This is a genomic window from Phascolarctobacterium succinatutens CAG:287, from assembly GCF_000434895.1.
Lineage (GTDB): Bacteria > Bacillota > Negativicutes > Acidaminococcales > Acidaminococcaceae > Phascolarctobacterium_A > Phascolarctobacterium_A succinatutens_A.
Map to the genome: position 1 here is coordinate 1 of NZ_FR892814.1, position 57,671 is coordinate 57,671.

Genomic DNA, 57,671 nt, shown 5'->3' on the forward strand with positions numbered 1-57,671 from the left:
CCTAGACAATATATTTCTTTACAATCTATTTAGCATAACCATATACGTGTATTGGTTAAAATAGATACATAAATAGCAAGTATTCACCTCGAAAAAATTTCATTGGAGGCCGTGTATATGAGTAAAATTAGAAGACTTTTTGTAGAAAAGAAGGATGCCTTTGCTGTCGAAGCACATGGCTTGCTGGCAGACCTGCGCAACAACCTCGGTATGAGCAATCTTACCGGTATGCGTATCGTTAACCGCTATGACGTGATGGGCCTGAGCGATGAGGAATTCGCTATGGCTAAGCAGCTTGTGCTGTCCGAGCCGCCTGTCGACAATGTCGTAGAAGAGGAGCTGCCGCTGACTGCAGGCGAAGCTGCCTTTGCCGTAGAGCTGCTGCCCGGTCAATATGACCAGCGCGAGGATTTTGCCGAACAATGTATCCAGCTGATTACCCAGAAGGAGCGCCCGATGGTTGCTGCCGCTAAGGTATATGTGCTGGAAGGCGAGCTGACTGCGGAAGAAGTTGAAAAAATCAAGGCTTACTGCATCAACCCGATTGAAGCACGTGAGGCTGAGCAGGCTAAGCCTGAAACCCTCATCAGCACCTGCGAGGAGCCGGAAAAGGTTAAATCCGTTACCGGCTTCCTGACCATGTCTGAGGAAGAAGCAGAAGCATTGCGTCAATCCATGGGCCTGGCTATGAGCCTGGATGACCTGCTGTGGTGCCAGAAATACTTCAACGAAGAGCACCGCGAACCGACTATTACCGAAATCCGTGTGCTGGATACCTACTGGTCCGACCACTGCCGTCATACTACCTTCATGACGCAGATTGAAGATGTAGATATCGTTCCCGGCACCTTTACCCAGCCTGTACAAGAGGCTTATGACAAATATATGGCTGCCCGTGACGAGGTTTACGGTGAAGACACCGAGCGTCCGGTAACCCTGATGGACATTGCCGTAATCGGCATGAAGAAGCTGCGCAAGGAAGGCAAGCTGGCTGACCTTGACCAGTCCGAAGAAATCAATGCATGCTCTATCGTTGTGCCTATCGAAATCGACGGCAAAACCGAAGAGTGGCTGGTAATGTTCAAGAATGAAACCCATAACCATCCGACCGAAATCGAACCGTTCGGCGGCGCTGCAACCTGCCTTGGCGGTGCAATCCGTGATCCGCTGTCCGGCCGTTCCTATGTATATCAGGCTATGCGTGTAACCGGCAGTGCCGACCCGCGCACCCCGATCAGCGAAACCCTGCCCGGCAAGCTGCCTCAGCGCAAGATTACCATCGGCGCAGCTGCAGGCTACAGCTCCTACGGCAACCAGATCGGTCTGGCAACCGGCCATGTACAGGAATACTATCATGATAAATTTGTTGCGAAGCGTATGGAAATCGGCGGCGTAATCGGCGCTGCTCCCCGCAGTGCAGTTCGCCGTGAGCGTCCAGCTGCCGGCGATATCGTAGTGCTGCTGGGCGGCAAAACCGGTCGTGACGGCTGCGGCGGTGCAACCGGTTCCTCCAAGGAGCACACCGTTGACTCCCTCATGAGCTGCGGCGCAGAGGTACAGAAGGGCAATCCTCCGACCGAACGCAAAATCCAACGCCTGTTCCGCAACCCTGCCGTAACCGCAATGATCAAACGCTGCAACGACTTCGGTGCAGGCGGTGTATCCGTTGCTATCGGCGAACTGACCGACGGTCTTGTTATTGACCTCGACAAGGTTCCCAAGAAATACGAAGGCCTGGACGGCACCGAGCTGGCTATCTCCGAATCTCAGGAGCGTATGGCTGTTGTTATCGCTGCCGCTGACCGCGATGCCTTCATCAAATATGCTGACGAAGAAAACCTGGAGGCAACTGTTGTTGCCGACGTTACCGAAGAACCGCGCCTGGTTATGTTCTGGCGTGGCGATAAAATTGTTGACCTGTCCCGCGCTTTCCTCGATACCAACGGCGTTGCACAACACACAAACATCGTAGTAAGCGAAGAAAAAGAGGACAACGTATTCGAGCAGGTTCCTGCCGAAGTAACCTCCGCTGCTGACCTTGAGGCTGCATGGCTGGCTAACCTCGGCCGTCTGAATGTCTGCAGTGAAAAGGGCCTGTCCGAGCGCTTTGACAGCACCATCGGCCGCGGTACCGTAATGATGCCGTTCGGCGGCAAAACCCAGCTCACTCCGAGCGAGGGTATGGTAGGCCGCATTCCTGTGCTGCACGGCAACACCACCGCAGCCAGCGTAATGGCCTGCGGCTATAACCCGAACGTTGCCTGCTGGAGCCCGTTCCACGGCGCAATGTACGCTGTAACCGAATCCATAGTTCGTGCTGTAGCATTGGGTGCTGATCCCGCTAAGCTGCGTCTGACTCTGCAGGAGTACTTCCCGAAGCTGCATGATGCCAGCAGCTGGGGCCAGCCGTTCAGCGCACTGCTGGGTGCCTTCACCGCACTTGATGCTCTGGACCTGCCGGCAATCGGCGGCAAGGACAGCATGAGCGGTACCTTCATGGACAAAACCGTTCCGCCGACACTCGTTTCCTTCGCTGTAGGCGTAATCGACGGCAACAAGGCTGTATCTGCCGACTTCAAGGCAGCAGGCGACAAGGTAATCTTCCTGTCCTGCCCGCGCAACAGTGCCGAAGTACTGGACTTTGCAGCGCTGAAGGAAAACCTGACCGCTGTACACAAGGCTATGGAAGCAGGCAAGATTGCTGCTGCTGCCGCTGTTAAAGAGGGTGGCGTAGCTGCACTTGTTACCACCATGAGCTTAGGCAACGAGCTTGGCTTTGAATTCATCAAACCGTTCCACGATACCGACAGCCTCTTCACTCTGCAGCCCGGTGGCATGGTTATCGAGCTGGCAGCAGGCGTTGAACCGGAAGAGCTGTTCGAAGGCCTTGATTACATGCTGCTCGGCCACACTACTGCCGAAGCAGGCATCACCATCAACGACACCAAGATTGACGCTGCGAAAGCCTTTGCCGCATACCGCGAGCCGCTGCTGGGAATTTTCCCGGACGGCACTCCGAAGGCAGAGGAGCCTGCTGACATCGCTATGCCGCTTTACAAGAGCGAACTGACTTTAACCGCTCCGATGAATATCGCCAAACCGCGCGTATTCATCCCCGTATTCCCCGGCAACAACTGCGAATACGACAGCGCCCGTGCTTTTGAAGCTGCAGGTGCTGAAGCTAACACCTTCATCGTGCGCAACCTTACCGCTGCTGCTATCGAAGAATCCGTAGAAGCAATGGTTAAATATATCAACAACTCCCAGATCGTGATGATTCCCGGTGGCTTCAGCGCCGGTGACGAGCCTGACGGCAGCGGCAAGTTCATCGCTACCATGTTCCGCAACCCGCGCATCAAGGAAGCAATCAGCGACCTCTTAGAGAACCGCGATGGCCTGATGCTGGGTATCTGCAACGGCTTCCAGGCATTGATTAAGCTCGGTCTCGTTCCGTACGGCGATATCCGCGACATGACCAGCGATGCACCGACCTTGACCTTCAACAACATCGGCCGCCATATTTCCCAGATTGTTACCACCAGAGTTGTTTCCAACAAATCTCCGTGGTTCAGCCTGTGCGAGCCCGGCGAAGAGCATGCAGTTGCCGTATCCCACGGTGAAGGCCGCTTCTACGCTCCTGAAAGCACTATCAAAGAGCTGTTCGCTAACGGCCAGGTTGCTACCCAGTATGTAAATGCTCAGGGCGTACCTACCATGAACACTCCGTTCAACCCTAACGGCAGCCTGTATGCTATCGAAGGCATCACTAGCCCCGACGGACGTATCCTCGGCAAGATGGGCCACAGCGAGCGCTTTGCTCCGGGCCTGTTCCGCAACATTGCGGGCGACAAGGATCAGAAGATTTTCCTGTCCGGCGTAAGCTACTTCAAATAAGCTGAGGCTTAATACCGACACAATAAAACGCTCTGCTGACCGCAAGGTTGACAGAGCGTTTCTATATGTTTATATGTATATTTTGGCTATCCTCAAAAACCGTACAATACTGTACAAAACGTACAAACGCAGGCGGGGCAAGGCTTTGCGCATGTACGGTTTTTGTAATAGTGTACGGTTTAGACGATTATGCTATAATATACATATAACAAAAGAGTGGAGGCGTATACAATGCTGGGTGCAATTATCGGCGATATTGTCGATTCACGTTTTGAATGGGATAATTATAAAGCGAAGGATTTTGAGTTTTTGACAAATGACTGCTTTTTCACAGACGACAGCGTAATGTCTTTGGCGTTATGTGAGGCGCTTTTGGAGAGCAAGCCTGATTTCAGCGATTTGCGCGAGCAGGCTGTAGCAAAAATACGTGCCTTTGGTGATGCATATCCTGATGCCGGTTATGGCAGAACCTTTTCCTGCTGGCTTTATTTTGGCGACCCGCAGCCTTATAACAGCTATGGCAACGGTTCGGCAATGCGCGTGAGCGGTGTTGTCTATGCTGCGAATACTATGGAGCAGGTCAAACAGCTTTCGCTGATGGTTACGGACGTAACGCACAACCATCCGGAGGGCATTAAGGGAGCGGAAGCAACTGCCGTGGCAGCCTTTATGGCTAAGCAGGGCGCAGATATGCAAGCCATCAGGGATTATATTGATGCCAACTATTATCCTATGGACTTTACGCTCGACGGCATCCGCGATTCCTACATGTTCAACGAAACCTGTCAGAATACCGTACCGCAGGCATTGATGGCCTTCTTCGAGTCGACAAGCTATGAGGATGCAATCCGTAATGCTATTTCGATTGGCGGCGACAGCGACACACTGGCAGCAATCACCGGTGTGGTAGCAGAATGCTACTACGGCATTCCGCAAAAACTACGGGAGCAGAGCATAAGCTATCTGGACAAAAGACTGCTTGGTGTATTGCAAGCTTTTGAAGAAAAGTATCCGCCGAAGGCTGTAGGGGTATAAGTATATAAAAATGCCGTACAAAAAACGCAGGCAGGACAAGGGCTTACTCGTGTACGTTTTTTGTTTTCTGTACGGTATTTATCTTTAAATACAGAATGCCGCATATAAAGGAATAATAAGCTTATTATCCTCCTGAGCAAAATTCTTGGTAGAAAGCTTGATAGCATATGCAGGCTCAAACCTGTCCATATACAGCTTCAAGCTTTTGGCCCTGGTGTTATCGGCAGCTTTTACTTCAATAGGAATTAGCTTGCCTTCGCGCTGAATGATAAAGTCAATTTCAGCGCCACGGTCCGATTCCCAATAGTATGTCGTATAATCATTAATTTTCAGCTGATTATGCACATAATTCTCCGTCATGCCACCCTTAAAATCATTAAGTTCATCCACCATATAAAGAATATCGTTAGCAATGATATCTTTCTTGGCGCATAACAAGCCTACGTCTGACAAATAAATCTTAAAGGCATCAATATCACGATAGTTGGCCAAAGGTTTTTTGATTTGCTCAACCTTATAAACCTGGTCAACAATACCAGAAAGAATAAGCCATTCTATCGCGTTTTCAAACTCAGCTGCCCGCGCACCGCTTTTTATCAGCTTATATTGAAAACGGGTATTCTTCTTGGAAAGCTGCACCGTTATATTATCATACGTAAGTCTGGTCTTTTTTATTTCATTTTCAGTATTGTACTTGCTCATATCATTAAGATAGCTTGCCAAGATAGTATCCTGAATATGACGAACAAAGACATAATCTTTCGTCTTGCTGAAGATCATCACTGCCTCCGGCATACCGCCCACAACAAGATATTGGCGATATAACTCTAAGGCTGATTGGTGTAAGGCTGCAGGCATAGCAGTTTTATCTGTAAAGCAGGCCTTGATTTTCTCCAACAGGTAGCTTTCATCCAGCGCCAAAAGGAATTCTTCCATATCCATAGGGTACATAGTAAGCATATCAACCTTACCGACAGGGAAGGAGTAGGTTTTGCGGTTAACTGCGACACCTAAAAGGCTTCCCAGAGCGATAATATGGTATTCCGGTGCCTGCTCGCAAAAGTATTTTAACGAGGTGAGAGCGCGTTCGCAAAGCTGTACTTCATCGAAGATGATGAGTGTTTTTTCCTTGATGATGCTGGTACCTGCTATATGCGATAAAACAGGCAGCAAATACCCCGGCTCTATGTTTTCCTCAAAGGTTGCGTTTAATTGTGTGTTGGTTTCAAAGTTAAAATATGCTACATTTTCATAGTTGTTACGTCCGAATTCCAAAACAGAGAAGGTTTTGCCTACCTGTCTGGCACCTTGCAATAGAAGTGGTTTGCGGAAAGGACTTTCTTTCCATGCAAGTAGTTTCTGTGATATTTTTCTATACATATTTATCACCTCCGGTAGTTCTACATATATTATAAAATTCTTTCGTGTCAAAAACAACACATTTCCGCAAAATATTCGTGTAAAAATACGTGAAAAAATGCACTTTTTTTACACTAAACTACACGAATACAAAAACACCTCTAAAACGCAGAAATGAGAAGCGGTTTTAGAATACACAAGAGTGTTATCATATACTCAGAGTATTCGATAAGCTATATCTTGATAAAGCGCGCACAGCTCTTGCCCGTATGCTGGATTTCGCTGTCTACGATTTGCATTATGACATCAGCGAATTCTTTGAGCTTTTTCTCGCTTCCGGTATCGCCAGACGCTTCGAGCAGGGGGATTTCACTATCCTCGCCGGTATGTCTGGCGTGGAGCTTGCCTATACGGTTTTAGAGAACGTGGGACTGGCGCAGGAGCGCATTAAGCCTGATTATCCGGTCAACCGCAGTGAGGAATACTGGACAGGCTGGGCACTGGCCTACTATCAGTGGCAGACGGCGCTGAGTTTTGCGGAGATTAACCGCTACGTACCTATTAAAACTGTGCTGAGCCTCTACAATCCCTATCACGAGATGGATATCCGCCATTTTACGGAGAAGATGACGGAGCTTTATAAAGAAGCGAAAAAGGATACGAACCTGAAGCTGTTGCGCCAGAGGGCAGAGCTGACGCAAAGGGAGCTGGCGGAATTGGCAGAGGTTCCGCTGCGCACTGTTCAGCAGTATGAGCAGCGACAGAAGAATATTAACCGCGCGCAGGCAGAAACGCTTGCCAGAATAGCCAAACAGCTTTATTGCAATATCGAGGATTTACTGGAGAAGGTCTAACTTAATACAAAAACCGTACACAACAAATAAAACCGTACAGCCCCAAAGCCTTATGCAGCAAGAGGTTGTACGGTTTATACGCTTTTGTACGGTTTTTAGAGAGTGCTCAGCCATTATAGAAAAAATAGCTGATGAGTGCCACCTGCAGGAAGAAGATGAGCGGTACGCCGAAGATGAATTTCAAATGCTGTGTCTTATGGCGGAAAAGCTGCATGGCGATAAATGCGCCTGCGCTGCCGCCGAGCGCTGCCAAAACCAGCAGCACTATTTCCGGCACACGCCAGCTGTGCAGCTTGGCGAAGGCTTTATCCGCACCGTAGACGACAAAGGCGGTGCAGTTGATGAAGATCAGGTAATAATATAAAAAGCTGTGCATGGTTCATACCCTCACTTTCTCCTGTTCAGCTGCTTTACTCCAGCAGCTTGGCGATATCCGGCAGGGGAGCGACGCTGCGCTTTAAAATACTGTGCATATAGGCAATGGCAATGCCATAGTTGGTCATGGGGACGTTCTGCGCTGCAGCACGCTCGCTGCGGCTTTGCATTTCGCGTTCGTTGAGCATGCAGCCGCCGCAATGCACTACGAGCTTATATTGTGACAAATCCTCGGGGAATTCCGTGCCGCTGCTGAAGCAGAATTCAGGCTCCGCTTTGGTGAAGCTGCGAATCCAGCCGGGAAGCTTTACTGTGCCGATGTCCTGACATTGGCGGTGGTGCGTACAGCCCTCGCTGATTAGTATCTTATCGCCATCCTTGAGCGTATCGAGCACACGCACTGCCTCTACGGCTGCGCTGAGCGTGCCTTTGTAGCGCGCCATAAGGATGGAGAAGGAGGTGAGCGGAACTGTGGGCGGCACAATTTTGCTGACTGCGCCGAAGGCCTGGCTGTCGGTTACGACGAGCTTTGGTGGGAAGGCAAGGCGTGCCAGTGCTTCCGCCAGCTCGCTTTCCTGCACGGTTACGGCAATGCCCTTGTTGTCGAGCACGTTGCGCAGTACCTGCTGCTGCGGCAGGATGAGTCTGCCCTTGGGTGCGGCGCTGTCAATCGGCGTTACGAGCACTACGATGCCGCAGGGCTTGATTAAATCGCCGAGCAGCTGGCGTTCTGCCTCACGCGGGCGCAGGGCGGCGATAGCCTCCTTCAGCTCGTTGATGTTGCGGTTGGCAAGGGCGCTGACGAGGAAGCATTGCTTGGTGAGCTTCATGGACTCCATGGTGAGCAGTGCCTGGCGCATTTCGTCCAAAAGCTCTACCTTGTTCAGCACAAGGATGGAAGGCAGGTTTTTCGCCTGCAGCTGCTGCCACAGTGCTTTATCCGCCTCGCTGAGGCCTACGCTGGCATCTACAACGAGCAGAGCTATGTCGCACTTATTAAGCACCTGCTGAGCCTTAGCAATACGCTGCGCGCCCAGCTCGCCCTCATCATCGAGGCCAGGGGTGTCGATAATCATCACCGGGCCGAGGGGCAAAAGCTCCATAGCCTTATATACAGGGTCGGTAGTGGTGCCCTTTTGTTCGCTGACAATGGCAAGCTCCTGGCTGGTGATGGCGTTGATCAGGCTGGACTTGCCGGCGTTACGCTTACCGAAAATACCGATGTGGATACGTTCGGCAGCGGGAGTTGTATTCAATGACATGGTGGGTTCTCCTTTGCATATATAAGAAAAAATATACCATAATGAGGCCTATATTTCGGAGAATACAGTGTCCTTACGGTCAGCAAAAATTACGGCCACTCATTTCGTGTGGAACCAAGACGAAGCGGCGCAAAACTCGCGCTATGCTGACAAATACTACTATAAAAATCAGGCGTAGCGCTCAGACATTGCGCCCCTTCTGTGGTTCCAGACACTCATTCGCTGTAATTTTTATTCCCTTCACGACACTATATTCTCCTGTTTTTACGTTGTAGTTCTAGCTAGATTTTTAAATAACTTTTGGTTCAACATGGTACATGCTTAGCTTGGATAGCAAAAAAGGCTGCAGTACTTTCGCACTGCAACCTCATTGTTGCAAATTATTTCACAAGCTCCATTTTGGGGTTAGGATTGTATTTGCGGCCGGCCTTAGCGCAGTCCTTGCCGTCAACCTTAACGATATCAGCAGTATAGTTGATGTTGCCGTCGAAGAAGGAAGAACCTACTGCATAGGTATCAACAGGCACGCCCATTTCCTCAAACGCTGCTACGCGCTCAGCGTCAAAGCCGCCGGAAGCGATAATCTTAACGTGGTTAAAGCCTTCGGCATCCAGCGCACGGCGAACGTTGCAAACAAGCTCCTTGCAAACACCGGTCGGTTTAAAGGTACCGATTTGAGTCCACAGGCTCTTGTCAACCATGCTGCCGGAGGTATCCAGACGCACGCCTGCGAGCTTTTTGCCCAGCTTGCGGGCAACAGCCAGAGAAGTATTTACGCAGTCATTGTCAAAGTCAACCAGAGCGATACGTGCGATAGACGGGTCAACATATTTATCAAAGGCTTCGGTAGCAGCGACAGTATCACCCTTATAGGAAGCAATCAATGCATGGGGGATAGTGCCCAGGCCCTTGCCGCCTGCTGCCAGCGCATTAGCATCGGTAGAAAAGCCGTGGATGCCGCCAACCAAAGCTGCATAGCCGTCGGATTCCTGAGTCTGGTAAATATCATAACGTGCAGGGAAGAAGAGCACCGGCTTGCCGTTGGCAGCCTTCACTACGCGGCGAACATTGGTGGCAATGCGGCTCTGGCGTGCCAGAATACCCAGATAAAGGGTTTCCAGATGCGCAAAGTCAGCGTAATCGCCTTCGATAGTCATAACGGTTTCCCATTCGTCAACCTCTTCGCCGTCACGCAGGGAATGAATTTCGATAGTTTCCGGATGGAAAGCGCATTGACGAATCAGAGCAATGACCTCGTCGGTACCGCAAACAACAACATGGTCACGGGCGAACACCTGCATCAGCACACGCGGATGATAATTATCACCGTTCAAAATCTCTTCGGAACGCATAAAATATGCGTCAGTATAATAACCTTCTTTAATTTTTTCTACAGGAAAGCTAAAGCTTTCAACAGGTCTTCTTGTAGTCATTTGATGAGCCTCCCAAAAATTTCTCACGAATTTTACTCTTTGCGAGAACATTAACTATTGATTGTAGTTAAAAATATGATACAATATAAAGGCTATGATAGCAAGCCTTTTTCGCAAAAAAATTCCGATTAGCTATATTTCCGATACAATATAGATGGTGATACATATGCAAAAAACACGAAAAAAATATACTGTGCTCCTGCTTTCGGCACCCATAGGCTCCGGACACAGGCTAGCAGCCGAAGCGCTGGAGCAGGCCTTCGCCGACCGTCCGGAGGTTGAGGTCATCCACGGCAACATTTTCGACTTCTTCCCGCAGCTTCTGGGCAAGGCCTTTTTAGGCACCTACCTGTGGATTTTAAAATGCTGCCCGTGGCTCTACAAGCTGGCCTACAGCTGGGGCAACAAGCAGGGCGGCTCCTTATGGCTGCGTGAGCTCTTAAACCGCCTCTTGGCACGCTTAGGCGGCAGCTACCTGCGCAGTGTGCAGCCCGATGCTGTAATCGCTACGCACGCTACGCCTGCGGGCATTATCGGCTATTATAAAAAGCAGCATCCCGACCTTTGGCTCGGCGCTGTGGTGACCGACTTTACGATTCACCGCTGGTGGGTTTGCGACGGCGTGGATACCTACTTTATCGCCGACGAGCTGCTGCGTGATAAGCTAGAAACAACTGCTGACATTCAGGCTACGGGCATTCCCGTGCGCCAGCAGTTTATGATTAAGCACGACAAGCAGAAATGCCGCGAGTTCTTCGGCTGGGACGAAAACGAACGCGTCTGCCTTTTGATGGGCGGGGGCGAGGGCCTGCTGCCGATGTCCGAGATAATCACGGCGCTGCAGCGCGCCGCTCTGAAGAACCTGCGCGTTGTCGCTGTTACCGGCCATAATGAGGCGTTGGCAGCAAAGCTGCAAGCCAAATACGGCGCTACAGCCGAAATTTACGGCTTCCGTGAGGACGTACCGCAGCTTATGGCCGGCGCTGATATGATTATTACCAAGGCCGGCGGTCTGACCTCTGCCGAGGTGCTGGCGAGCGGACTGGACCTTTTAATCTACAAGCCGCTGCCGGGGCAGGAGGAGGGCAACGCCGCCTTCCTGCAGCAATACTGCGGCGCTCTGGTGGCACGCTCTACCGACGAGCTGGTGCAGCACATCAAAAACAGCACGGTAAGCCCGCGTGAGGCAGCAGCCTGCAGCGAGCATGCCCATCCTTTGGCAGCACAGCAGATTGTCGATTACGTTATGCAAAGACTGCAAAAATAAAAATTAATAAGCAGCGGACTCCTTCAGCCGAGGGAGTCCTTTTTGCTGCGTGGCGCGGTTTTGCGCACTTTTAGCAGTATGCTTTCCAAGAGTTTTGACTGATAATTTCTTCCATTGTATAATTAATTTACTTGACCAATACGAATTTCATCATTATAATGTAAGAAAATCGCATATTATGAAGGCTGTGGCATGAAGTTCCGCTCTGACTGCATAATCATGTAGAGAAAACAGGAGGAGTGTGACCTTATGGATACCTTATATCTTGCTGCAATCTGCGCTGCTGTCCCCGGGTTGGGACGCAGCAGAATCCCTGCTTTAATCAACGCTTTGGGCAGTGCCCGCGCCGTTTTTGAGGCTGATGCTGCCACACTTACAGCGACAGGACTTTGCACGCTGAAGGCGATTCACAATTTTCTTGGCAACCGCGATGCACGTATGCCGCAGAAAATTGATTACTTCTGCCGTCATCATGGCGTGGAGCTCTTAGCGTATACGGACGCTGCTTATCCGCAGAGCTTGCAGAACCTGAGCGACAAGCCTTTGGTGCTTTATATCAAAGGAAAGCTGCCCGAGGCTCCTTACGCCTTGGCGATAGTCGGTTCACGTCGCTGCACGGAATACGGTGTGCGTGCTGCCGCCTGCTTTGCGCAGGCGATGACGCGCGAGGGTATACCCATTATCAGCGGCGGTGCCAAGGGCATTGACACGGCGGCGCACGAGGCCTGCCTGCAGGCCGGAGGGACGACGGTGGCAGTGCTTGGCTGCGGGCTGGATATTGCCTATCCGCCGGAAAACGCCAGACTGTTTGCCCGCATTGCCGAACGCGGCGCGCTCGTGTCGGAATACCCGCCGGGAGTACCGCCCATAGCAGCCAACTTTCCTGCGCGCAACCGCATCATCGTCGGTCTGTCACAGGCAGTGCTGGTAGCAGAGGCAGGCAAGCGCAGCGGCGCTGTAATTACGGCGAACATTGCTGCAGATGAGGGACGCGAGGTATATTGCGTACCGGGGAATATTTTCGACGGCAGCAGCATTGGCTGTCACGAGCTTATCCGCACCGGTGCCAAGCTGGTGGATATGCCACAGGATATTTTAGACGATAAAAGAAGCTGGCAGCAGGCGATGAACCGCCGCATAACCCAGCCAAGTATTTTTGACTGTGCACCGCAGGAGCCAAAGCCTGCACCGGCACCGGTCACAACTGAATTAGGAGCGAAGCTGCTGGCACTTTTGCAGGCAGGAGCGCTTTCTTTAGAAAAGCTGACGGAGCAGAGCGGAGCTGCTTTTGCTGCCGTGAGCATGGAGCTGCTTGACCTGCAGGCCGCCGGACTGGTGGCTACAGACCAGGCGCAGCGTTACTACCGTAAGTAGGAGGAACACAAATGGCAAAGACTCTGGTTATCGTGGAATCACCTACGAAATCCAAGACTATCGAAAAATTTTTAGGCAAAAACTATACTGTTAAGGCTTCTATGGGACACTTGCGCGACCTGCCGAAAAGCACCCTGGGTGTAACCTTTCTGCCGGACGAGGAGCATGCAAACGAATTTGAGCCGAAATATATCAACATCCGCGGCAAAGGCGATTTAATCAAATCTTTGAAGGCTGAAGCCAAAAAAGCCGACAAAGTCTTGCTGGCAACTGACCCTGACCGCGAGGGTGAAGCAATCAGCTGGCATCTGGCATTTATTCTGGGCATTGACCCGACATCTGCCTGCCGCATTGAATTTCATGAGATTACCGCTGCTGCTGTCAAGGACGCTATCAAGCATCCGCGCTGCATTGATATGGATATGGTTGATGCACAGCAGGCACGCCGCATTTTGGACCGCATCGTAGGCTATCAGCTGAGCCCGCTACTGTGGCGCAAAATCCGCAAGGGATTGAGCGCCGGCCGCGTGCAATCCGTTGCTACCAAAATTGTTGCCGACCGCGACCGTGAAATTGAAGATTTCGTGCCGGTAGAATACTGGACACTGCGCGCCAAGCTGCGTGAAAGCAGCAAAGCACCGCTGTTTGAGGCGGAAGCAGTGAAATATAAGGGCAAAAAGCTGGAGCTGCACACCGAGGCAGAGGCAAGAGCAGCGGAGGAAGCACTTTCCAAGGCTGATTACATTGTAAGCGACGCAGTGAAGAAGGAACGCAAGCGTCACCCCGTACCGCCGTTTACTACCTCCAGCATGCAGCAGGAGGCCAACAAAAAGCTCAACTTCAGCGCCAAAAAGACCATGATGCTCGCACAGCAGCTTTATGAAGGTGTATCGCTGGGCAAAACCTCCGTCGGCCTTATTACCTACATGAGAACCGACTCCGTGCGTCTGGCAGAGGTTGCCATTAGCGAAATCCGCGACTATATCAAGCAAAACTTCGGCAGCGAATTCTGCCCGGCGAAGGAAAACCATTACAGCACCAAAAAGAACGCTCAGGACGCACATGAGGCGATTCGTCCGACCAGCGTCATGCGTACCCCGGCCGAAATGCAGGAGTATCTTACTGGCGACCAGCTGAAGCTGTATACGCTCATCTGGAACCGCGTTGTTGCCAGCCAGATGACGGACGCTGTATATGACGTTACCACATTGGCAATTGATGCTGCCGACTACCAGCTGCGCGCAACCGGCTCCGTACTGAAATTCCCGGGCTTCTTGCAGCTGCACAGCAAATATGATGACAAAGAAAAGGATGCAAAGGTTCCTTACATTGAGCCTGGCACAAAGATTGTCCTTTACAAGCTCATGCCGGCAGAGCAGCACTTCACCGAGCCGCCTGCGCACTTCACCGAAGCAACTCTCATCAAGGAGCTGGAGGAGAAAGGCATCGGCCGCCCCAGCACCTTTGCACCTACCATCGTTACACTGCTTACCCGCGGTTACGTTGTCAAAGAAGCCAAAAAGCTGCTCGTTACCGAACTTGGCATTATGACCGTGGATATGCTTACCGAATATTTTAAGGGACTCATCAACATCGGCTTCACCGCCCAGATGGAGGAAAAGCTGGATGAGGTTGCAGAGAAGAAGCACACCAAGGACGAAGTTCTCAGCGAATTCTATGGTCCCTTCAAAAAGGATCTGGACCACGCAGGCGTGGTAATTCCTATCGTCGAAATCCCGCTCGAGGTATCCGACGTTCCCTGCGACAAGTGCAACGACGGCACCATGATGGTTATCCGCGAAGGACGCTTCGGCAAGTTCCTGGCTTGCCCCAACTTCCCCAAATGCCGCAATACCAAGCCCATTCTGCACCCGATTGGTGTTAAATGTCCTAAGTGCGGTGCCGATATCCTCGAACGCAAGAGCAAGACCGGCAAGGTATTCTATGGCTGTGAAAAGTATCCTGAGTGCGATTACACCACCTGGGACAAGCCGCTTAACGAAGAATGTCCGGACTGTGGCGCTATGATGGTAGAGCACGTGGAGCGTAACGGCAGCAAGCGCAAGTTCTGCAGCAACCCGGAATGCTCCAAGGCAAGACCGGTATATGCTTCCAAAACCGCTGCAGCAAAGACTACGGAAGCTAACACAACCGCAACCAAGAAAACTACGGCGGCTAAAAAGACTACCGCTAAGAAAACGACTGCTACCAAAACTGCTGCGAAGAAAACCACTGCAGCTAAAAAGACTACCGCCAAAAAAACTACTACAACTAAGAAAGGCAGCAACGAATAAATGACTATCTCTCCTGTACACGTAATCGGTGCGGGCCTGGCAGGCTGCGAAGCCGTTACCCAGCTCACACGCCACGGTATCCCTGTAATCCTGCACGAAATGCGTCCTGTAAAAAGTGACGAAGCACATAAAACCGCATATTTTGCCGAGCTTGTCTGCAGCAACTCCCTGCGCGCAGGCAATATTGAAAACGCTGTCGGCCTGCTGAAGGAAGAAATGCGCCGTTTAGGCTCTCTCATCATGCAAAAGGCTGACGAGCATCAAGTGCCTGCCGGCGGCGCTCTGGCTGTTGACCGCGACGGCTTTGCCGCTGCCGTAACCGAAGCAGTAATGGCTAATCCGCTCGTTACTGTCATCCACGAAGAGGTGACCGACCTGGAAAGCCTTGAAGGCACTGTCATCGTAGCCAGCGGCCCGCTGACCAGCGACGCGCTTTTCGCCAATATCAAAAAGCTCCTGCAGTCTGATTATCTGCACTTCTTTGATGCCGCAGCACCGATTGTTACCGCCGATTCCCTGGACTATGACAAGGTTTACCGTGCCTCCCGCTACGACAAGGGCGGCGCCGACTACCTCAACTGCCCCTTCTACACGAAGGAGGAATACGTTGCCTTCTGGGAAGCTCTCTGCAATGCGGAAAGCGCTCCCGTAAAAGATTTTGAGCATGATGTATTTGAAGCCTGCATGCCTATCGAGGAAATGGCAGCAAGAGGCGAGGACACCATGCGCTTCGGTCCGCTGAAGCCTGTAGGCCTCATTGACCCGCGTAACGGCAAGGAAGCATATGCAGTAGTGCAGCTGCGTCAGGATAACGCCGCTGCTTCCCTTTATAACCTGGTAGGCTTCCAGACACATCTCAAATGGCCGGAGCAAAGACGTGTTTTCGGCATGATTCCCGGTCTGGAGAACGCAGAGTTCGTCCGTTTCGGCGTAATGCACAAAAACACCTATCTGAATTCGCCGCAGCTTTTGGATAAGCACTTCAACCTGCGCAGCAACAAGCGCTTCTACTTTGCCGGACAGATGACAGGCGTAGAAGGCTACGTTGAATCGGCAGCCTCCGGCCTGATGGCCGGTTTAGCTGCTGCCAGAGCGATATTGGAGCTGCCGGAGGTAGAATTCCCCGACGTAACTGCGCACGGCGCTTTGGCCAACTACATCAGCAATCCGGCGATTGAAAACTTCCAGCCGATGAACATCAACTTCGGCCTCATTCCGCCGCTCACTGTACGCATCCGCAAGAAAAGAGAAAAGAACGCTCAGATTGCAGCACGCGCATTGGAAGCACTGGACGGGGTTCTGCTCACGCTTAAAACTGAACAGGCATAAATTTCAGCCTGTTATCTCTGAAATATGCTGAGAAAGCCAAAAATATTTTTAGAGAAAGACAGTATGTGTCCTCCCTCTATGATAAAATTTGCTTATAGCCGGTGGCAAAACGTTTGCTTAAGAGAATGATTGTGCTATAATAAGCTTAAAGAGATTTTCTTACATCAGCCGCTTTGCAAATTTCATGGCAGGGAGGAACTAATAATGACAGATTTACGCATCGCAAAGGATCGTTTGCTTTATATGTATTCGCGCCTGGTAGACGGCAAAATGCTCTACAAGAAGGAGGAGGCCCAACGCTTTGGCTGCTCCTTACGCTCTATTCAGCGCGACATAGAAGACCTGCGGTCCTTTTTGCATGAGCAGAACGAAGCAACAGGAATTGTGCAGGATTTGGTATATAACCAGAAGCTGGGCGCTTACCAGCTTGTACCGCCCTCACGCAATCTGCTGTCCAACGAAGAGGTTTTCGCCACGCTCAAAATACTGCTGGAAAGCAGGGCCTTCACCAAAAAGGAGCTTTACCCGATTATTGATAAGCTGATTGACTGCTGTATCCCCAAAACAGAGCAGCAGCGTGTAAGCGAGCTTATAGGCAACGAAAAGCTGCTTTATGTAGAGCCGCAGCACAAGGACAAATTCCTGAAGAAGATGTGGGAGCTTAGCGGCGCTGTGCGCGAGCAGCAGGAGGTAACGATTACCTACCGTCGTACTGATGGCGTGCAGGTGCAGCGCACTGTGCAGCCTGTAGGCATCATGTTCTCCGAATTCTATTTCTATCTGATTGCCTTTCTTACGCCTAAAGATAAGCAAAAGGTAAAGTTTGAGATTGAGAACGATCCCTTCCCGACAATTTACCGCATCGACAGAATCAAAGGCTTTACGGTTACAGACAAGCATTTTGCTGTACCATATGCCAAACGCTTTGAAGAGGGCGAGTTCCGTAAGCGCATCCAGTTTATGTACGGCGGGCATCTGCAACGACTGCGCTTTTACTTCAAAGGCAGCTGCTATGAGTACATTTTAGACCGACTGCCAACAGCTAAGGTTGTGCAGGAGGACGAAAAGGGTACGCTTATCGAAGCAGAGGTCTTCGGCAAGGGCATTGATATCTGGCTGAAGAGTCAGGGCGAGCTGATTGAGGTTGTATCCCGACAGGAGCTGGCAGTAAATTAAGCTGAAAAAAATCATAAATCACCAAGAAATTTCTTATTTCTTCTCGAAAACTTTTCTGGATAGTCAATCTTTGGCTATCCTGTTTTTTATAATAAGATTATGCTAAAGAAAAATGAAAAAGTAACAGGTACATTTTCGTTGCAGCGTTGCGTTTTCATTCCTGCTCATTATCAAGGCAGACTACATTTGCAAGCACGTGCCGCAAATGTAAAAGCATGTAAAAAATAAAGCCCGCACCTTTTTTTACATGAAGTAATGCCTGAAATGCTATAAGCTATATATAGTCAGAAGAAGAGGAGTGGTGATATATGTATTGTGAAAAATATGTTGAAATGGGCAAAAAAATTCGTTATTACAGAATCATGCAGGAGCTGGGGCAGGGGATGCTCGCAGAGCAGATAGGCATTACTCCGCAGTATTTGAGCAAAATAGAGCACGGAAGCGCGCGCCCGAGTATGGACCTGGTATTCCGCATCGCCGATAAGCTGCAGGTGAAGGTGTCGCACCTGCTGGAGGCCTGCTGATACTTTAAGCCGGGCATGGATTTTTCCTCCTTTTTGTGGTACAATACCCATGTAATTGCTTCTGCTCGAGGCAATTAACAGCGTGACTGCCCCAGGGCAGCATACATGTAAGGAGGCAATTTAATATGAACGAGCAAAACAGCGTTTTAAACATCATTGGCAAGGTAAGCGGATTGTTATCCAAGTACATCGCCGTCGTGATTTTAATCACCTCTGCGATTGCCTTTACGCATCCGCAGGAATTCATGTGGATTCCGCAGTATACCGCTCTCTTCCTGGGCACGGCAATGTTCGGCATGGGCCTGACCATCAAGCGCGAGGACTTCCAAATCGTCTTTTCACGACCTAAGGAGGTTATATCCGGCTGTATCCTGCAATACACCATCATGCCCCTGGCAGCCTATCTGTTGGCTGTAGTGATGAATCTTGATACTGATATCGCTCTGGGCGTTATCCTCGTAGGCTGCTGCCCCGGCGGTACCGCCAGCAACGTTATTGCCTACATCGCTAAGGGTGACGTTCCCTTATCCGTTGGCATGACCATCACTTCGACTTTGATTGCACCGCTGGTAACACCTGTGCTGGTGTACCTGCTGGCAGGTTCCTGGGTTGAGGTAAGCTTTATGGCTATGGTACTTTCCGTAGTGAAGATTGTACTGCTGCCTGTGCTTGCAGGTATCATCTTAAACAGCCTTTTCCACGAAACCATCGTCAAGCTGGGCGGTATTCTGCCGCTAGTTTCCGTTGTAGCGATTGTAACCATTATCGACGGTATCGTTGCTGTCAATGCCGCTAAGCTGATGAGCTGCGGTCTGATCGTTATGCTGGCTGTTGTCCTGCACAACGGCATCGGTATGGCACTGGGACTGGGCATGGCGCGTCTGATGAAGGTATCCTACGCTAAGGAAACCTCCATTGCTATCGAGGTTGCTATGCAAAACAGCGGTCTGGCGCTTGCTCTGGCGACCGCAAACTTCGCCGCAAATCCGCTGGCTACGCTTCCGGGCGCTATCTTCAGCGTATGGCACAATGTTTCCGGTTCTATTTTCGCCAGCTGCCGCATCAAAGAGGTAGAAGAAAAGCAAAAGCTGGAGCTGAAGGAGCACGCAATAGCAAAATAAGCATAAACACTAAAGGCACTACTGTGAGCGCAGTAGTGCCTTAATTATTTGTATAGCGTAGGGCAGGGGAGCCTACATATTATTTTTTGCTTTTATTATCCAAACCGAAGAGCATTTCCATAGGCTGCTCCGGCGCTTCCTTAACCGTTGCGCCTGTGCTGAAGCCTGGCATTTCCGCCTTGGTCAGCTCAATTTTGCCGTATTGGCGCTCATAATCATCAATAACCCCTTTCAAAATCTGTTCGATTTCCTTATTTACTGAACGACCATTTATCTTTGCCAAATGCTTCATCTTATTCATAATAATAGGATGAATGCGCAGTGTAAAGCGTGCTTCTTCCATGAATACTCCCTCCAGATTCTGACTATTCTACTAATTATTATAGGCAAGAACAGCGCTTTTGGCAAGGAGATAATCTTTTTTAGCAACAGCTAACTGTTTTTACAAGAATTTCAGACAATAGATATGCAAATATGCTATAATAAATACCATAGTGTAAATTTTAGGAGGCAACAATGACTTTAGCAATAAATGCCGTATACCACGGCTTTAAGGTTTTACAAGCACAATTTGTAGATGAAATCAGCTCCCAAGCATATATCATGGAGCATATCAAGAGCGGCGCACGCCTTTTGTGCCTTGCTAACGATGACGATAACAAGGTTTTTTCTATTTCCTTCAGAACTCCGCCTGCAGATGATACAGGTGTGGCACATATTCTGGAGCATTCCTCTCTCTGCGGCTCCCGCAAATATCCCTTAAAGGAGCCTTTCGTGGATTTGGTCAAGGGCTCTCTGAACACCTTTTTGAACGCAATGACCTTCCCGGATAAGACCATGTATCCCGTTGCCAGCCGCAACGATAAGGACTTCCATAACCTGATGGACGTATATCTGGACGCTGTGTTCTATCCGTCCTTCTACCAAAACAAATACACCCTGCGTCAGGAGGGCTGGCACTATAATCTGGACAGCCTCGACGGCGAGTTGAGCTACAACGGCGTTGTTTATAACGAAATGAAGGGTGTGTATTCTTCGCCAGACGCATATCTGGAAAACGAAGCAATGAAGGCTTTGTTCCACGACAACTGCTACCGTTTTGAATCCGGCGGCTATCCGGACGCTATTCCGCAGCTGACTCAGGAAAAATTCGAGCAGTTCCACAAAACCTATTACAGCCCGGAAAACAGCTATATCTATTTATACGGTGATATGGATATCGACGCTACCTTGGAATATCTCGACAGCGAATATCTGAGCAGCTTTGAAAAGACGGGCACTGTTGATTCCTCCATCGCAGAACAGCAGCCCTTGCTGCGTACTGCGGATATCGAAGCCTTTTATCCGGTTGGGGCAGAGGAGGACTGCACTGCCAAAACATATCACGAGCTTTCTATCGTAACAGGCAAGGCAACCGACCTGCAGACCAGCATGGCTCTGAGCCTGCTGAAAAGCACATTGCTGGACAGCGAATCCTCCGCACTGCGCCGTGCACTGATGGATGCAGGTGTGGGCCAGATTATCAACGGCAGCTATACCTCCAGTATGTATCAGCCGGTATTTTCTATCCGTGCCAGCGGCAGTGAGAAGGAGCTACGAGATAAATTTATCAGCGTAATCTATAAAACACTGCAGGACATCACCATCAACGGTATTGATAAAAAGCTGTTGGAGGCTAACATCAACTCCATGGAATTCAAGCTGCGTGAGGCAGATTTCGGCGGCTATCCCAAGGGACTGATTCTGGGCATCGGCGTTATGGATAACTGGCTGTATGACGGCAATCCGATCGATGGCCTCTGTTACAACAAATATATCGCAGCACTGCGCGAGGGCCTGAAAACCAATTATTACGAAAGCATTATCGAAAACTATCTGCTGGATAACACTCATAAGGTGCTGGTAACCCTGCTGCCGCAGCCCGGCAAGGAGGAGGCAGACCAGGAGGCCGCTGCTGCCAAAATGAGCGCTATCAAAGCACAGATGAGCCAGGAGGAGCTGCAGCAGCATATCGACGAATGCGCCGAGCTGCACCGTCTGCAGGCTACTCCCGACAGTGAGGAAGCACGCGCAACCATCCCTGTACTGAAGCGCAGCGACATCAGGCAGGAGGTAGAGAAGATTGAAACGCAGGAGGAAGAGCTGGGCGCAAGCCATTTGCTGTATCTTCCGCGCAACACCAATAAAATCGCTTATACCAGCTTCTATTTTGATATTACCGATATGGAAGCCGAAAAGCTGCCTCTGTGCTATCTGCTCACAGATATCATGGGCAAGTTCAACACCGAGCGCTACAGCTATCAGGAGCTGGCAACCAACGCCATCATGTATACCGGTGGTATTGCGTTCGCTGTACGCGCCTTCACCGAAGCAGAATCTACGGATGATTATAAAATTTACTTCTCCACCAAAGGCAAATGCCTCACCGATAACCTGCCGAAAATGCTGGATATCCTGCAGGCCATTGCTTTGGAAAGCAAGCTGGACGATCTGGAGCGCTTCCGCGAGCTGGTATCCGAGCTGAAAACCGATTGGGATGACAATTTCTTCAACCGCGGTCAGACCGTTGCTATCACCAGACTGTTCTCCTATTGCTCTGCCGGCGCACGCGTCAACGAGCAGGATGAATTCAGCTATTACCAGTTCCTCAAAAAGCTGACCGATAACTTCGACGAGCTGGCACCGCAGGTACTGGAGCAGTTGCGCCTGTTAATCAAACGCTTCTTCCAGAAGAACCGTTTCCTGCTCAGCTATAGCTGTGACGTAAAAGAGCAGGCAACAGTAAGACAACAGTGCCTTGATTTCATCAGCAAGCTGTCTGAGGCAGAAGCAGGGGAGAAGGCTGAGGTTCTGCCCGTAGGCACCGTTAACGAGGCTATTGCTACCGCAGGTAAGGTACAATACGTTGCTGCAGGCGGCAACTTTGCTAAGCACGGTCACAAATACGTGGGCGCGATGGCTGTACTGGAAACCATTCTGAGCTACGAATACCTGTGGACCAAAATCCGTATTCAGGGCGGCGCTTACGGTGTTACCGCACGCTTTGAGCTGAACGGCGTAGGCGTGTTTGCATCCTACCGCGACCCGCAGCTGCCGAAAACTCTGGAGGCTTACCAAGGTTTGGCAGAATGGCTGAGAAACGAAGAATTCCCCGAACGCGAGCTGAACAAGTACGTTATCGGTACCATCAGCACGATGGATAAGCCCCTAACCAACAGCATGCGTCTTGACAAGGCAACCGCGCAATATCTGAAGCACGTTCCCGTTGAGCTGCGCCAGCGCATCCGCAACGAAATCCTCAATGTAAGCAATAAAGACCTGCAAGCACTGGCTAAGGTAGTAGAGGACATGCTCAGCGACGGCCTGATCTGCGTAGTCGGCGGCAAGCAGCCTATCGAAGCCAATAAATCTTTGTTCAACAATATCATCAATGCGTAAATCTGTACGCTAGTAAATTTACGCTAAGGTTAATAAAAACCCGTGACGTCCGAAGGGAATCACGGGTTTTGTTATACGGAAAAACAATATTTACTTAGTCCAGCTCGCCGTTCTGCGCCTGTTTTACCAGCTCCTGATAAGCGTTATAAACGCCGTTGTTGAAGCAGGTAAGCACAACGCTCATGCCATAGTCGACATTGGCATTAATCCATTCGGTGCAGGTCAAAAGAGCGATACGGGCAGCCTCGTCCACAGGATAAGCATAAGCACCGGTAGAAATCGCCGGGAAAGCAATGCTGTGCAGATGATGCTTGCGCGCCAGGTCCAGGCTGTTCTTGTAGCAGTCGGCCAGCTCCAGTCTTTGTTCAACCTTACCGTTGTAAATAGGGCCTACGGTATGAATAATATAGCTTGCAGGCAGGTCATAGCCATAGGTAATCTTGGCAGCACCGGTTGTGCAGCCGCCTAAGGTTTTGCATTCCTCCAGAAGCTGCGGTCCTGCAGCGCGGTGGATAGCACCATCAACGCCACCGCCGCCTAAAAGCGTGCTGTTGGCAGCATTGACAATTGCGTCGCAGTCCAGCGTAGTAATATCACCGCGCCAAACGGAAATAGCGTTCTGCTGCTTGTTCTTCTTGGCATCAGCCAACAGCTCCTTAATCATCCGGTTTTGAATATTGAAGGGAGCAGGGGAAGCAGGATTAAAGATAATACCCGCAATGCCGTCCATTTGCAGGATAGCTTCAAAGTAGTTGACTAAAGGACGGCTGATAACATTGCAGGGCTTGCCATGCTCATAGGATTCCTTACTGCTGAAGGCAGTCATGTATTCCAGGCCGCTTTCGGTAGTCTGCGTCTGCAGCAGCAGTTGGCCCTCCAGCGCATCGGCAGCAGTAGGAATGAGCACCTCGGCACCTTCCTGCAGCATTACGCTGACTGCATGCAACAGCTTCACCAGATTTGCCTCGCTCTGCTCCGCAGCAAAGAATTGCTGGGCGTTCATGATAATATCAGTAGATGGATGTAACATATGCGTCATCTCCTTGTAAAAATCGTTTACACACATTCATAACTATAATATATAACAAAAAAACAGCTCTGTAAAGAGCTGTTTTTTGTATTTGACGCTAAAGTGACATCATTTTACATGCATTTTACAGTCAGGTTATTAGAGCATACGGAATACAGAAATAACCTTACCAAGCACCTTAATGTTGTCAGAACCTACAATAGGCTCGTACTTATCGTTTTCCGGCTGCAGGCGCACACTGCGCAGCTCGCGGAAGTAGCGCTTAACGGTAGTTTCCTCGCCGTCAATCAGGGCAACAACAATATCGCCGTTATTAGCAAAATTCTGCTTACGTGCAATAATGTAGTCATGATCCAGAATACCTGCGTTAATCATGCTGTCACCGCATACGGAAAGCATGAAAACATCATCGTCGCAGCCAATCAGGTCACGAGGAATAGGATAGGTCTCTTCGATGTTCTCGACAGCAAGAATAGGAACACCTGCAGTAACCTTGCCAACCAGCGGTACCGGAACAAGGAGCTTGTTTCTCCAGGCATCGCTTTCGCTCATCAGCTCCAGAGCACGCGGCTTAGCAGCATCACGCTGAATGAAGCCATACTCTTGCAGCTTCTTCAGATGATTATGCACGCTGGCACTGGAGGATAAACCTACTGCTGCACCAATTTCGCGTACAGCAGGCGGATAACCCTTATGATTAATAAAGGTACGGACAAATTTTAAAATATTACGTTGGCGTTCAGACAACATTTCTTCAGTATAGTTGCCATCAAAGTCTGGCGGGAGCGCTTTTCTTCTTCCCATTTTAGACCCTCCAATCATTTGTTTATAGATTACCTTATACAAATTATAGCAGATAAAAGTAATTTCGTCAAACAGCAGTGCGCACGGTGGCTAATTTAACATAAAAATGCTACAAGCTTCTCAAAACATCCGGGGGAGGAGCAAAAAGCAAAGAATTCTCATTATCTGACGCTTTTTTCAGCATTTTCCTCAGTTGGGAAATAAGCATGTCTATAATACGGCCTTTTTACCGCAAAGACTGCAAAATAATATTTTACGTCCGATAATGTATATTATGTTAAATTTTCCTTTTCTCAGACGTGAGATTTTTATGCACTGTAACTCATTGCACCCGTGTAATTAAAAGTGCCATTCGTTTAGTTGCTGTTCAAGGCTTTTTTCCGTTTCAACGTCGGTTTTTTTGATAAAAAGCATCGCAGTAGCGGCTTTTTGGTTGCAGCTTAGTAAAATTTTGTTGTTATAAGCAAAATCCTTCAGCAATTGGGTATCAGCATTGATGCTAATAAGAGCTTTTTCCTTTGTGAAGTCAAAATTTGTCTTATAATCCTTCAAAGCAAAGTAATCATTGCCAAAGCCCTTCAGTCGCTGCAGACCATCATTAATAAAGCTTTCCACAGCAAGCTTGTTGGCAACAGGCGTTGCTAAAAGCTCTTTAGCATCAGCGTCATTAATATTATCTACGCTGACGGTAACAAGCAGATGATTCCAATGCTCCAGAACATTGCGCATGCCGCTGGTGTAAAGCTCCGTAACCTTCTTCTGGTATTCAGGATCAGACGCCGGAATAGCAAATACAGAATAGATATTGTCATAATCTGTATTTGCGGCAACCTCCTGCATTTGCTTCATAGAAGAAGCCATAGTCAGATAAAAGGTGCCTTTATTCTTATATCGCATGTTCAGCTGACCACAGAACCAGTCATCCGGCAGCTGCACACTTTTGCCGACTGCAGTATCAGTAAAGCTGATGGCCTTCGGTGTGCTTGTCGGAGCAAAAGCCTTAAAGCCCTTCAGCAGATCAGTGTGTGCTTTATCAAAGCGCTGCATTGTTTCTGCGGGAATGTCGCGCAAAGCAACATTTTCTACCTGCATAGCCTTTTCTACTGCTTCCTTTATAGAAGCTGCGTCCTGAGGCTTTGTTTTTGCTGCTTTATCCTCACTGCCTGCTTCGTCAGTATCGATATCTTCAATATCATCGATATCAACATCTGTATCAGCGTCAGCAGCCTTTTCGTCCTTCTTCGGAGCGTATACATCCTGATCACTGTTCACCGTCGACAGCAGATAAAGTCTGTCATTGGCAGAAACCATGCTGGTATCAATTTTAAACAGTACATCAGATTGCTTATAGATATAAGAAATGGTAATTGCCTTTTTACCAGCAATCTTGCCTACCTTGATTACAGGAGTAAGCTGGTCCAGCTTCTCCTTGAGCACCTTGCTTTGGATAGTTACATTACCATTGCTGTCGTGCTCTGCATATTTTTCAAGCTCCAGTAACGGCGCAGGCACGGTTTTCGGATTAAGCTGGGAGCGCTCCAAAAGCGCCAGCTTCTCATATTCCGCATCAAAATAAGCAGTAGAGAATTTTTCGCCTAAAATCTGCTCCATATCCTCTGCTGTATAATAGTTAACAATATTAACTGCGGTATTTTTTAAATCCTCTTCGTTCTGATAAGCCTTTTTGCTGCTAATATTGGTATACGCATAAACCTTCTTCGCTTCCAGCTTATAGTAAGGCTGTCCGTCCTTAACGCTGTAGCCTGCGTAGCTGTTTTCGTAGGCTGAAGCATGCGCAGCACACAAAACAAGCGCTGCCGCCAAGGCTGTAATTTTTTTCATATACTCACCATCCTTTTGTTGGAAAAACAGTGAAATTATTTATTGTAGACGATGTTAACCATCACGCCGCTGCCCAGGTTGCAGGCATTAGCTTCGTCGGTATCAATATGAACCTCGTCAGCATGCTTTACGCCCGCACGTACCAGAACATTATGCAGTGTTACGGAACGCTCGCCCTCTGTCTGGATATCAACGATATCGCCATCCTTCAGGCCGTATTTTTCAGCGGTTTCGGGGTACAGATGCACGTGGCGCGCAGCGATGATAATACCCTCCTTCAGCTCCAGCTCGCCCTTCGGACCGATGAGCTTAGCGCCAGCGCTGCCTGCGATATCGCCGCTGTTGCGGATAGGAGCATCAAGGCCAACCTTGCGTGCGTCAGTCAGAGAAAGCTCAATCTGGGTTTCCGGACGCAGAGGACCAATGATACGCAGCTTCATGGAATCCTTGGGAGTTACCATGGTAATCTGTTCTTCGGAAGCAAACTGACCAGGCTGGCCAATCGGCTTTTTAACGTGCAGCTCGCTGCCTTCACCAAATAAAATATCCATATGCTCACGGCACAGATGTGCGTGACGTGCAGAAACACCTAAAACTATCGGAAATTGCATTGTATGTCACCTCGTAAAATAATTTTTTGTTTATATACTTATTATAGCTTGAATTGTGGTAATTGTCATCAGTTATCGAAATTTTTTTCATATAATAGGATATCAGCTACAGGCAAAGCTTCTTTTTCCTACATATATACAGGAAAAAAATAATAGGACCGGGTTTCCCTAGTCCTATTATTACACAAGATTTTTTTAGAATTGACCGCTTACCATGAAATGGATGTGAGTTGAATCTACATCAGTATTATTGATTTCCTTAATCAAAGGCACGCCCAATGTTACCACAGCACCTATGTGCTTGGTGATGTTGCTGCGCACGCCCAGGCCACAGCTTGTCAGTACATGGCTGTCAAAGGCACTGTCGCCAAAGACCTGACCATGATCCATAAAGACGAAAGCATTAGTCTTTTTGTCCTTAGTCACAGGCACGGAATATTCCAAGCCCACACTGTAGCCACTGTCGCCGCCAAGCAGGCTTTCTTTGTAGCCGCGTACGCTGTACATGCCGCCAATGTAGAACTGGCGGGCGGAAGGCAGATAGTTATTGAAGCCACGCTGTGCGTCCAGGCGCAGGCTCAAAAGCTGCCCATGCTGATACATTTTCTGGTACAGGCCGTTAAGCTGGTACAGGGAAAAATCCTTGTCCTTATCGGCAATATTGGTATGCGTACCGGCGTTAAAGCTGTGCTTTTGGTAAATAACAGAGCTTGCGCCGTAATTAGTTACGGAATAGCCTGCCGTAACGCCTTTAATGGTATCATCGAGCCAATGCTGGCCGCTGAAATCAGTCTTGGAATTTTGCTGGCCGTAATCAAGTGTTGCTTCAGTACGAGTCTTTTCCGTCACTACCAACGGCTGGCTCAGGCCAACGTTCATGGCATAAGCATGACCGCGTACATTCAACGGCTCCAGCTGTCCGTCCGTAATGTGAACGCTGTTAGCGCTGTACTGCAGGTTCAGCTTGGTACCGCTATGGCCTAAAGGCCTGCTGTAGCCAAGGCCGAAGGATTTGGTGCCATCGCTCAGCATCGTGTTCAGCGTCAGCGCGTCACGCACACCTGTCAGGCTTCTGTCCGTAAAGAACAGGCCGCCACGGTATTCGCCGCTCGTATCACTGCCTGCGTTGTCACTGTAAACAGTCCAGGTGATGTTTTGCGGTTCATAGGCGCTGATGACATAATCCGTAGTGCCAGGCTCACTGCCGGCCTGCAGAGAAATGCGCAGCTGCACGTCATTAGCAGCGTTAAAGCGCAGTAAATCGTCATTCAGCTTGTTGATGTTGGCAACCTCACCCTGCTTCAGGCTCATACGCTTGCTGATGTATTTGCTTTTGGTATACTTGTTGCCCTGCACCTCAACAGCATTCGTTTTGCCTTCGATAAGCTCAATTTTTACCGTACCGTTTTTAATTGTCTGTGCCGGCAAAATTGCACGACAGGTAAAGTAACCATTATCAAGATACAGCTTGTTAATTTTATTCACCAGCTCGTACAAATCCTTGACGCCAACCTCTTTACCGATATATTCGTCCGTCAGCTTCTGCAGCTCTGCCTGCTCCAGTACAGTGGATTCATCCAGCTCAAGCTTTTCCAGCTTAAAGGTTACTGCCGCCTGCTGCTCCGAATCAGGCTTTTCGCTCCCCTGCTCTACCTTGCTGCTTGCCTTGGCCTTGTCCTCGGCAATCTGCTTGGCAACACGCTGGCGCTCCATATACTCTATCGCTCTGTTGGCTGCCACACCGGCGTTGTTCAGGCCGCTTTTATGGAATTCTGCTGCCTGCTCATCTGTAGGCCCTGCAAAAGCAACGGCACTGCATCCCAGCAAAAGCGTAACCAGAAGCAAGCTTGTTTTATTAGTAATCATCGTCAACACCCCTTTGATATACATAACTTTGCTGCATCCGGCAGACTAATTAGCCTGCCAGATGAGCTGCATTATTTTTTTATATTCCTTTTCCAGATGCTTGATGATTACATCCAGCACGGTATAAATCATGTCGCCCTCCAGCCTGCCATTTTGGCAGAGCAGGCAACTGTCCAGGTAGAGTGAACCGTCATCTGTAAGATAATATTTGAACACCTTATATTGACGGTTCACCTTGTTGATTTCCCTCAGAATAGCCACTTCGTTAGTCTCATTGACAGCATTTGCTGCCAGCTGCACGCGAAGCATACCATAAATACTGCTGTCCAGGATGACCAGCGTCGGCAGACGCTGGCCTTCAACAACAATGTGAGAACGGAAGACCACTGTGTTCAGCTTATCCTCGCTAATCTGTTCAATGGCAAAGCAGGTAATCTTCTTATCATCCAGATATTTGATAAAAGCCTCTGCCTTTTTGTTCATCAGCGTTTCCTCCTATGCTTCTACAGTGATTTTTACGGGTTCACTCTTGTTATCGTCTTCATCCAGGTCATACAGGTCGTAGCGGAAGTATTGTACTACATCCGGTGCGTGATTGATGTCATATTCCTCTGCCTTGTTCTCGTTGAGCTGCTGCAGCATATGGTCTACAGCGGTAAAGCGTTGGTCATAAACATAATCGTAATTACGCAGGTCAAGCAGTGCGCCGTTGCTGTGCTGAACGTTCGGCTGTGCAGTGAAGTGCAGGTACATCCATTTATCCGGGTTAGTACCCTCCTGCTGCCATTCAGTCAGATTATCTGCCGGGTTGTTCACTGCAATGTTGTTCCAGTAAACGCTGTCGCTGCCGTCACGTTGCGGCGGTGCGCCCCATACAGCAGTCTTCATATGCTTATTGCTGAAATGCGCAACATTGTTGACTACCAGCTTATCGATATGGAACATGCCCTCGCTAACTTTGATAGAGCCGTTATTGAGCCACAGATGCTCGAAGCGGACACCCTTATTAGTAATTATCTCACCAATCTTCAGGTTGTCAATAGGCTTATTAAGCTGTGCGCCGTCCGGAACGATGGTCAGAAGGCCGTCAGCATCCAGACGCTGCTGAATCTTGTTAAGGTCAATGTCGCTGCCCTGAGCAATAATCTTGGTGCCTGCGATAAGCTCATCAACCTGCAGCTTTTCACCTTCGGTCCGCAGCTGCAGAGCTACCAGATCGCCGTTGATTTTTGCCAGTTTGAGACTGCCTTTGGCAACGTCGATACGCGCGTCGTTGGTAGCATAAATCTCGTGCAGGTCAACATCTCCGGCACCCTTGATGTGCAGTGCGAAGTTGCCGCTGTTGATATCACCCTTGTCGCCAAGAGCGGTAAATTTATTATCTTTATTATCATGGTCGGTTACGCTACCGTTCTGCAGTACATCGATGTTGATATTGCCATGCTCGGCAGTTACATCACCGCCGAAGGTGATGTCGCCTTTAGCTGCGTCTGTCTGCAGGTGGATGTTGCCAGCCGTGCTGTTGATAATATCTTCGGTAGTAATGCTGCCTTTAGCGTTGTAATCAACATTCTGCTGAGCTTTAACTTGGCCGCTGGTCGTAATGCTGCCGCCTGCGTTCAAATCTACGTTAGCAGTGTCGGAAGTAAGGCTACCGTTGGCAGTGATATTATTCGCTGCATCGATATCTACTGCCTGACCAGCAGTTACGTTCTGGGTATTTACGCTACCACCTTTAGAGTTGAGCACTGCATTACCGTTTGTTGCAGTAACATCGCCTTTGGTGTTGATATCGCCGTTAGCGTTGGCAATTACGTTGTTAAGCGCATTTACTGTGCTTGTTACGCTGCCTGCGCTGGAGTTAAGAACTGCATTACCGTTTGTTGCAGTAACATCGCCATTGGTATTGATATTACCGTTAGCGTTGGCAATTACGTTGTTATTAGCTTCAACTTGTCCGCTAGTCGTAATGCTGCCGCCTGCGTTCAAATCTACGTTAGCTTGGGTAGAAGTGAGGTTACCGTTAGCAGTAATATTTTGTTTTGCGTCGATATCTACATCTTTATTAGCTTTAACGTTCTTCGTCGTTACACTGCCCTCACTGGAGTTGAGCTTTGCTTGACCAGTTTCTGCAGTAACATCGCCATTGGTGTTGATATTACCGTTAGCGTTGGCAATTACGTTGTTAAGCGCATTTACTGTGCCTTGGGTTGTAATGCTACCACCTGCGTTCAAATCTACGTTAGCAGTGTCGGAAGTGAGGCTGCCGCTAGCAGTGATATCTTTCGCTGCATCGATGTCTACTGCCTGACCAGCAGTTACGTTCTTCGTAGTTACGCTACCTGCGCTGGAGTTGAGAACTGCTTTACCGTTTGTTGCAGTAACGTCGCCATTGGTATTGATATTACCGTTAGCGTTAGCAATTACGTTGTTAAGCGCATTTACTGTGCCTTGGGTTGTAATGCTGCCGCTTGCAAGCAAATCTACGTTAGCATTAGTAGAAGTGAGGCTACCGTTGGCAGTGATGTCTTTCGCTGCATCGATATCTACTTCGTTGTTGGCAGTTACGTTACCGCCAGTTGCAACGGAACCCTTCTTAGAATTGATGCTTACCTTATCAGCTGCATTCAAAGCAACTCCGTCTGCCGTAGTAATATCGCCATCGGTCGTAACCGTAATATTACCGGTATGCTCATCATTATACTTAGAGGTATCAATAGTGGAATTAATGGTAATCTTGCCGGTATCTGCCTGGTAGTTTTCAATCAGGACATCGCCCTTGATATGAGAATCAGCAACAGTAACCAGCAGATTATCCGTCGTACCGTTAAACCTGGTTACGCCATTAACCATCAGGCTGCTGCCTGCGTTCTTACCCTTAATCGTTAGGCTCTTCACCTTATTGCTCTTGCTGAGCAGCTGCTGCGTCTCGCCGGATTCAACTGTCAGATTATCTGCAGTAATACCTGCAGCCGCTGCATCCTGCATTACGCTGCCATTGGCATCCAGCTTCAAGCCGTTGTTAGCACCGTTCACCGTAATGCCACTGCTTCCAAGTGCGATATTGCCATTAGTTGCGGTAATTACACTATCAGCACCCGCTGTCAGCGTGCTGCTGTTCAGGTTAACGTTGTTACCTGCAGTAATGTTGCCTGCGCCGTCAGATGTAATGCTGCCGGTTGTTACGTTCACATCTTTACCTGCGTTGATATTGCCTGCGCCGCCTGCAGTAACAGTACCTGCGTTCAGGTTAACATTGTTACCGTTAACAGTTACATCTCCGCCTGCGTTGATGCTGCCGCTAGTTGCGCCGTTACCGAAGTTTACATTGCCGTCCAGGTTGAGCTTAGCATTTCCTTTAGCAGTAATGCTGTCAACTACCAGGCCTGCATCCTTCGTGCCTGCGCCCTGCAGGTAAACAGAACCATTTTCTGCCTTAGCGTTAATCACAGCGCCATTTTCCAGAATGCGGATACCGTCATCAGCTTTGCCGATATCGCCGTTGGCTGCCTGCAGGTTAATGCTGTTGGCGTTCAGATAACCGGTATTCTTGCCTGCTTCCGTAGTCATCTGCATACCGTTATCTGCCTTGAGCACCAGCGTACCTGTTGCCGCATCCTGAATTGTCAGCACCTGCGCCGGCTTGCCGCCTGCAGCCGTCTGATGCAGATATACGCCATGGCCTGTATCAGTATTAGCTTCCAGATTGCCGCTGATATTAGTCTTGATAAAGGCATCCTTGCTGCCTACATCACCATTGCCGCCCTGGATAATAAGGTTATCGGCAACAATGCTGCCGTCGTTCATGCGAATACCCTTATCACTGAGCAGCTTAACGTCCTGCGTCGTGTTAATCGTACCGGAAATATCCAGCATAGTATCCTTAACGCCTGCCAGATAAACATTACCGGTATTGCCAGTATTACTGGTGTTGGCCTTAAGATTCAGCTTGCCGCCATCTGCCAGCTTTACAGTAATCTGACGCTGCTGACGAACCTCAATTCTGCTGTCTTTATAATTCCAGGTAAGGTCACCGGCCTTAGCCTGTGCCAAAAGCTTAAGATTATCCAGCTTGCCCATCTCGCTGTAGGCAATGTTAGTTGCTTCGCCGTCGATACCGATGTTCTTGCCTGCGCTCAGGCTGATGTTCTTGCCCTGAACGTTGGCCTTATCTACTGTAAGTACCTGGCCGGGGGCTGCATTCAGCACGCTGTCCTGAATAGCATACAACAGCTCATTTTTGCTCCAGCCGTAGGCAGTGCTGTTATCAACCTCTGCGTAGTTGATAATCCACTGCAGTTCAGCATCGCTATAGCCTTTGTCAGCAAATACACTGTCTTTTCTTAAGGCCTCCATATAAGCATTGCGAGCATTAGTAAGTGCTTGTTTCTGTGCATCCTTATCTGTAAGCTTCGCTGCTTCCGCACTAGCATCAATGTAAGCCTTCTTCGCTTGGTTGAGAGTTTCGCTGCCGGCAAGCTTATCATTATAAGCTTTAGCTGCTGCTTTATAATTGTCAACCTTAGCTGCATCCAAACGTTGTGCCTGTTTTTCCAGTGCCTGCACACGCTCGCTCTTGGCTGCCGCTGCAGATGCTGCGCTTTCTTCTGCCTTGTCATTACTGTTAATCAGTCCCAGCTCCTGCCACTTTTGCAGCTTGCTTTCGCTGTCGGACAGGGTGCTGTCGCCTACTGCGTCGATAAAGCTGCCGCTGGTTGTAAGGCTTACATCACCGGTCTGGCTGGCAATATGACCGATGCGCATATCACCGTTGCTGTTGGTCAGCGTAATATCGCCATACGCGTTGGCATTTACGCTTGCAGACATGGTATCACTGCTGGTCAGCGTCTGACCGGGAACAATCGCTGCGTTAATCGCACCAAGAGTGGTGAAATCAATGCGGTTGCCGTTCAAAACAGTATCACTAGCTGTAGTAATGTCACCTGCTGCATTAATTACCAGGTTACCGCTCAACGCGCCCTTATTGCCGCCGACAAATTGCAGCTTGCCACGGTCGGAATTAATGCTTACGTCACCGGTCGTTGCTTCAATATTCAGCTTCGCCATGTTGCCCAACGCACTGTGATTGATGCTGATGCCTTTGGCTGCTTTAGCAGTCAGGTCATCCGCGTCAACGCGTGCACTGCCAACAGAGCTGATAGCACCGCCATTGCTGTTTAAGGTAACCTTACCGATTGCACTGCCGTCAGCCTTAGTTGCATTGCTGATGTTGCCTGCAAGATACATATCCTTGGCACTGTTAACGCTGATGTCACCGCTGCCGCCGGTCATAAAGCCAACGTTAATCGGCTTATCGCCCTTAATCGTATAGGTGCTGCTAGTGGAATGCATCTGGGTTTCAGTCCAGGTATAGGTGCAGTTGCCATAGCCAAAGATTTTGCCTGACAGACCGGAATATTTCTTGTTTTCGACAACAGGCGTGTAAGTCGATTCATCAGGATTATTATAGTCCTTAGTCGTTACACCATATTCCTTGGCGTTATTGTTTACCTTAATAACAGTACCCTGTCCCAGCGGATCGGCGCCAGTAATACTGGAGGAAGAAACCTCTGTCTTACCGTTCTTAACTTCCTCGTTCTCGACAAAGTCCTTAGTAGTACCGTATTTGATCAGGCCCCAGAAAACGAAGTCCTTCTCATACTGCCACTTGATAATCTTCTTATCACCGGAGGTGCCACCTGTCCAGTTAATCGTCATACCGTCAGCCGGTTTATAAGTGGTAGCAGAACCATTAACCTGCGTTGTGCTGGTAGAGGTTGCGTTACCCTTATTATTGAGCTGCGTTGTTTTAACGGACATCTTCTGGCCATCAGTGGTGTACTCAGTCAAGGTGTTCTTCTGCGTATCCTTAATGCTGATGAGGCCGGTGATATCCTTATTAGTGATTTTGTTTACCCGCAAATTGCGGTCTGCGTTCGTAGTATCAATCGCAATGTTGGCAGTACCGTCCATCGCCAGCAGCTTGCCGCTGCCAGTGCTCGACAGAGCGCCGGTAATATAAATCTTACCGCCGTTAGGTTCAATTGCTTCCGTCAGCAGCTCCTTAGTTGCAGGGTTGTAGTAAACCTTAACAGTATAGTCGTAAGCGCCGGTTGCTGCGTTATAAACTGCGCCGGCCTTTGTGCTTACGCAATACTTATCGTTGGACATAACATATTGATCGGTAAGTGCAGTCCGGTTACGCGCATAGTCGCTATCCAGATTGCCGATTTTGTTGTTGGCTGCATTATCAAGTGTAACCTTGAAATTCTTGTAGCCACTCTGTACCAGGCCATCCAGGTTAACATTCAGGCCGCTGATATAAACGTTGTTGCCTGCAACGATACCGCTGGATTTATTGACGCTGTAATTCCTGATCTCATTAACCTCTGCATCAGTAAGGCCAAGATCGTCCTTATGCGCAATCAGAGCGTCCTTATACGCCTGATAGCTGCCGATATTGCTCAGCCAGTCAATCGTAGTCTTGCCATTAACAGCCTGATTGGAAACATAGCTTTGAATCTTTTTAGCAATAGCATCGCTGAACTGGTACTTGGTTACCGGGTCACCGCCGATAAGCAGCAGGCCCTTGCTGTTCTGCGTTACCGAACCCTTGTCAGCCTTCAGCTCAATGTTGCGCGCGCTGATATTGGCATTGCCGTCTACGTTGATATTGTAATTGCTGTTTTGGATTAAAACGTCACCGGTGCTGTTCTGCACAGTACCAAAGATACCGATATCAGGCTTAGTCAAACCGTTGGTAGATATGCCAGTGCTCTTGACAGTAATCTTCGGATCAGCGTTAGTACCTGCAGCATTATTCATTGTACCATTGAAGCCATCAACCTTGCTCACCTCGGCATCGTTGTAGCGGATTACGCCGCCCTTATCCTTGATAGCCAGGTCGTTAATCTTCAGGTACAGGTCACTGCTGTTATTAATCGTCAGGTTCTTAGCACCCTGCGCCGTCAGGCTGCCGCTGCCCTGCAGCTTGTCAGCCTCGATGTTGATGTTGCCGCCGGAAACAACGATATCCTTGACATCAACTGCCGGCAAAGAAATTTTATCGAAAATACTTCTGTAGGTTTTGCCACCCTCTACGCTGGTCTTGACAAAGCCATTTTCTTCCATTTGGGTGATGATGCGGTCTCTTTCACTGTTCAAAATGCTGTATTCGTCAGAAGTGGAAGCATATTGGCCCAGAAGGTCATTAATTTCCTGCAGACGGGCGTAAAGACCATTTTGCAGCTCAACCACATCTGCAGTAACATTCTGCTTGGTATCGAACCAATCCTGACCTGCGCCAGTTTCAACCTTGATGCCGCTGAAGTCTATGCTGCCTTCTTTACCGGAAATAACATTGCCGCTCGCGTCAAACTCAGGATTAGTAACCTTAGTGCTGCCGCTGATGGTAAGCTCCAGATTATTATGGATGCCTGCGCGTACATTTTTACCGCTGGCAATATCCACATAGTTATTAACTGTTTCGCCCGGAGTTACCTCTCCCAAAGCTGTGGAGGTAACGGAACCGCTGCCGCTGGTACCCTTATAGATGTTATATTCGCGGGCGGAGGTCGATACAGTGGTCATGCCCTTGCCAGCCTTGAAGTTGACGTGGCGTACACTGTCGATATCGCCGTTGATGCTTACCTGATTTTCCTGCGTCATCGTGTTCTTGGCTTTCGGAGCAGTAGCCAGAGGAACTGCCGTCTTGTTATATGCATCCGCCAGCACGTTATAGGTCAGCGAAGAAGTGATGCCGTCCAGGTTTGCACCTGCGTAAATATTTACGTCATTGGTGCTGAGAATCTTACCATTAGTAACGGTAATCTTATTGCTGCGGTTCAGAGTGTTATCTGTTTTGGCAGAAGCTGCACCCACAGCACCGCCCTGGGTATCTGCAGTAGTATCAAAGGTTGCAGTGGTTTCATCGGTTGCTGCAAGGGTGATATCCTGATCAGCCTTCGCCGTCGACAGATTACTGCCACTAACATTGATGCTGTTGTTATAGGTGATAACATTCTTGCTTGCTGCGATAGTAACAGGAACAACGCCGGCAGATTTAAGCGTATTACTGTAATTCATCTTGCCGTCGGTATAAGCAAGCGCCTCAATAGAGCCTGCGCTGCCGGTACCGCTCAAGGTTGCATTGTTGATGTTTACGCCAGCAGTGTATGTCAGATCATTGTCCATATCATTAACGTTGACACTGCCGCCGCCATAACCGCTGCCCTTCAGGTCAACGTCATGGTTCAGCGTGTTGTTGGCAATGTAGGACTGCTTGCCGCTGGTTGTAATATCGCCTGTTACGTTGATGTTGGCATTATGCGTAACATTGTTTTTAATTTCTGTGCCGCTGGCACCGACAACGGCCGCCGTCAGGGAGTCCGCCAGAATATCCAGCTTATCCGCATTATTGGTAGCAACGCTCAGGGAGCCGACATTCTGCCACTTGCCGCTCACGTCAGCAGTAGTATTGGTAGTAATCTGATTCTGCGACCTTGCGGCAACAGGGTTGAAGCCTACAATACCGCCGCCATAGCCATTGGCATCATTATTTACTGCACTGTAGCCGGAGCTGCTGATGTTTACAGAGCCCAGGCTGTTGTATACATTCTCTTTAACGCCCGCTGCCTTCACGCTGGTCGTCAGGTTCGTCTTAGTATCAGACCAGTTGCTGCCGCTGGCAATATAACCGCCCACTGTTACACCCAGGGTATCTGCCGAAATAACCGAAGCATTATCAGCCTTGAGCTTCAAAGCGTTGACACTATACTGCTCTTTACCCACATCAACGCTGACAGTCATATCATTTTCTGCATAAGCAGTGTTGAAGCCTGCAGCGTATTGACCGGAGGCAGTAGCACCAATTGTTTTAGCGCTTACATTATCTATAGCATATTCTTTATTGTTCTCATCCTTGGCAGTCTGGGTGGTTACGTTTGCCGTAATCTCCACATTATCAGCTGCAAAGCTGCTGCCGTCCGCAACCTTTGCTTCTACCGTACCGCTGGCCTTAGCCTTGGATACTGCCACACCTGCTACCGCCAGCAGGCCGCCGGAATAAGCCTGCGCCTCTGCGCGTACTGCAGGCTTATTGGTTGCGTTCATGCTTACGCTCTTGCCCAATAAGCCGGAAGCACCGGTTACGTTAACCTTGCTGCTGCCTGCATCTGTAGCAAGTGCAACAATGCCCTGCGCTGCAGCAATGCCAACCATGCCGCCATAGGTTTCTGCAGTAATGCTGTTGGCTTTGACAGAAGCAACGTCAACCTTGCCGATATTATAATATCCATTACCGTAACTGTACTCTTTGCCGGCAATCAACTTGCTGCCGCCAATAGTTACAGTATTATCGCTATTATTTGTAGCATTAGTTACCAGCACACCGCCAGCCACAGCGCCTGCAGTTGCGCCGATAGTACGTACTGCTGCACTGCTGGTATCCTCTGCTTTAACTGTCAGTGTACCTTTGGAGCTGTTATCGCCTGTAGCCTGAAGCGTACTCCTATCGATAGTAATAGCATTAGCGCCATGCAGACTGTTCTGCGCGTAGGCAGCACTGCCTGCGAAAGCAGCGCCTGCTGCTACCTGATAAGCATCAATCTTGGACGTGCCGTCCTGCACACTGCCAAGCGTTACATTCTTGGCGATAAGCTTGCTGTTATTGTTGATGGTTACGCCGGTCTTGCGTTCTACATCAAGAACTGCAACAGAAGCGGCAATGCCATTGCCTGCGATACCTCCTGCCACCTGCGCCGATGTCAGCTTAGCATCAACAGTACGCTTAGCGTTGACCTTCGTATCGCCGGTTGCCTGCAGCGTAGAATTGCTAACCTTCGCCTGCACGCCCTCAGCCTTGCTGCTGCCCTTGCTGGCAGTAGTACCAGGACCTGCACTCAGCTTCTGGCCGTTGCTGTCGGTATATTTATCAAAGGTCATACCTGCAGCGTTAGAACTGCTCTTGCCGTCTTTATTAGTAACAGTGCCGACAGTTCCCTGGCCTTCAATTGCAGCATTTGCTTTATTGAGAATATCGTTTGTATTAAAGGTTGCCTTTTTATCACTATCCGTAGTTTCGCTGTCGCCATACTGGTCCGCAGCTGCTGCGCCAATCGTGGTTACGCTGACGTTTGCACTGTAGCCATGTCCGCCGAGCGCAGCGTTTTCTACTACCTGCTTAACGTCCAGCTTTTCGGTTGCTGCCACGTCGATGGCACCGGCAGTAATCTTGCTGCCGCTGATTTCGGTGATAACGCCTGTGTCAATCGTATTCACGCCTACGCCGATGGCAACGCCTGCAGCGCCCACTGCATCAGCACCATTGACAAAGCTTGTTTTCACAATGTTATCTGCCTTCGCTGCGAAGGTGCCCTGTACTTGCAGGTTGCTGTTATCCTTCACCAGCGTGGAAACAGTGTTATCCAAATTATTTACAGCTACGTTCAGACCGCCTGCAACCATGCTGGCAGCTACGCCAAAGACTGCTGTTGTCACATCAGTCTTGTTGGCAGCGTTAACAGTGATATCACCTGTTTCAGCCGTTACTTTGCTGCCGCTCAGCTCAGCAACAGTCTTGCTGTCATCATCCACTACGCCGATGCCTGCGCCACCGGCAGCGCTCACGAGCGCACCGGAAGCTGCGGCAGCAGCGCTGCGCAACGTAATATCGTTAACGTGGTCAGCAGTAATTGCCAAACCATTATTCGTGCCTTGGATATTCTTTACTGCAGCAGTAATTTCTGCGTCCAGCTTAGCAACCGAAACAGTGCCCGCGCCGGCTCCGGCGCCATAAGCGCCGCCGGCTGCGGCAATACCGTAGGAGTTGGTGGACATTTTCGCCTTATTCAAGGCAGCGACGTCGATGCTATTGCCGTTGACAAGCTTCTTCGCACTGCCACCGTCAATCATTGCCGTTACATTTCTGCTGACAACACCGGTATCAGATGCCAGACCGAAGCCTGCACCACCATCAGCGCCACCGCCTACACCCAGCGAACCTACATGGCTTTCGCTCTTGGTAGCATCGTTTGCTGCTACATAAACGTCTGCCTTGCTGCGGTCGGTCAATGCTGCATTAATGCTGCTATTCGTTACCTTGGCATTGGTTGCGCCCAAAATACGGTTAACAGTAACCGTACCTGCTACGCCCACGCCAACGTCAGCACTGACTGCCACACCAGCGCTGACTGCTACATTCGTCAGGTTGTGCTCCGCATCAGCCGCGATGATAACGCCGGTGCGCTTTTTATCGCTGACTACATTATCATTATCCTTATTGCGTTCGTTGACAGCCACACCTGCATCATTGCCTGCTGCCGTCAGCTCTGCATTATTCTTAACTACGCTTTCAGTAGTACCGCTGATTTCATTGTAGGCTACACCCATGCCAACGCCGGCCTGACCGCCTGCCGCCACACCAAAGGCACCTGCAAAATTCTGCAGGGTATCCTTGCTCTTGGCAATTACGGCCAGCGTGCCGTCTGCATTAATCTTGGCACCGTCAATCGCAGCCTTGGTATCGTTCGCCAGCAGGTTTACGCCGATGTTACCGGCAATACCTGCAGTTTTGGCAACACCGCCAGCTACGCCAACAGAAAGAATGCTGCTGTCAGATTTAGCTTCAGCTGTGAAGCCCTTAACCTTGTATTCACCCTTGGTAACAGTAGTATTGGTATCAGCATCAAGCTGGTTAACCGCAATACCTGCACCAATCGCAGCGTCTTTAGCACCTGCAGCAACAACGGCAACGGTAGTAATCTTGCCCTTACTGTCAGCAGTAGCCTGCACAGTCGCTGCATTATTCTTATCCTTATTGATATGGGTATTAACAAGCTCTGTATCGGTATCCTTCTTGATCATAGCAGCAGAGCCTGCGCCACTGAAGGCCACATTACCGGTAGTAATGGAGGTACCTACGGAAATAGTCGTCAGCGTAGATTCATCTACGGCATTGACGCTAATCTTGCCATCGTCAGTAGTGGTAATATCAGCATTATTGATAGCAGCCTTGTTGGTTTGCTTTTTCTCGCCAGCGCTGCCGGTGATATTGCCGATTTCGTTATAAGCTACGCTGCCGCCAGCCGCAAATTTAGCATTGCTGCCTGCGCTGACGCTTACCGCACCCACTACTGCCAGCTGGTTGCTGTCATCCGAGGACTTCACTGCCACCTTGCTCATGTTGTTGAGCTTCGTACGTCTGCCGTCATATTTGTCAATAACAGCTTCTACATCATTACGACCGCGGTTAACAACAACCACGCCATTCAAAGCGTTGGCTGTACCTGCGGTAACTGCTGCACCGACGCTGTACACGTTACCCTTGTTGGCTGCATCTACAGTAAGAATACTGCTAGCATCATCATTCGCGCCGCTTATTTCGCTGCCCTTGACATACGCACCGGTAGTATTGTTCAAGGAATTGTAGGCAACTGCCAAGCCTGCGCCCACCTTAGAGTTGGAACCGGCAGTAACGCCAATCTGTCCTGCAACATTCACTGCCAAAGCACCGCTTTCGGCCTTTACATCAGTTTTGGGCGTAATAAGCTTGCTGTTTTCAACAGCTGCCGTAATATCGTTATTCAGCGACTGCCAGTTAGCACTGCCGCCTACGCCGAAGCTGCCTGCAGTTCCGGCAACACCGGCCGCAAAGCCTGCCAGTACAGTATGGCTTGCCGCATTAACGTTCGTGCCGACCAAAGCATCACCGCTGCCTTTGCCGGTAGTCGTAATATTGCTGTCCTTAATCTTAGCATTGTAATCATTATCAATATCGCTGACAGTTACAGATGCAGCTGCGCTACCGCCGTCGTTACCGGTGGTAACGCCTACGCTGACCGCGCCTGTAACAATCACATTGCCGCCGCGGGTAATATCAACATTGGTAGGCTTATCGCTGTCGCCGCTTTCATCTGCTGCCTGCTTCACCTGCTCCAGATATGCAGAGCCGTCAGCATCGAGGCCGCGTTTCTTGAGATATGCAGCCTGCGTGTTGGCAGATTCCGCTGTATCATAGGCTGCAACATTCAGGCTTTCGCCGGTCAGTGTTACGCCCTCAACCGTTGCATTGGCATAGTTATCCAATTTATTGTAGGCGGAATTGCCGGAGAAAGCATAGGAGGTCTTGGCACCGCCTGCTACACTCACGTTGGCAGCTACGCCAACCTGCGTCATGTTGGTAGTCGCTTTGACATCAGCAGTAGTAATCTTGTCATAGGTGCCACCTAAAATGGCCGCCTGCACGTCATTCTTCAGCGAACCGTAGGCCACAGTCGCGCCGCCGACAAAAGCGTTATCGCCACCAATAGAAAGGCTGGTATTCACGCCGCCGGTTATCTGGATATCGTTATCAAAAGCTGTATTGGTAATGGAGGTTGCACGCTTATCCTCACCGCTTACATTTTCATTATTAACCTTATTATTCTGCAGCAATGCATAAGCAGTATTATCTGCAATATTTACCGACGCATTGACGGTAGCAGCAATATTAGTGCCGCCATTGCCGCCGGAATTCTTCGCCAGCGCCAGTCCCAGGCCTGCAGCTGCCAGCGAGCCGGATTTTTGCGCATTGTTGATAATCGCAGCAGCGTTTTCAATTTCGCTGTTGCTGATTACCGCCAAGGTCTGCGAATCGATATCATTTACAGCAGCAGTACCGCCAAAGGCTGCATTATGGCTGTTCGCATTATTGTCCTTAGTCAGCTTCTTCCAGGAGATGCCTGCAGCACCACCGGCAGCCACCATCATAGCAGTGTCCTTAGCAGTTACAGTGATAGTTTTACCGTTAGTAGCGTCCTTGGCAATGTTAATCTTAACATTGTCCACAAGTGCACCGGTATCGCCATCCAGCAGATTAATTGCTGCGCTGCCTGCACCAGCAATAGTTACGGAGGACTGCTGCCCGGACGGAGTAGCGGTAGGCTTTTGGTCAGTAGGCAATACCTTCTGCGCTTCGGTCTGACGGTCCATCAGGCCGTTAATCTTTCCTGCTACCTTATGGTCAAGTGCATTGAGCTTATTTGTAAGAGCATTAGTCTTGTTGCTTACGAAATTACCCAGCTTGTCAAAAATACCAACTTCACCACTGTCATCAGCGGTAGATACGCCGCCGGCAACAGCAACATTGATAATTTTGCCGCCGGTTTCAGCATTAACCTTAAACGAGCCTGCATTGATAGTGCCTTTAGTGCCATCAGCAGTCTTAGAGCCGAAGAAGTCTGCCTGCTCTGTATATGTCGTATCGCCGTCCGTACCCTGACGCAGACCGGAAGCATTCTGCACCAGCTGCTGCAGAGTTGCACGTTTTTCGGCAGCAGTATTCGCCAGCTTTTCGGCTTCCTTGCTGCGGTCCGCATTTGCGTCCTCGCCCAGTTTATCACCGCTATCGCTGCCGCTTTCGCCCTGCTCAGTTGTAGCCTGCGGAGGAGCTGCATAGCCATTATCACCAATCGCTGCATAGGTATAGCGGTCAAAATTGGTAATCGTTGCTGCCACACCAATGCCTGCATTTTCGCCCATAGCCACAGCACCAGCTGCGCTATAAACATTGGTATCATTCTTAGCATTGAGGTTGACTGCGCCCGTGCCTGCGTTGATAACTGCTTCGTCATCTACGGAAACAAGGCTGTTGCTTGCACCCTCAAGGTATCCCACCATGCCGCTGACGCCGCTGGTTGTGCCTTTGCCTGCGCCAAGCGACAGCTGGATATGGTCAATTTTATTTTCCGTACCTATATCTATAGAGCCTGCAGTCAGCTTCGCTCCCTGTGCTACCGCAACAAGGCTGTTGGCATCAGCCAGGCCAATGGCAAAGGTTCCGCCAGCTGCGTTTTTACCACCGCCATTAAGGCCGAGCTTACCTGCCAACGATACATCAAACTGCTTCGATGCAGCCTTCATTGCCAGCTCGTTACCAGCTTTAATGTTAGCGTTCTTACCGATTAATATGCGCGCATTATTGCTGATATCCGTTGCTACTGCACTGCCTGCCAGCGCAATTGTAGCAGGCTTTTCATGTTCTCCAGGGCCGCTCTTGCCGCCGTTAGCACTACCTGCCGAGAAATTAAGATAGCTGTTGGGATTAGCAAAGGCTGCAGCTGCGCTCACTACATTAATCGGACCTACAGCAATATTCTTAGCTTCATCACCCAGTGCACTGGTCAAAGCGCTGCAAGCAGCAGTGAAATCTTTATACTTTTGTCCGCCGAACAGGTCCATGAAGTCCACCTGCTCTCCACCGTTAGAAGAGAAGCAGTTATCCTTGGCATAATTAAAGAAAGCATCTGCTGCATTACTCAAGGCATCTGCCTTAGCTTCGATATCAGCATGATTTTCACCTTTATAGGCAGCCTTAACCTTGGCGCAGGCATCCTTAACCTCCTGCACCATGCGGTTGATACGGTTATATTCAAAGCTGCTGTTGGCCGCAATATTTACCTTGCCACCGGTAAGCGTAACGTTGGTAGCGTTGTCAGGATTCTGTGCTTCCTCGCCACCGGCAACAGTGACGGTAGCAGTATTATCCAGCTTGCTGTAAAGCACGGACGCATTGACGAGCGCCTTGTTGTCTACATCCTTGTCATAGTTATTGCTTTTGCCGGTAACCTGCATCTGGGTATCTTCAATAACGCTTTTAGCAGTGATATTAAGATCATTTTTGGCAGCAAGCGCAACACCCTGCCCAATTTTTACATCAGCAGTATTGCTTTCCACTGCAACGCCCACGCTGACGCCGGTGCTCATGAAATCAGCCAGCTTATCCCACGGCTTAGGCTCCGTCGGTGCAGAAGGTGTAGACGGCGCGTTAAGCTTATCCTTCAGCTTTTGCGGCGTGTACTTGGCGTTGGCCAGCCATTTTTTAATACCGCCCAATAATTGATCCTTAGCGCCGTTTTCGCCAATAAGCGAATCTAAGGACTGAGAGCCTTTGATATTGGTAACAATCTTCTTCATAAATGCCGAAGAACCCATAGCGTTGTTGGCAATGACAGTATTATCCGTCAAAACATTTTCCGCATTAACAGACAGGCTTCCATCCTTGCTGCTTACATTGCCATTGATGTTGACATTTGCCTTGCTGTCATAATCAGTTACGTTGACAGCGGTAGCAACTACAGCCTTTTCACCTGTGCTTACCTCTGCCTTGGTAATCACACTGTTTACAGACTTCGCTTCAATGTTGACGTCCTTTTGCAGCTCAGTCATCTGCGCAGTCTTGCCAATGGTAACACTGCTCTTGTTGTCACCCGTAGTGATATTCAACGCTACATCACCCAAATTAGGGTTTTCAGAAACATCCATAGTGGTGGCCTTGGCTTCACTGTTCACCTTGCTGTCGGCCAAGGCAGTAACGGACGTACCGCCCGTGGATTTAAGGGTGCCGTCAATATTTACTGCTGCCTCATTATGTGTTTGGCTGTAGGTTACGGCAGCCGCCGGGATGATGTTGGTGCCTGCCACGTTCATAACCTTCAGCAAAGCAGTGCTGGCGCCAGCGCCGGCTTCCACGCTGCTGTTCGCCTTGATATTCAGCGCAGGCTTAACAACCTTGCCCTCGCTGACAGTATCACTGCCAGTGGCGTTAATCTCAGCACTTTGGCCTACGTTGACCTCAGCCTTGCTGTTCAAAACTGCATAGGAAGCATCAAGGTTAGCTGTGAGTGCGCCCACAATATTAGAAGTAACGTTGCTGGCGTTCAGCACGCTGCTTTCCGCGCTCACATAACGGTTAACTGCATCGGCAGTAATATCAACCTGCGTTGCTTCAACAGTGCCATCAACATTGACTGTGGCATTAGTAGTAACGATCTGCCCATAAAGATGGGAATTGGTAGTAGTGGAGGGAGTATAATTTTCTTTATATTGGTCGGATTTTTCAACTACAACATTGTTCAACGCCTGCGCGCTTAGCTTGGCATTGCCTGTAGCCTTTACTTCTGCGCCATTGGCAACGCTAAGCTCGGCTTCCACCTTAGCGCCTGCAATCTTACTGAAGTCATCAAGCATTTTGTAGTTATCATTATAATTGTTAGAGGCTGCGAGGACGATATCACCGCTGCCCGTTTTTTTCGCAGTAAGTGCAGTACCAGACAGACCGGATTTAACTTTATTAGTATTAACAATATCCTTAAAATTAACAACTCCAGTACTAATAGACGCACCCGTTGCCGTTGCGCCTGCAGCTACATCACCTATAGTATTTTCACTTACATTTTTGCCTACGCCAATCTTGGCAGCACGCAAATTAACAGCGTTAACAGCGTTAACCTTACCTAAAACGTTGATGGTGCCGCTGGCGTTAATAGGAATCTGGGCAAAGCCTTCATCCTTGATTATAGTATTAAACTTATCCTCAGTACCAAGTTTCTTATATTCATCAAAGGCAGTCTTAGTCGGCGTAGCAACGTAAAGCGCACCGGCATTAATCACACCGGTTTTGCCAACTGCCATACCGTTGGAGCTGAAGAAGAAAAGGTTACCGCCAATCTTTTTGTTCTGAATCGCATTGACTGTGCCGTTGATATCAATGCGTGAATCAACAAAGTTAACCAGATTACCAACCTTGCCGTTTACATCCGTGCCAAAGTACATATTGGCAATATTATTAGCGTCCAGCTTGAACTCTTTAAACTGGTTAATTGCTACATTATTATTGAAAACCTGACTGGCAAAAATGTCAGCAACACCGTTTTCATTAAATTTAACGGCATTACCATCCGCCCTTGTAATAGTGCTCGCCAGTGCAGCTACAGGCTGCATTACAAAGCCAATGGCCGTAACAGCGCTGACAATTTTCTGTGCAGTGGAATCTTTCGCAATAGCGCTCAAGCTGAGCCTTTCTGCGCTACGCAGGAATTTACGGTTAACCTTCATCTTAGTTTCCCTCCTTATTAATGCCTAGCCGATATGCATAAAAAAGCAATAATCTTCTAAATTAATCTTAGAGCATCCTCTGCGAAACAGCAATTAACTAAAGGTTATGACCGCCTGCTCGCAGTAAGATATATTCTAGTAATTTATTGAAACAGAACATATAGTTAAGCATAAGGTTATACTTAACCTTATACTTTAATTATAAAACCATCTTGTCTTAACGTCAATAATTTAATAAGTTTTTTTATCATATGAGTGATTAGGCCGTTGATTGGCTAATCGAATCGTCTAAAGTTCAACGGTAAATTGATTTTAAGATAATTTATTGTCTCATCATGCATCCTGTGCTATAATTAGAACAATAAAATCAGCCAATGCTAGAAACGGAGGAAAAAATGACTGACTGGAACAAGTGGCTTAAAAAGAGAGAGCTTTGTGCGGATAATATTCTCTATATCTATCGACGTGACCGCAAAACCATCATCCATCGGGATGATGGCGAGGAATTTGAGCTGTTCGCTCCCGTATATACACTTCTAGCGCTCTTCCCGGAGGATGCCTTTCTGAACATCAACAAGGGAATTGCCGTGAACAAAGCAAGAATCGTAAATATCAGCAGCGATGGCGTCTATACCATGTCTGACGGACAAACCTTTCAGGGACGCAAGCGCAACCTCAGCGCCCACCGCCAGCTGCGCAAGCAAATGGGTATCAATGCTCTGCCGGACGCACAGCCGCAGGCAGCACCCATGAGCTTTCTGGAAAAATGCACCCTGCTTGATGACATGCCTCTGGCATATTGCATCATCGAGCTTGTTTTTGATGCCAATGGCCATGGTGTAGACTTTGTTTTCCGTTACTGCAATAAGGAAATGGCACACATTGAGGGAGTTCCCGTAGAAGAAATGCTAAACCGTTCTTTCTATGAGGTTTTTCGCAACGGTGACAAAAAATGGCTGGTGACCTATGCTGATGTGGCCCTCAACGGAACAAAACATCTTATCCACGATTACAGTCCGGAGATAGACCAACAGCTCAACATTTACTGCTATCAGCCGGAGCAGGGTTTTTGTGCCTGTATCCTGCAGGTTGCTGATAATATTGATCATGAATAACAAAGGAAGTAAGCAATAATGAACGGACAGGAATATTTACAGCAATTGGAGCAGCGTCTTGCTCACTATTACGATAAGAAGCCTTTGCCGAAGGCTCCGGCGTTCGTCCTTGCGGCAGAGCTGAACGCTGCGGACGAAGGCTATTTCATCATACCTAATTTAAAGACCTACAGTGTGCAGCACAACGAATATCTTTATGCGGCACGCTTCGACAAGCAGCTCACTGCAGAAATGGCTGCGCCCTATCTGCAGTTCACCAAGGAAGCTATGGCGGCGCTCAAAACCACTACCGAGCACATGAGCAGCATCTATGCCCTGGTGTTTATCTGCGAAGCAGGAGTTGATGACAAAACTCTTGCAGACCTGCAGAAGCTCAGGCAGCACAAGGACTACTGCTTCACCCTGAAGGGCTGGTCTGATCTAGCTTTATATATTGTAGACATCCCGGCGCAGAGGCTTTATTGCAACAAAGCAGGCGCTAAGGAAAAGGCGCTCTTTGAGTTTGCCAAAGCTTAATGCTTGTCGCTTCACACTAGACAAGTTATTTCTCCAAGGAAAAAATAAATCGTATACAGCTGTTAAGTATTTGCACATTCTGTACAAATCTTAACAGCTTTTTCTTTTTTTTAAGTTAATAAATAATTCTGTGACAATTCGTTGACATTAGAAGCAAATGTGGTATACTATTTCTATGTTGCACACGAGATATAGAGTGCACTAGTAGTTATTATTTTCTAAATTGTTTATTTTGCAATGATGCAAAAGGGAAAGAAAGGATGTTATTTATGAGTGGTTTATTGTTGCTTGTAGGCTCAATGGTTATCTTCTTTGTTGCCTACGTAACCTATGGTTCCTGGCTGTGTAAAAAGTGGGGTGTTGACCCTACCCGTAAGACCCCGGCTGAGAGATTGTGCGATAACATCGACTATATGCCGACCAAGCCCGCTGTATTGATGGGCCATCACTTCTCCTCCATCGCCGGTGCCGGTCCTATCGTTGGTCCTATCACCGCTGCTGTATTCGGTTGGGTTCCTGTAATGCTGTGGATTTTAATCGGCAGTATCTTCTTCGGCGGCGTGCACGACTTTGGTGCTCTGTACTCCTCCATCCGTTTTGATGGCAAAACCATCGGCCAGATTATCGATGCAACTCTGGGCAAGAGCGGTAAGTTCCTCTTCTCCATTTTCGCATACGTAACTCTGCTGGTTGTTATCGCTGCTTTCGCTAACATCGTAGCAGCTACCTTCGTAGCAAGCCCGCAGGCTGCAACAGCTTCCCTGCTGTTCATCGTGCTGGCTGTTATCTTCGGCTTCTCCGTATATCGCTGCGGTCTGAGCCTCGGCGTAGGCACCGTTATCGGTGTTATCATGCTGGTTGTTGCAATCGCTATCGGCAACATGTATCCGCTGCACCTGAGCAAAAACGTATGGGTTTGCATCCTGATGGTTTACATCTTCGTTGCTTCCATCGCTCCTGTCTGGATTCTGCTGCAGCCGCGTGACTATCTGAACTCCTTCCTGCTGTATGCCTGCATCGCATTCGCTCTGGTTGGTATCGCAATTTATCAGCCTTCCATGCAGCTGCCGGCATTCACCACCTTTGATCCTTCCGGCAAAGGCACCAACCCGATGTTCCCGATGCTGTTCGTAACCGTTGCCTGCGGTGCTATCAGTGGTTTCCACTCCCTGGTATCCTCCGGTACTACCTCCAAACAGCTCGATAGCGAAGGCAATGCTAAGCTCATCGGCTACGGCTCCATGCTGCTTGAAGGCGTGCTGGCTGTAGTTGCAGTTGTTGCTGTAGGCTATGTTGGCGGCGACAAGCTGACCGAGCTGCTGAAAAACGGTGGTCCTGTAAACGTATTCGCTGATGGCGTTGGTACCTTCATGACCAAGCTCGGCTTCTCCTTCGGCGTAGCTAAAGGCTTCGTTGCTCTGACCATCTCCGCTTTCGCTATGACTACTCTGGATACCGCAACCCGTCTGGGCCGCTTCATTTTCCAGGAGCTGTTCACTAAGGTTAATCCGAAAACCGGTGAAACACAAGGCAATGTTCTCACCAACCCGTTTGTTGCTACTTTGATTACCGTTGTACTGTCCGGTTATATGTCCCTTGGTTCCTACCTCACCATCTGGCCGATTTTCGGTGCTGCTAACCAGCTGTTGGCTGCCCTCTCCCTGTTGGCTGTCGGTGTATGGCTGAAGAGCGTTGGCCGTGACAACCTGATGGTTCTCATCCCGATGGCATTTATGTTCTGTGTAACCTTGGTTGCACTGGCACAAATCATCTTCGCTAACATGGCAGCTCATATCATTACCGCTGCATTGGGTTCTGTACTCTTCATCCTGGCAATTGCACTGTTCCTGGAAGCAAGAAAGTATCTCTTCGGTGGTGCAAAATAACCAAATATGCTCTAAGCATTAAACACTGAACGTGTTCAATGGCTGTTACGAATTTCGTAGCAGCCATTTTTTATGACAGATTTTGTCTAATTGATTTTTTATATAATATATAGTATGATAAGTAAAGGATGCGTTATCTTAGAAAGGTTAAGGTGAAGCAGATGAAAAAAGACTTTAACTATTACATGTCCTTAAACTATCCTGTTGAAATCATCGTTATTCCCGAAGATGAAGGCGGCGGTTACTTTGCCTGCATCCCCCTGCTCCCCGGTTGTTGGAGTGATGGCGAAACCTTTGAGGAAGCATACAAAAATATCTTGGAGGTAAAAGGTCTCTGGCTTGAAGATATGCTCGACCGCGGTTTGCCCATCAATGAGCCAAATATGAAGCCCCGTTTTAGCGGCAGGTTCGTAGTGCGTGTACCCAAAACACTGCACCGCCTGCTGGCCGAAGAATCAGAGCGTGAGGGCATCAGCCTGAACCAGTTCGTCAACAACTCGCTGGCCTTTGCTGTTGGCCAAAAGCTTGCACACTAAAAAACGGCTCCCCGATACGATTTAACGTATCGGGGAGCTTTGTTGTTATATTACGCACTCAGTTTTGAGGCCAGTTCACGCACCTCTGCTTCTGAAAGTTTAGAAAGACGGACTGTTCTTTCAATACTTTCACCTTCGCTCAAAAGCTCTTTAGCCAATTCAACGTTACGTGCCTGTGCTTTTTCAGTTGCCTCTTTTGCCACTGCTTCGGCTTTTCTTGCAGCATATTCTTCAATTACGTCAGTCATTTTTGCTTCGCCCTCCTTGCTGTATTTCAAAAATTCCATGCGCTCGGCAAATTCATGGTAATGCAGATTCTTTGGCTCTGTGCAATATAAATCCTGCATCAGTTTACCAAGCGCTGTATCATCTCGACGTTGGCTGTTAACATAGATAATGTGCGAACCATCTTCAAAGCATTTCGCATTTTCATCGATTCTGCGCCTGATATTATACAGTGGCAGATTATCGTGCAAGACATCTTTTCTGTGATAAAAATCACGTAGGTATCCGGCAGCTCTTCGTAAAGCTTACCAGGCTGGAGGAAGTGAGTATCAAGAATACTACTATAAAATCTGGCGCGTCTTGCAGGTGCGCCTTCATCGCTTCTCTGCACCTCTACGTTAAAATAACGTCCTTTGCTATCCTGCGCTAAAATATCCAGTTGCGAAGAATGTCCGTAGATGTTTTGAATAAAGCTCTGTATTCTGACATTCTTCACTTTAATTTTATCATCTCCCAGGATAATGCGCAAGAAAACCTGCGCTGCTTCTTTGTTGTCGTCAAGCATGAAATTCATAAACCTGTTGTTCATCATACAAAGGCTACGGATGACATGCTTGATTTCACTGTCTTGACTTGATTCATTTGTCTGCATTACTTCAACTCCCTTCTTAATAAAAAACGCCTTATGTACTACTCAATAATACATAAGGCGTTCGTGACGCTGCAGTGACCATGCTCCAGGCAGGTGTGCAAAATCTTACGGTCTTATATTAACAGATAATCGTGATAATGTCAAGAATTATTAGAAAGGTTTTAAATTACCAAAAACTCCAGTAAACCGTCAGGTAGCAGGCATTTTCTGCTTAAGGATATCGCTATTGTTGAGCTTCGGCTCATCCTTGCCGCAACCGATAGTTGCGGCTGCCAGCAGCGCCATTTAATTCACATTTACAAGAAAGCCTGCCAGCTGCAACAACAGTTACAACAGACAGGCTTTGTTATTTATATATAGAAGCTTTACAAAAATCTTAGGATCTCTTCTTCAGTTCTTCAAACAGCATAGGATTCAGCACGCGGATGTAGGTACCCTTCATGCCCAGGGATTTGGTCTCAATCAGGCCGGCACTTTCAAATTTACGCAGTGCATTAACGATAACGGAACGGGTAATGCCAACGCGGTCAGCAATCTTGGAAGCAACCAGCAGGCCCTCATTGCCGTGCAGCTCGCCCATGATGTTGACAATAGCTTCCAGCTCGGAATAGGACAAGGTGGAGAAAGCAACCTGTACAGTCGCCTTCTTGCGGATTTCTTCGGAAACTACTGCTTCGCGGTCATGCAGGATTTCTACGCCCAAAACAGTAGCAGCATATTCTGCCAGCAGCAGGTCGTCATCATTAAACTCTGCATCATATTTAGCAACAATTAAGGTACCAAGACGTTCACCATTGCCATAAATAGGTACAACGGTAGTCATCTTGCCATTGAAAATACATTTTGTATCAGCAACAAAGGAACAGTTTTGGTTCTGATGAGGAATATTAGCTAATGTTTCCTTAACGCTCATGATGAAGCTCAGATAGTCTTCCGGGAAGCGCATATCATCAAGCACCTGCTCACGCATGATGTCACATTCAAACTCGTGAATCAGCGCGTAACCCTTTACGCCGCCCTTACGGCCTACGATGTAGGTGTTTGCTTCGATAACGTCACGCAGCAGTTGTGCAATAGCGTTAAACTCAACCTTATCTCCTTTTTGTAAGAGCTTGTTAATCTTTCTTGTCTTTTCCAACAATTTCATTCTTTTCCCTCCTAAAAAAAATTATGCCCTCGGATGATTCTTCTTGTAAACATTAGTCACATGTTCATTTGAAACGTGCGTATAAATTTGTGTTGTTGATAAATTCGCATGTCCTAAAAGCTCCTGTACTGCTCGCAAGTCAGCACCATGCTCCAAAAGATGCGTCGCGAAGGAATGGCGTATCGTATGCGGACTGACATTTTTATGCAGCGCCAGCATATTAATATATTTCTCTAAAATACGCCTTACGCTGCGGTCCGTAAGCCTGCCGCCGCGGTTGTTGACAAAAATGAACTCATGCTCCTCATGATACTTGAGCATTAGCTGCTGTCGTACGGGATAATAGCCGCTTAATGCTGCGCAGCAGGTATGTCCCACCGGCACAACTCTTTCCTTATTACCCTTGCCCAGCAAAAGCACGAAGCGATTGCTGAGGTCTACCCTTTCCAGGGTAAGGCCTACAAGCTCGGATACACGGCAGCCGGTTGCATAAAGCATCTCCAGCACCGCCTGATCACGAACGCCTAATACTTTGCTTTTATCAGGCATTATCAGTAGCTCGTTAACTTCAATTTCGTCTAAAAAAACTGGCAGCTTCTTTTCCAGCTTAGGCGTGCGCACCTTGGTCAGCGGACTATATTCAATAACCGCTTCACGCACAAGATATTTGAAGAAGGATCGTAAAGCAGATATTCTGCGTGCAATTGTCCTGCGCGCATACTGCTTTTCGTTAAGCTCTGCGAGATACCCACGCACATCTAAAGGACCTACCTGTTGCCAGAAAAAATCCTGCTTAGCCTTGCGGCGCAACATAAACTCGGCAAAAGCAGCTAAATCCTTCTGATAGCTTTCAATAGTATGCCAGGAACAATTTTTTTCAACCTCCAGATAGGTTAAGAACCTTTCAGGAAAGTTAATATTAGTTCTACTCATCTTCTTAAAATACCTTTACTTATTTTATCACACAAAACCGCAAGAATCAAGACAATATTGTTATTCTTTCTAATTTTCTAACAGCTTTACAACCCTTGAAAAAAACAGTGCCAAAGAAAGCACTGTTTCATCCTTGAACCAGCAGTCATATGTTACGAAAACTATCGTATACCATAAAAACTGATTTGTCAAGTTATTATAAATTATTTTGCTATTTTGTCAAAATTAACGCCATAATTGTAGCTTAATATACAATTATGGCGTATGAATTATAATTCTTAATAAGAATTTATTTGCGAGTCAGCTTATAGATGAGCGCATTGCAGATAGCTGCAGCAACGTTGCTGCCACCCTTGCGACCGCGGGCAACGATATAAGGAATGCCGGTCTTCATGATGATTTCCTTGGATTCCACAACATTTACAAAGCCAACGGGTACGCCGATAACCAGCTCCGGTTTAATCTTACCTTCTTTTACTAACTCGTCCAGACGAACCAGTGCAGTCGGTGCGTTGCCTACGGCAATAATTACCGGGCCTTCGATGGTGCAGGCCTTTTCCATGCAGGCAGCGGCTCTGGTGGAGCCGGCCTCCTTAGCACGTGCAGCCACGTCAGGATCTGCCATGAAGCAGACAGCCTTAGCGCCCAGCTTGCTCAGGCCCATTTTGTTGATGCCGGTGCAGGCCATATTGGTATCTGTAACAATGGTAGCACCCTTTTGCAGTGCAACCAGTGCCTTCTCTACTACGCCGTCAGAAAACAGCATATTGCGGGCATAATCAAAGTCAGCGGAGGTATGGATAACGCGCTTAACGATATCAATTTTCTCCTCATCAATATGAATTTGGCCTAATTCCTCGCCAATAATTTCCATACTGCGTTTTTCAATGTCAGCGGGTAAAACATTTTGTAAATGCATTATTTTACACTACCTTTCTTCATGATATACTGCAAATTATTTTTCAATACCTACGCGCGCAGGAATGCCTCTTTTGAAGGGATGCTTACGCATGCAGACCTCGGATACATAATCAGCCAGCTCCACCAGCTCCGGCGCCGGGTTACGTCCTGTCATAACAACCTCCAGCTCCTGCGGCTTGTTCTTCAGAAACTCGACCAAAGCAGCCTGGTCAAATACGCCAGTATTGCAGGCACCGATGATTTCGTCAAAAATAAGCAGGTCGATATGCTCATGAGCACATTTTTGCTTAACCTTGTCAAAAAGCACCATGTGCTCGCGCTTAACCTCTGCCTTTTCCTCATCGTTCATCTGGAAGGTGAACTTCTTTGTTTCCTTACCGCGCATTACCTCAATATTCGGCAGCAGTGCCAGGCTCGCAAGCTCGCCTGTCGGCCTGCTTTTGAGGAACTGCACTATCAGCACATGGTTGCCATGGCCTGCGCAGCGGATTGACAAGCCCATAGCAGCGGTAGTTTTTCCCTTGCCATCGCCACAATAAATATGAATGAGTCCACCGTCTTTCATTCAGACACCTGCTTTCAAAATCTCATAAATTTTCTTCATATCCAGGTTTTCACGGATGCTGTCGGCAAGAATATCGTATTGCTGACGTTTGTATTCCGCAAAGTTGATGGTCTGGATGTCCTCCATCTTTTTGCCCTTCTTGGCCAGCAGCGCTTCGACAATCTTTACGGCAATGCCATCGCCGTCAAAAACGCCATGTACATAAGTGCCGTAAACATTGAGCTTGCCCTCGGTGTTCTGAGAGCCTTCAGCCATAATCTCACCATCCTCGTGAATCGGGCTGATAGAGGTCAGTGCTGCCTCCTCCGGGAATTCGGTTACACCGGAGTGAATCTCGTAGCCATAAAGCGGCTGACCGCTCAGTGCGGAGAAAATGCCCTGCACCTTGCCGAATTTGCCGGCCATCTGGATGGTACGTTTCTTTTCGATAAAGGTGGTTTCAATGTTCAGCAGGCCCATGCCAGGAGTAACGTTGGCCTTGCCGGTGCCGTCCTCTTCGCCGTACGGATCGGAAATCTGCTTGCCCAGCATCTGGTAACCGCCGCAGACACCGAACACTACGGTACCGCTGTTAGCATGCTTCAAAATAGCAGCCTCCATACCGCTCTGGCGTAGCCATTTCAGGTCGCCGGTGGTATTTTTGGTACCGGGGATAATAATCATATCCGGCTGGCCCAGCTCGCGTACACTTGTTACATAGCGCAGGGATACGCCGGGAATCAGCTCGAATACGTTGAAGTCTGTATAGTTGGACATACGCGGAATGCGTACAACTGCAATATCAATCAGCTTAACCTCGCTGCGGCCGCTGATACGCTCGGAAAGGCTGTCCTCATCCTCGATATCAACCTTCAGCATCGGCAGCACGCCTACGATAGGTACGCCTGTTTTTTCTTCAATCATCTTCAGGCCGGGGCGCAGGATTTCTACGTCACCGCGGAACTTGTTGATGATAACACCCTTAACCATGGCTCTTTCGTCGTCCTCCAGCAGCATCAGCGTGCCGTAGATGGAAGCGAAAACGCCGCCACGGTCAATATCTGCTACCAGCAGCACAGGAGCCTTAGCCATTTTAGCCATGCCCATGTTGACAAAATCGTCCTTTTTGATGTTGATTTCCGCCGGGCTGCCTGCACCCTCGATGCAGACGATATCGAATTTGGAAGCCAGCGTGTCAAACGCCTTCTGTACCTCCGGGCGCAAGGTATGCTTCATTGCATAATATTCGCCGGCCTTCATGGTACCGATTGCTTCGCCGTTGACAATAACCTGGGAACCGCTGTCGCTGGTAGGCTTCAGCAGAATAGGATTCATCAGTACGCTGGGCTCAATGTTGGCTGCTTCAGCCTGCACAACCTGTGCGCGTCCCATTTCCGCACCCTCGGCGGTGATAAAGGAATTCAGCGCCATGTTCTGGGATTTGAACGGTGCTACCTTGTAGCCGTCCTGATTGAATACACGGCATAAACCTGCTGTTACCAGGCTTTTGCCTGCATTGGACATGGTACCTACTATCATAAGTGCTTTTGCCACTTTAATCACTCTCTTTCATCAAAAAGTCCAGTATGTCACGATAGCTTTGCAGCCTGATACTGTGACCTGTGGTATTAAGATAGCCTGCAATCACAGGCGTGCAGCCATCACCGTGCTTGCCTGTTACCGAGCTGGTAACGTGGTCGCCGCAGATGATAAGCTTCAGTGGTTCATGATACTTTGCTGCTATAGTCTGTAAAAACTGGGCATCTATCCTGCTGATAAAATCAGCCTTAGCCTGATAATCATAGCGGTGCGAAGCCTCGTCACTGCCGTTGAAATGTGCAATAACGAAATCATCCTGCTGCAGCATAGCAAGCGTTGCTTCAGCCTTCGCCATAATGTCAGTATCAACATCGCCGGTTGCATTCGGCGGTGTTATTACATCCATGCCCAAGGCTCTGGCGATGCCGCTGACAATCTCTGCCTTGCACACCGCCCCACCGCGCAGTCCGTGCAGACTGTCGAAGGAAGGGAGCACCTGGCGGGCTGAAGGTCCCCAGGGATACAGAATATATTGCAGGCCATCACGGGCAAAGGGCTGCAGCCGTTTTGCCGACTCCTGCAAAAAATAGTTAATGGACAAGGACTTACTGCGCAGCTCCTGCAGCAAAGCGCTTACATCCCCGCCTACACTTTCGTGCGGCGGCTCTACAGCGCAGTTCAGCACGCCGGCCTCCTTGTTCATCACTAAAAGATTACGATATTCAGATAGATGGATAAATTCTATATCTTTAAGGATACCGTCACACTGCTTGGCAGCCTGTTGCATCTCAAGCGGCGTCAGCCCCTGCCCGTTGAAGGCAGCAAGACGGCCGTCAGCATCAACAGCAGCCAGATTGCAGCGCAGCACCATTTCATATTCAGAAATATCACGGTTGTG

General features: G+C 48.8%; 35 protein-coding genes and 1 pseudogene (1 of these 36 running past the window's edge). 15 read left to right on the top strand and 21 right to left on the bottom strand.

The genetic code is table 11. The annotated features are described in order from the left end of the window. Positions 1-117: 117 nt before the first annotated feature. Positions 118-3,894: a phosphoribosylformylglycinamidine synthase gene (locus BN587_RS09005; protein ID WP_021720791.1), complete on the top strand. Its 3,777-nt coding sequence runs from the start codon at positions 118-120 to the stop codon at positions 3,892-3,894. A gap of 231 nt (positions 3,895-4,125) precedes the next feature. Further along, on the top strand, positions 4,126-4,929 hold the full coding sequence (locus BN587_RS09010) for an ADP-ribosylglycohydrolase family protein (protein WP_021720792.1): 804 nt from the start codon (positions 4,126-4,128) through the stop codon (positions 4,927-4,929). Positions 4,930-5,013: 84 nt separating this feature from the next. Here BN587_RS09010 and BN587_RS09015 read toward each other — a convergent pair whose 3' ends face one another. Continuing rightward, entirely contained in the window at positions 5,014-6,309 is a 1,296-nt protein-coding gene (locus BN587_RS09015; protein WP_021720793.1) for an ATP-binding protein, read from the bottom strand. Positions 6,310-6,557: 248 nt separating this feature from the next. Between BN587_RS09015 and BN587_RS09020 the strand changes: the two genes are divergently transcribed. Next, positions 6,558-7,142 carry a helix-turn-helix domain-containing protein gene (locus BN587_RS09020; protein ID WP_021720794.1) on the top strand — a complete coding sequence of 195 codons (585 nt, stop codon included), beginning with the start codon at positions 6,558-6,560 and terminating at the stop codon, positions 7,140-7,142. A 106-nt stretch (positions 7,143-7,248) separates the two neighbouring features. Here BN587_RS09020 and BN587_RS09025 read toward each other — a convergent pair whose 3' ends face one another. The 3 genes from BN587_RS09025 to BN587_RS09035 form a co-directional block, all read right to left on the bottom strand. Then, positions 7,249-7,518 (bottom strand): DUF1294 domain-containing protein, encoded by a 270-nt coding sequence (locus BN587_RS09025; RefSeq protein WP_021720795.1) that lies wholly within the window; start codon positions 7,516-7,518, stop codon positions 7,249-7,251. A 34-nt stretch (positions 7,519-7,552) separates the two neighbouring features. Then, positions 7,553-8,779 carry a [FeFe] hydrogenase H-cluster maturation GTPase HydF gene (gene hydF, locus BN587_RS09030; RefSeq protein WP_021720796.1) on the bottom strand — a complete coding sequence of 409 codons (1,227 nt, stop codon included), beginning with the start codon at positions 8,777-8,779 and terminating at the stop codon, positions 7,553-7,555. Positions 8,780-9,159: 380 nt separating this feature from the next. Continuing rightward, complete coding sequence (locus tag BN587_RS09035) at positions 9,160-10,212, bottom strand: nicotinate phosphoribosyltransferase (RefSeq protein ID WP_021720797.1); 1,053 nt, start codon at positions 10,210-10,212, stop codon at positions 9,160-9,162. Positions 10,213-10,378: 166 nt separating this feature from the next. Between BN587_RS09035 and BN587_RS09040 the strand changes: the two genes are divergently transcribed. The 7 genes from BN587_RS09040 to BN587_RS09070 all read left to right on the top strand — a co-directional run bounded on the left by BN587_RS09040 (position 10,379) and on the right by BN587_RS09070 (position 19,297). Further along, positions 10,379-11,479 carry an MGDG synthase family glycosyltransferase gene (locus BN587_RS09040; RefSeq protein ID WP_021720798.1) on the top strand — a complete coding sequence of 367 codons (1,101 nt, stop codon included), beginning with the start codon at positions 10,379-10,381 and terminating at the stop codon, positions 11,477-11,479. Positions 11,480-11,728: 249 nt separating this feature from the next. After that, positions 11,729-12,853 (top strand): DNA-processing protein DprA, encoded by a 1,125-nt coding sequence (dprA, locus tag BN587_RS09045; RefSeq protein ID WP_021720799.1) that lies wholly within the window; start codon positions 11,729-11,731, stop codon positions 12,851-12,853. A gap of 11 nt (positions 12,854-12,864) precedes the next feature. Beyond that, the gene (topA, locus tag BN587_RS09050; protein WP_021720800.1) at positions 12,865-15,147 is read left to right on the top strand and encodes a type I DNA topoisomerase; all 2,283 of its coding nucleotides are present in this window, start codon (positions 12,865-12,867) and stop codon (positions 15,145-15,147) included. Then, on the top strand, positions 15,148-16,476 hold the full coding sequence (trmFO, locus tag BN587_RS09055) for a methylenetetrahydrofolate--tRNA-(uracil(54)-C(5))-methyltransferase (FADH(2)-oxidizing) TrmFO (protein ID WP_021720801.1): 1,329 nt from the start codon (positions 15,148-15,150) through the stop codon (positions 16,474-16,476). Between the two features lie 204 nt (positions 16,477-16,680). Continuing rightward, on the top strand, positions 16,681-17,652 hold the full coding sequence (locus BN587_RS09060; RefSeq protein WP_021720802.1) for a helix-turn-helix transcriptional regulator: 972 nt from the start codon (positions 16,681-16,683) through the stop codon (positions 17,650-17,652). A gap of 308 nt (positions 17,653-17,960) precedes the next feature. Beyond that, positions 17,961-18,176, top strand: a complete 216-nt coding sequence (locus BN587_RS09065) for a helix-turn-helix domain-containing protein (RefSeq protein WP_021720803.1) — start codon at positions 17,961-17,963, stop codon at positions 18,174-18,176. A gap of 125 nt (positions 18,177-18,301) precedes the next feature. Next, on the top strand, positions 18,302-19,297 hold the full coding sequence (locus BN587_RS09070; RefSeq protein ID WP_021720804.1) for a bile acid:sodium symporter family protein: 996 nt from the start codon (positions 18,302-18,304) through the stop codon (positions 19,295-19,297). Positions 19,298-19,376: 79 nt separating this feature from the next. Here the strand turns inward: BN587_RS09070 and BN587_RS09075 are convergent, their stop codons facing one another. Continuing rightward, positions 19,377-19,640 carry an Arc family DNA-binding protein gene (locus BN587_RS09075; RefSeq protein ID WP_021720805.1) on the bottom strand — a complete coding sequence of 88 codons (264 nt, stop codon included), beginning with the start codon at positions 19,638-19,640 and terminating at the stop codon, positions 19,377-19,379. A gap of 173 nt (positions 19,641-19,813) precedes the next feature. Between BN587_RS09075 and BN587_RS09080 the strand changes: the two genes are divergently transcribed. Continuing rightward, on the top strand, positions 19,814-22,735 hold the full coding sequence (locus BN587_RS09080; protein WP_021720806.1) for an insulinase family protein: 2,922 nt from the start codon (positions 19,814-19,816) through the stop codon (positions 22,733-22,735). 94 nt (positions 22,736-22,829) lie between these two features. Here BN587_RS09080 and BN587_RS12240 read toward each other — a convergent pair whose 3' ends face one another. From BN587_RS12240 to BN587_RS09115, 8 genes and pseudogenes are all read right to left on the bottom strand, one after another. Next, positions 22,830-23,399, bottom strand: a complete 570-nt coding sequence (locus BN587_RS12240) for an O-acetyl-ADP-ribose deacetylase (protein WP_044484755.1) — start codon at positions 23,397-23,399, stop codon at positions 22,830-22,832. 3 nt (positions 23,400-23,402) lie between these two features. Further along, positions 23,403-23,801: pseudogene (locus tag BN587_RS12245) on the bottom strand (SseB family protein); the annotation flags it as partial. Between the two features lie 102 nt (positions 23,802-23,903). Next, positions 23,904-24,569 (bottom strand): transcriptional repressor LexA, encoded by a 666-nt coding sequence (gene lexA, locus BN587_RS09090; RefSeq protein ID WP_021720808.1) that lies wholly within the window; start codon positions 24,567-24,569, stop codon positions 23,904-23,906. Between the two features lie 339 nt (positions 24,570-24,908). Further along, positions 24,909-26,411 (bottom strand): hypothetical protein, encoded by a 1,503-nt coding sequence (locus BN587_RS09095; RefSeq protein ID WP_021720809.1) that lies wholly within the window; start codon positions 26,409-26,411, stop codon positions 24,909-24,911. 35 nt (positions 26,412-26,446) lie between these two features. After that, complete coding sequence (gene pduL, locus BN587_RS09100) at positions 26,447-27,022, bottom strand: phosphate propanoyltransferase (protein WP_021720810.1); 576 nt, start codon at positions 27,020-27,022, stop codon at positions 26,447-26,449. Between the two features lie 195 nt (positions 27,023-27,217). After that, a complete protein-coding gene (locus BN587_RS09105) occupies positions 27,218-28,888 on the bottom strand; it encodes a ShlB/FhaC/HecB family hemolysin secretion/activation protein (protein ID WP_044484734.1) in 1,671 nt (556 codons plus the stop codon). Positions 28,889-28,933: 45 nt separating this feature from the next. Then, complete coding sequence (locus BN587_RS09110) at positions 28,934-29,371, bottom strand: YbjN domain-containing protein (RefSeq protein ID WP_021720812.1); 438 nt, start codon at positions 29,369-29,371, stop codon at positions 28,934-28,936. A gap of 12 nt (positions 29,372-29,383) precedes the next feature. Beyond that, complete coding sequence (locus tag BN587_RS09115; protein WP_021720813.1) at positions 29,384-46,759, bottom strand: leukotoxin LktA family filamentous adhesin; 17,376 nt, start codon at positions 46,757-46,759, stop codon at positions 29,384-29,386. A 395-nt stretch (positions 46,760-47,154) separates the two neighbouring features. On the opposite strand from BN587_RS09115, the gene BN587_RS09120 reads away from it, so the two are divergent. From BN587_RS09120 to BN587_RS09135, 4 genes are all read left to right on the top strand, one after another. Further along, positions 47,155-47,874, top strand: a complete 720-nt coding sequence (locus BN587_RS09120) for a LytTR family transcriptional regulator DNA-binding domain-containing protein (protein ID WP_021720814.1) — start codon at positions 47,155-47,157, stop codon at positions 47,872-47,874. An 18-nt stretch (positions 47,875-47,892) separates the two neighbouring features. Further along, the gene (locus tag BN587_RS09125; RefSeq protein WP_021720815.1) at positions 47,893-48,390 is read left to right on the top strand and encodes a hypothetical protein; all 498 of its coding nucleotides are present in this window, start codon (positions 47,893-47,895) and stop codon (positions 48,388-48,390) included. A gap of 269 nt (positions 48,391-48,659) precedes the next feature. Further along, positions 48,660-50,276: a carbon starvation CstA family protein gene (locus BN587_RS09130; protein ID WP_021720816.1), complete on the top strand. Its 1,617-nt coding sequence runs from the start codon at positions 48,660-48,662 to the stop codon at positions 50,274-50,276. Positions 50,277-50,437: 161 nt separating this feature from the next. Next, positions 50,438-50,812 carry a toxin-antitoxin system HicB family antitoxin gene (locus tag BN587_RS09135; RefSeq protein ID WP_044484736.1) on the top strand — a complete coding sequence of 125 codons (375 nt, stop codon included), beginning with the start codon at positions 50,438-50,440 and terminating at the stop codon, positions 50,810-50,812. A 50-nt stretch (positions 50,813-50,862) separates the two neighbouring features. Here BN587_RS09135 and BN587_RS11485 read toward each other — a convergent pair whose 3' ends face one another. The 8 genes from BN587_RS11485 to BN587_RS09170 form a co-directional block, all read right to left on the bottom strand. Continuing rightward, on the bottom strand, positions 50,863-51,060 hold the full coding sequence (locus BN587_RS11485; RefSeq protein WP_303684949.1) for a hypothetical protein: 198 nt from the start codon (positions 51,058-51,060) through the stop codon (positions 50,863-50,865). A gap of 98 nt (positions 51,061-51,158) precedes the next feature. Then, a complete protein-coding gene (locus tag BN587_RS11490) occupies positions 51,159-51,689 on the bottom strand; it encodes an Rpn family recombination-promoting nuclease/putative transposase (protein WP_021720819.1) in 531 nt (176 codons plus the stop codon). A gap of 376 nt (positions 51,690-52,065) precedes the next feature. Further along, on the bottom strand, positions 52,066-52,836 hold the full coding sequence (gene codY / locus BN587_RS09145; RefSeq protein WP_021720820.1) for a GTP-sensing pleiotropic transcriptional regulator CodY: 771 nt from the start codon (positions 52,834-52,836) through the stop codon (positions 52,066-52,068). Between the two features lie 21 nt (positions 52,837-52,857). After that, a complete protein-coding gene (xerC, locus tag BN587_RS09150; RefSeq protein WP_021720821.1) occupies positions 52,858-53,769 on the bottom strand; it encodes a tyrosine recombinase XerC in 912 nt (303 codons plus the stop codon). A gap of 289 nt (positions 53,770-54,058) precedes the next feature. Further along, positions 54,059-54,688, bottom strand: coding sequence for a precorrin-8X methylmutase (locus BN587_RS09155; protein ID WP_021720822.1), 630 nt, complete (start codon positions 54,686-54,688; stop codon positions 54,059-54,061). A 36-nt stretch (positions 54,689-54,724) separates the two neighbouring features. Continuing rightward, the gene (locus BN587_RS09160) at positions 54,725-55,255 is read right to left on the bottom strand and encodes a cob(I)yrinic acid a,c-diamide adenosyltransferase (RefSeq protein ID WP_021720823.1); all 531 of its coding nucleotides are present in this window, start codon (positions 55,253-55,255) and stop codon (positions 54,725-54,727) included. Then, complete coding sequence (locus BN587_RS09165; protein WP_044484738.1) at positions 55,256-56,788, bottom strand: cobyric acid synthase; 1,533 nt, start codon at positions 56,786-56,788, stop codon at positions 55,256-55,258. 1 nt (position 56,789) lies between these two features. Next, positions 56,790-57,671, bottom strand: partial view of a 2 3-bisphosphoglycerate-independent phosphoglycerate mutase form gene (locus BN587_RS09170; protein ID WP_021720825.1) — the 3' portion only. It continues 246 nt past the right edge of the window; the window shows 882 of its 1,128 coding nt (coding positions 247-1,128); its start codon lies beyond the right edge, outside the window; its stop codon occupies positions 56,790-56,792.

Excerpts from the sequence above, each read along its gene's own strand:
- BN587_RS11485 (WP_303684949.1), bottom strand. The coding sequence starts at position 51,060 with ATGACTGACGTAATTGAAGAATATGCTGCAAGAAAAGCCGAAGCAGTG.
- BN587_RS09005 (WP_021720791.1), top strand. The coding sequence starts at position 118 with ATGAGTAAAATTAGAAGACTTTTTGTAGAAAAGAAGGATGCCTTTGCT.
- BN587_RS09105 (WP_044484734.1), bottom strand. The coding sequence starts at position 28,888 with ATGATTACTAATAAAACAAGCTTGCTTCTGGTTACGCTTTTGCTGGGA.
- hydF (WP_021720796.1), bottom strand. The coding sequence starts at position 8,779 with ATGTCATTGAATACAACTCCCGCTGCCGAACGTATCCACATCGGTATT.
- BN587_RS09075 (WP_021720805.1), bottom strand. The coding sequence starts at position 19,640 with ATGGAAGAAGCACGCTTTACACTGCGCATTCATCCTATTATTATGAAT.
- BN587_RS09115 (WP_021720813.1), bottom strand. The coding sequence starts at position 46,759 with ATGAAGGTTAACCGTAAATTCCTGCGTAGCGCAGAAAGGCTCAGCTTG.
- lexA (WP_021720808.1), bottom strand. The coding sequence starts at position 24,569 with ATGGGAAGAAGAAAAGCGCTCCCGCCAGACTTTGATGGCAACTATACT.
- codY (WP_021720820.1), bottom strand. The coding sequence starts at position 52,836 with ATGAAATTGTTGGAAAAGACAAGAAAGATTAACAAGCTCTTACAAAAA.
- BN587_RS09040 (WP_021720798.1), top strand. The coding sequence starts at position 10,379 with ATGCAAAAAACACGAAAAAAATATACTGTGCTCCTGCTTTCGGCACCC.
- BN587_RS09010 (WP_021720792.1), top strand. The coding sequence starts at position 4,126 with ATGCTGGGTGCAATTATCGGCGATATTGTCGATTCACGTTTTGAATGG.
- BN587_RS11490 (WP_021720819.1), bottom strand. The coding sequence starts at position 51,689 with ATGCAGACAAATGAATCAAGTCAAGACAGTGAAATCAAGCATGTCATC.
- BN587_RS09125 (WP_021720815.1), top strand. The coding sequence starts at position 47,893 with ATGAACGGACAGGAATATTTACAGCAATTGGAGCAGCGTCTTGCTCAC.
- trmFO (WP_021720801.1), top strand. The coding sequence starts at position 15,148 with ATGACTATCTCTCCTGTACACGTAATCGGTGCGGGCCTGGCAGGCTGC.
- BN587_RS09130 (WP_021720816.1), top strand. The coding sequence starts at position 48,660 with ATGAGTGGTTTATTGTTGCTTGTAGGCTCAATGGTTATCTTCTTTGTT.
- BN587_RS09095 (WP_021720809.1), bottom strand. The coding sequence starts at position 26,411 with ATGAAAAAAATTACAGCCTTGGCGGCAGCGCTTGTTTTGTGTGCTGCG.
- BN587_RS09160 (WP_021720823.1), bottom strand. The coding sequence starts at position 55,255 with ATGAAAGACGGTGGACTCATTCATATTTATTGTGGCGATGGCAAGGGA.
- xerC (WP_021720821.1), bottom strand. The coding sequence starts at position 53,769 with ATGAGTAGAACTAATATTAACTTTCCTGAAAGGTTCTTAACCTATCTG.
- BN587_RS09025 (WP_021720795.1), bottom strand. The coding sequence starts at position 7,518 with ATGCACAGCTTTTTATATTATTACCTGATCTTCATCAACTGCACCGCC.
- BN587_RS09060 (WP_021720802.1), top strand. The coding sequence starts at position 16,681 with ATGACAGATTTACGCATCGCAAAGGATCGTTTGCTTTATATGTATTCG.
- BN587_RS09080 (WP_021720806.1), top strand. The coding sequence starts at position 19,814 with ATGACTTTAGCAATAAATGCCGTATACCACGGCTTTAAGGTTTTACAA.
- dprA (WP_021720799.1), top strand. The coding sequence starts at position 11,729 with ATGGATACCTTATATCTTGCTGCAATCTGCGCTGCTGTCCCCGGGTTG.
- BN587_RS09135 (WP_044484736.1), top strand. The coding sequence starts at position 50,438 with ATGAAAAAAGACTTTAACTATTACATGTCCTTAAACTATCCTGTTGAA.
- BN587_RS09120 (WP_021720814.1), top strand. The coding sequence starts at position 47,155 with ATGACTGACTGGAACAAGTGGCTTAAAAAGAGAGAGCTTTGTGCGGAT.
- BN587_RS09110 (WP_021720812.1), bottom strand. The coding sequence starts at position 29,371 with ATGAACAAAAAGGCAGAGGCTTTTATCAAATATCTGGATGATAAGAAG.
- pduL (WP_021720810.1), bottom strand. The coding sequence starts at position 27,022 with ATGCAATTTCCGATAGTTTTAGGTGTTTCTGCACGTCACGCACATCTG.
- BN587_RS09020 (WP_021720794.1), top strand. The coding sequence starts at position 6,558 with ATGCTGGATTTCGCTGTCTACGATTTGCATTATGACATCAGCGAATTC.
- BN587_RS09155 (WP_021720822.1), bottom strand. The coding sequence starts at position 54,688 with ATGCATTTACAAAATGTTTTACCCGCTGACATTGAAAAACGCAGTATG.
- BN587_RS12240 (WP_044484755.1), bottom strand. The coding sequence starts at position 23,399 with ATGATTAAGGAGCTGTTGGCTGATGCCAAGAAGAACAAGCAGCAGAAC.
- BN587_RS09015 (WP_021720793.1), bottom strand. The coding sequence starts at position 6,309 with ATGTATAGAAAAATATCACAGAAACTACTTGCATGGAAAGAAAGTCCT.
- BN587_RS09070 (WP_021720804.1), top strand. The coding sequence starts at position 18,302 with ATGAACGAGCAAAACAGCGTTTTAAACATCATTGGCAAGGTAAGCGGA.
- BN587_RS09065 (WP_021720803.1), top strand. The coding sequence starts at position 17,961 with ATGTATTGTGAAAAATATGTTGAAATGGGCAAAAAAATTCGTTATTAC.
- topA (WP_021720800.1), top strand. The coding sequence starts at position 12,865 with ATGGCAAAGACTCTGGTTATCGTGGAATCACCTACGAAATCCAAGACT.
- BN587_RS09035 (WP_021720797.1), bottom strand. The coding sequence starts at position 10,212 with ATGACTACAAGAAGACCTGTTGAAAGCTTTAGCTTTCCTGTAGAAAAA.